The following is a 41959-nucleotide window of genomic DNA, read 5'->3' as shown; positions in this document are numbered from 1 at the left end:
GGAGGGGATTTTTGCGGCCGTGAAGGTTATCCAAGCTACAAGTTAACCAACAACAGCGCGACCATTCGCACCACCAAGCAGCGCATCGAGGAATTAGAAGCGCTACACAATCAAGCGGCATTAAGTGAGCAAGGCTGTATTGATTCGGTTAACTGGTCATTGTATGAGGAAGACGGACGCATAAAAGTAACCTTTGATGCTATCCCTAGTGAAGAGGTGCGCAAGGTTCTAAAATCAAACGGTTTCAAGTGGTCACGTTATAGCAAAGCATGGGTTAGAAAAATAACCGCAAACGCAGTAGCAACGACCCGATACATGATCCAACAACTTAACGAGTTTTAATCAAAAATCAGCCTTCGGGCTGTTTTTTTTGGGGGTCGAGGCTCATTCTTCGCCTCGCCCCCAAATGAGCCTAAAGGCTCAATCGCACTTACCCACATATCAACAATCGGCTGGAAATAGTCCTAAAGGTTTCCAGTTATCCTCATATTGATATATGGATAAGTGCGATGGTGGTGGTTGTTAATCAATCAAAAAACTTGAATAAATCGTCGTGCCTTTGTTGAGAGTTAAATTAAAAACTCATCAATGGATTTACCAGAATCTAATTGCGATTGAATTGCGGACGGAGTGCGCCCTTGACCTGTCCAAGTTTTCTCTTGTCCGTTTTCGTCTGTATAGCGGTATTTTGCTGGACGTGGAGTGCGCTTGGTTTTATTTTTTGTTTTAGGTTGTCCAGATAACGCACTGATTAACGCTTCAACATCAATACCTTGTTTCGTTATTTGTTCTGCTATTGAAGATAGTTTTTCTTCTTGTTCAGCGCGTTCTTTCAATTCAATTTCATCACTCTCTTGTCGTTCAAGAACAACAGTTGTTAATTTATCAAGAGCTTCCTCTAATTGTTCTAAAGTTAATTCACGAGAAAAAGCACGAAGTGAACGAATGTTGAGTAAAGTTTTGGTTAAATCTGTCAAAGTTATTGTCCTTTCATTACTTGCTTAGTTACAGGGTACATATTTTCTTTATACGCTGCTCTGAATTTATTGCGTTCTGTAGCTGTCATATCATTATCAAGGGTAGTATCCATGATTTTAGACATAATAGTCATTTGTATTTCGTTATGTTCCACTACTTTACTATAATAGTGTTGAGTTGCAAGCCCAGCAACTAAAGCCCCAACAATTAAAGACAGACATAATACGATGATGATCGTCATGTTGCTCGATGTACTTTTTTGAGGCTGCACAATTGTTGTAGATAATTGTGCAATCGCGTCAGGAATAGCGGATAGCTTGTCAATTTGTGGTTGAAGCAACCTGTCAATACTATCTTTTGTAGCTACGATAAAATCGGTTTGAGCATCATTTAAATTTTTCTGTATGGCTCTTTTATTAGATTCTTGCAGTTCTTTTACGTGTTCTTGCGCAGCATCGGCTGCATCAACAATGGCATTAACTTTATCTTGAATAACAGGATCTATTTTTTCCGATAATTTTTCTGGAAGTAATTCAATGCTATCAATCATTGCTTGAATATCATTGTTTAATTCAACTAACGCTGCATCTTGAACCGCTTGTGCTAATTTACTCATAATATCCCTTTATCGGTCGAATGACCATCCACATGCTTTAGAAAGCTTTTCGAAACAAACGTCCAATTCGTTGTCAAAACCAATAAATAGAGATTTTATTGTTCGTTTAATGGACAATTCTGCTCTTTCATCTTTGTCTTTGGTAGCACGAATAAGGGCTTTGTAGTCTCGTTCGTCTGAAACTATTTCTTTATAATCTAGGCCAGCTTCTGCGGCTAGATCAAAAAGCTCAGTCATTGGGATAGTTAGCTGGTTATCATGGTTGTTTAAATTAAGTTTGTTAAGGGAGTTTTCAGAAAATAAAAGTGAGAATTGCTTCTCTATCGAAAAGTCCGTGTCATACATATTCATTATGATTTTGATTTTATCAAGTTCAACGCCCAATAACTTCAATGATGATAATGTGTTTACTGTATCTGTAAGTTGCTTAGGTTTAGGTGTTGTTGGGATGATAAAAACATCAATATCATCTACAGTATCATTCATTTTTGATAAAGAGTTAATAAACGTTTCAATATTTGATGCGCCAACGTCAATGATACAAATGTCGGATGTATCTATACGTGTTCTAACTTCCGCAGTGTCTTTCGCAGAAATTTTTTCATCATTAGAACCATCTGCATTAATGGTTTCAATTTTTATAATTTCACTATTTGGTATTCTAGGTTTTAGCAATCTCTCGCAAATCATTGATTTGCCAACGTTGCCAGAATTGTTAAGAACGGCGATTTTTAAAAAATCCATATATATTACTCTTTATCGAATTTGTGAACTTTACGATTAGCATGTACGGCAGCTAGTCGTTTAGCATTAAAAATATTATGTTGTGATTTGTACAAGTGCCAATTTTCAGGTGTTAGCCCCATTTGACTAAAATCATATGCAAAATCCTCAGTCGAGTTGTCATTAACATGAAACCCAAAGGCTTTACGCCAATCGTCTAGTGAATAACACGAGTTGTTGTTATTATCTCTGTTTACAGTTTCAATAGTCGATAGTTTTTTTTCTGGTTTATTAGTAGTGATAGATAAGCCTTGAAGTGAACTAAGTGCAGCTTTTTTTCTAGCTCTGAAAATTGAATTTTTGAAAGTGCCTAATGAGCACGATCTTTCCTTGCTAATGACGGCATGGATTTCAGATAGGCTATAACCATCGTTAATCAAACTTTGCATGAGAGATAAGTGTCGGCTAATGACAAAGGCTAGTTTTCGACCTCTATTGAGATCTTTTGTTATAGGTAACATTGTGTTTTCAATGCTTTCAGAATCACCCATCGCTCTATCCTAAATAAGTTTCATGTAATTGTAACCACTTGAAACCCAAGTTGCTACCTTTATGCTATCTAAAAGCTACCTTTATGCTATCTAAAAGCTACCTTTATGCTTCTTTTTTGCTATTTAACTGCTACCTATTTGCTATCTGTTTGCTACCCATCTGCTATCTTTTTGCTATCTTTTTGCTATCTTTGTTCGACTGTTATTTTTTACAAAAGGCACGCTGTCGGCTGTATACAAACTCGTTCCTCGTTGTATAATGCCGGACGTGCAAAGGGGTAAACCCCTTTAACCCCTTGGCTCTACGAGCCTGATTTTTATTAGGAGTAAATGATTGAGCATGACAAAGGAAAATCGTTCTATCCCTGTCTCATTCCGTTTGACTGAAAGAGAATTTGCGCCATATAAGCTAATCATGGATGAAGCAAACATAAGTAGAACCGAGTTTTTCCGAGCTATTTTTTTAAGCAAGCAATATACATTCACTAAAAATCAAAAAAATGAGGTTGGTAAAATATTATTTGCATTTAACAAAACAAGTAATAATATCAACCAGATCGCAAAGCGATTAAATACGGACAATAAAAAAGGTATTATATCACAACGGTCTTATAACTTAGCCATTAATGAATTAATTTCAATTCAATCTCAATTGCAAAGGCTTATTGAAAAATGTTAGCGCGAGTAACTGCTGCAAAGGCAGGTATAATTGAATACCTTGAACATGGAATGAAGAGTGGTCGAGATTTTACTCGTGACGAACTTGACCAGCGTGTATGTATCGATGGCAATATAGCGTTGACGGATTCTATAATAAAAACTATTAGTGAACCTGATAGGGATAATTACTATCATATTACATTATCTTTTAAAGAGAAGAATCTGACAAACGGTCAAATTGAAGCTGTCTATCAAGATTATAAGTCAGATTTGTTATCGGCGTATGATGAACGTGAATATAATGTATATGCTGAAATTCACCGCCCTAAGATACAGACATATCAAGATAAGAAAACAGGCGAAACTATAGAGAGGTATCCACATGTTCACATCGTTATTCCAAAAAGGAACTTGATTACAAATAATGATGTAAATCCATTTGGTGAATATCAAAAGATAGAAATCTTCCATGATGCCATACAAGAATCCATTAACTATAAGTTTGATCTAAGTTCTCCGTATGATAATCCAAGAGAAATGGCATCAAAAGCTGACCTTATCTCAAGGTACAAAGGTGATAATTTTAGCGGTCAACACTCAGATCTAAAAGCGTCACTATTGGATGAAATACACAATAAAGACATTAGAACTGTAGATGACTTTAAATCCGTAGTTAGTCAGTATGGCAATGTGTCCGTAGGAAATTCAAAAACTGGTCAATACTTGAAGTTGAAACTTAGTAATTCAACCAAAAACATTAGATTAAAAGAATCCTGTTTTAGTGAGCAATATTTAAAGACAAGATGCTATCGAGCTGAACGCCCTACGAAAGAACGTGTAAACCGAATACGATCTCTTTGGGTTGATGTAAAGGCTAATGAAACGAGACATATTAGACAAGGTGCTAGTCGGTCTTTTAGAGATAAATATTACGCACTACCAGAATTGGAACGCAAGAAAGTATTAGAAGAGGTTATAAAAAAGCATGAGCAAAGATACAATATTCGAAAGGGAAGATCATCATCAAATTTCCAGCTTGGTATTAAACACACTTCATTCAGAAAAGTCCGAACATTTGCCGAAGTTAAAAATAGCGTGTCACGTATGCCCCAACGCAATGTGGTTAACGGAATCGGTAGACAGCGCAATGGAGCTTCAAGTGTATTGTCGAATAATGCAATGCAAAATGTGGACGACAAGCAATCATATAAATATAACGATGTGCGACGGAATAGAGATCAGTACAGGGGAGGAGGAAGATTAAACGTTGTTACTCAACTTGCTAATGATGATAAAGAAAAATCTAAACAGTTGTCAGAGTTAGAGTTTTTTAAAGAAGTAAGAAAAAACTTAAATCCTAAAGAGTTATTTCCTTTTGTTGCGAAGTTTGGTGTGAAAGATGATGTTCACAAATTTTTCAAATCCAGAGACGGTTCTTATCGTATTAATGTAGATAACCGTAATTTGAATGTGTCTGATTTCTTAACGAAACATTTGAATCTGCCTTGGTTAGACGCTAGGGAGATATTATTGAATGCTTATCAAAAACAAGCTGAAAATAACTTATCTAATGCAGGATATAATAGTATAATATTTGCACGAGAGGATATTGTTTCTCTAGAGTATTCTGTATATGACTCGATTAAAATTTTCGAGTATTTGAAAAAAGTTGAATTACATAAGGATGCTAATATGTCAGCTTTAGATAAGTTACGTTCCCTTAGAGGAGATGAATCAAATGAGATTGAATCTAAACATAAAAGTTTATCGTTTAAGGATATATTTCAATATCAACAGCAGCTTAATAAGCAATTGGATGAGTTTAAGTTAAATGATTTAGTAGCAACAAAGAATATAAAGCGTGGACAAGTAGAATATAAACATTCTGAGTCAGGTAAAACCGTTTTCACTGATAAAGGAGACCGTATTTCTTTTGTAGACAATCCACCGTCAGAATCCGCCGTTATTAACGGATTGAAAATGGCAGCAGAAAAATTTGGAACTGTTAAATTACGAGGTTCGCAAGAATTTAAAAGCTCTGTTTTGGAGCAAGCTGCTAAACATGATGTGAAAGTTATATTTAGTCCTGAATCGCTACATAAGCAGTATCTTGAGTTAAAGGCTCAAACAACAGGTGATAATGTTATTGAGAAAGTCAGCGTTCAAGAGCATAAAGATGTTCCAATAGACAGTGCTGTTGAAAGTCTAAAACAAAGTGCCGTAGAGAAGTTGCATCAAATTAAAAGCTTGAGATCTACCGATGGTTACTCAGACAGTATGGATATGAAGACTCAAGCGAAAGAATTGTACGGGGAAATGAAGCAAGACGTAGCTGAATTAACTAAGCGTGTTGATGTAAATCCATTTGATCAAGGCCAGAGTGAATTGTATGAAGAATTCAAACAAGCTAAGTCATTAAGTGCTGATGCGACAAAAGTCGAACTGTCTTCTCAACCGGAATCACATAGTGTTCCTGTCAGTGAGCAGGTCGTATCGAAAGAATCAGATGCTACTGTTCAAAAAGTGGATGTAATTCAAGATGATAATTCAACGCGGATTCCTACGGATGTAAAAGCAGAAATAGATCGAGCTAATGAGCTTGTAGAGCAATGGAGTAAAGATAAACGATTTAAAAAGGTGTACAGAGAGGCAGAAGATGGTGCGGTATCAGTCGGTGTGAAATTTAAAGAGTTGGGCATCAAAGATAATCCGTTCGAGGGTAAATTAGCCGAAGCTTTCGATAAAGGTTTTTCAGGTATCGATCAGCAAACGCATACTGTCAGCTATCGTTGGAATAAAGACGAGAATGTGATGGATGTTAATCTAAACGGAAAGCCTATCGAATCTGCGACAATAACTAAAGAGTTTGTTGAGCAATTGCGACAACAAGATAAGTTCTTGGAGAATTTTAGCAGCGACCAAATTATGAAAGGCAGTTTGTCATTTAATGATGTAAATAATGGTGCTAAACCAACGCAATTGACGGTAGATGAATCAGGGAAAAAAGTCGAAGTTCAACAAGATATTGGGCAACAAACCAATTCGATTAAACTCTAGTATTCGTATGCGTGTTAATCCAATGATTTGTTGTTGGTGTGGTAAGCTGCCACAATTGTGGTAAAAATTAATGGGAGTTTAATTATGCCAACAACAAGTGTACGAATTGACTCGAAAATAGGGGGGGTGATGGAAGATAATCCAGACTTGCCTTATGAATTTGTTCTACAAGCGATTATCGCTAAAGCTGAAATAGAAGCTGGAAAATTTGAGGCTTATACCTTTGATTAAAGTTTCGTTAGTGCTTCAAACGCCAGCATTTTAAAAGGCGGTGAAGAAGCTTCATAAAAATCAAAAGCTAGATAGGTTCATTGATGGATAAATCCGTTACTCTTGATGAAATGAGAGAAGCAGTTATATTTGTTTACAATGAGTGTGGTCGAAATTTACCGCTTGAGTTTAAGATCAGAGAAACACCAGAGGAGATCTTTGGATATGAAAGAGTTGCAGATAACCCAGAAGCCTACCAATTTGAAGGAGCCTATTTTCCTAGAAGAGGACTCGTCGTTTTTACCTGCGCCAACGTTTTATACCCCTGTGGGAGTCAGGAGGGACATGGAGAAAATAGTGAGAGACAAGGATACACGAAAGCACTCGAAGTCGTAAGACATGAGGTGTTAGGTCATTACGCATTGAATACATGCAGCGATGAAAAGAAATTAAACATATTAAGTAAAATTATCGAGTGTAAAAATGAACCAAGTTTGAAATCAACGTGGGCTTATGTAGAAAAGCATTATTCAGGAAAAAGCCAACTGATTCAGGCAGAAGAGGTATTTGCTTTTATTGCAGAATCCAAGCCTAAGCTGATTCAATCATTCGAGTTATCAAAATTGCCGTTTACTTTTGAGCACGTAGAGCAAATATCAGCTCGAATAACCGAGGGTATTCAACTTGGTGAGCGTTCACAACAAATCTTTCCAAAGACAGATGCAGGGCAGTTTTCTAATGGTATGCACGAGAACACGTTAGAGCCAGCTAATCAAATTACGTACCGCTGGAATAAGGATGATTCTCTACTTGAGGTTCAACTCAATGGCAAACCTATCAGCGATTCATTTGTGTCACGTGATGTTGTTCAACAACTGCGTGGGCAAGATAAGTTCTTGTTCAATTTTAGCTATGAGCAAATAGCACGTGGAAGTTTGTCGTTTGATGATGTAACTAATGGATCGTTGCCTAAAACTTTAAATGTAGACAATTTGGGGCGAAAGGTATCAATGCAGCAAGACCTCGCAAATTCAAGTCGGCTAAGTATATAAGGAAGCGAAATGACTAACTACCAAACTGAATTATTAGACTTAATCAAGCTGGAATTTAAAGATTACAGCGCAATTTCTCTAACTGATCATCAGCGTAGGCATGATAAGAAACAATTTATAAATGGCTTAATGACCGCTGCTAGGGCTATTGGAATAAGCTTTGAGCAATTGAATGCGGTTGTTGAATCTTTCCAGTTGACCCTGTGTGATTGTGATGATCTTTCTGTTCCTGCTTATATTCGTGAATTAGCACGAACAACGTCATCTGTTAGATCGTGATCATTATGCGATAAAACCATTTAATCTATGTGGTATTTCATTGATTTGATATAAAATGTTGCCTTGGCTATTTATTAAGAATTATTTCAATGAAAAAAATTTTACCACTAATTATTATTACGCTACTTTCTGGTTGTGGTGCAATCGACAACGCAGTTCGTAATGATTCAAGTATTCAAGAAAAAACAGCATTTGCATTAGGCACGACAGCGGAAAAGATCACGATCGAAAATCGTAAGGGTGATTTAATGGCTGTTCGATTTAATGCTAAATATGCTGGAAGAGTTTATCAATGTTATTACACATCTGCTGGCATTACGAGTGACGTACTTTGTTCTCCAACTGATGGAAAAGCAATGCCCACAAGTCAGCAATGCAATGCTTTATTGAAAGCCGCTGGCAGATGTTAATTTAATAGATGGTAGAAAACTGGATTAATTGACTAAAATCAATTAATCCAGTTTTCTATACGTAGAGCATCAACACGAATAAATTCTTTCTCATTATTAGTCACTAGTACCAGCCCCTCGCTTCGAGCGTGTCCTGCTATGTGCAGATCATTTACTCCAATAGGAGTGCCTTTTTTTTCTAGGTCAGCTCGAATGTCGCCATAATGGGACGCTGCTTTAGATGAATAATTTAGAATCTCAAGACGTGAAACAAAATCCTCAATCTGTAGCATGTTGTGTTCAGGTCTTGCGCTCTTGGATGCCCCATGAAGAAGTTCAGCAAGTGTTATAGAACTAATACACATTTGCCCTGCATGAATATTAAAAGCTTGTAGTGCCTCTATCGGTTTTCGCTTTATCACATAGATACAAATGTTGGTATCGAGCATAAATCTCAGCATTAAAACGATTCCCTTTCTGATTGGGTTTGTGATGCACGTTCTACCATAAAGTCATCGGTTACCTTGCTATCAGAACAGAAAAAACTGTCCCATGAGTTTCCTACTGGTGCGAGTATGCGTTCTTTTCCAACGACTCGAACATGAACCTTTTTTACATTATCAGGAAATCGAGAATCGGCTGGTAAGCGTACCGCTTGTGTTCGGTTGTTTTCAAAAACAGATGCAATTGACATATTAGATCTCACTTATAAAAAATGCTCTATAGCATGACTATAGAGCATTGAGATTATATAGCAACTGTATATAGCATTTTAATCGAATACCGGCTTTCCGTTCTTTTCAGGATATGAGGCTTTGCACGTAGGGTATCCAGAACAGCCATAGAAAAATTTGCGCTTTTGTCCCCTCTTAACTTTACTCGCACGTCTTATCAACGGTTTGGTGCAGTCAGGGCAGTTGTGTTCAGAAAGAACTTGCGCTGCTTTAGGTGTGGTGTCGGGTTTGCCAGCTTTATCAGGGAATGAGGTTTTGCATTCAGGATAACCGTTACACGCCCAGAATAGCCCATTAGAACCATTTCGTTTAGTTATGCGACCATCGACACAGCTAGGGCATGGATGCGACTCTACGTGGATTTTAACGCCCTCATTCTTGACCTTTTGAACGTGTTCTTCAATGAATCGATCTAAGTTGGTTAAAAATTGAGGAACTGTCATTTCACCAGATCTGATCGCTGTTTGTTGTTGCGACCAGATAGCCGATATATCAGGAGCAACAAACTCAGGCGGCAACATTGCGATAAATTCTTGTCCTAGTTTGGTTGTGACCCAAACATCCTCTTTGTAACCTTTCATTTTTGTTAGCTGAACCAAATCAACTCTTGAGCGTAGCTTATTTAAAATGTCGGCTCTTGTCGCTTCAGTGCCTATTGAGCCACAGTTATCACGATCGCCTTTATCCTTTGCTTCAAACTCTTTGCGTAATTCTGGATTTTGGATCAATTTTCCTGCTTTTTTCATGCTGGCAAGCAAGGTTGATTCAACATGGTATTTTGCTGGCTTGGTTTTGCCTTTATCAACATGAGTGTTAGTGACAGTTAATGATTGTCCAGTGCTTAATGTAGTAAGGTCTGTTCCCTCAATAGGTTTGTCTTCCTCGATGTCACCTTTATATAGAGATTCCCAACCACTTGATTTTAAAACTGTTTGATTCGCTCTAAATTGGTGCTTGCTATCGATTAGTTCAAAAATGACGTTGGTCTTATCCCGGATAGAGGGAGGATAAAATAATCCAATGAAGCTTATGGCCACAAGCTCGTACACATTGCGTTCTTTTTGGGTAAGGGTAACTCCTGCCCCTGATTTTGTTGGTACGATAGCGTGGTGAGCTTCTATCTTGGCTGGATTAAATGCACCATGCTTTCTTGAAGTATCGACCCCATTTATCGCAGTTTGTAGTTCAGGCATTGTACCAACGATAAAATTTAAAATATCTTGTCGCTGATCAAAGTGCGAATCACCAAGAAAACGGTTATCAGTACGTGGGTAAGATAAGAGCTTATGGGTTTCATAGAGGCTTTGGCAGATTTCTAAGGTTTCGCTGGCAGTGTAACCCCATTTTCTGGCACACAATTGTTGAATACTTGATAAATCGTATGGTCTTGGTGGTGCTGCTTGCGCTGGCTTTGTTTCCGAAACGATGATCAAGGCTGATTGCTGACAACTTTGTTTAGCTATTTGAGATGCTTCTGACTCAACTATCAAGCGGTGCTGGTCGTCAATATTGTTGTTATCGGTAGGTAAATATTGAGCTTTGAAGTTAGCTCCGTATTGTTCGAAATGAGCAAATACATTATAAAAAAAACTTTCTTGGTGATTTTGGTTCGCTAATGTTCGTTCGTTGACCATTCCAAGCACTACGGTTTGAACGCGCCCAATGCTCAATGTACCAGAATAACCAATCTCCCTAGCTTTTAACGTGTATGCTTGAGACATATTAAAACCATATAACTGATCGCCTATGCTTCTCGCCAATGCAGATAACGTCCAGTGATGGAAGTTTTCATTTGGCTGCATATTGGCAAGAGCTTGCTTGACTGGCTCTAAGTTAACATCTGCAATTAATAATCGTTTAACTGGCTTAGTATTGTTTGTATAAGTTAGCACCTCGTCAACTAACAGATTCCCCTCTTCATCGGGATCGCCAGCGTTCACGATTTCATCTGCTTGCTTAATGAGTTTAGCAACAATATTGAATTGTTTTTTTGTCTTTTCTATTGGTTGTAGTTTTGGGGGAAACTGACTCTTGATAGGTAAATATTCAAGTTGCCATTGATTATCAGGGGCGCATAATTCAAGCAAATGGCCTACACACCAAGTTACAATGTCACTCCCTTTTTGGAAATATCCCTCTTTTCGTTCCGTTTTTGGATTTCCACCTAACCCCTCGAATATCGCGGTTGCAAGTGTTGGTTTTTCGGCTATAAATAAGCGCATAGTTTAATACCTATGTGAAACAAATTATAGAGCTATTACAGTTAGTCTATATTTGAGATTGAATTGGTTTTTTCGTTTAATGGTAGAGTTAATTGCTAGCTTGTAGATGGAGGTTGAAATTTGTTATTTGTTTGAATTGTCAACTAAATCACTAAGAGTTCTGCATTTTAAATGCTCATTACCCAGTTCTTTAATGCATTTATATTTGAGTGTTTTGTATATATTAGATGTATTCGTCTTGTCTGTTGTGGGTTTTATTTTGGAAGCTTCAAGATATGTATCATATTTAATTTCATCTAATATTTTACATTTTTCATTTTGCTTTCCGTTTGTGTCAACGCAATTCTGATAAGATAATCGAACATTTTCTGTTGCCAAAAGCCATGTGTTCATCTGGAAAACAGCACCGCAACCTGCACAAGGAATTGCCGTAGAATTTGCATTTAAGGATGTTAATGTAGCAAAAATAAAAACCATTAGTGGTGTTTTCATTTGCAAATATCCTTTATTAAAATCTCCAATTCATTTTCATTAATCCAACTTGATTTTTTTTCAATTAATCTTGCGTAACCATCATGGATAGCGTCAATTTCGTCAGGACTTAATGATTGTTTAGATAAATTTTCAAAATAGGTGTTTGCTATTTGTTGTCTTTTGTAACGCTCTGATTTACCGTCAAAAATGAAAGTAATGAATTCTGGTCGTCCTTGAGGTGATTTTTCACACTCATCAACTGGAGCAAAAGCCCATATTCCAAGTAGTTCAGCAAGCATCTGGCAGTTTTCATTCTTACAATTAGAAAATGATTTTTTTTCGCTTTGCCAAATACCACAACCTAACGATACCCCACCATGAATACGATTAGAATATTCATTGATTTCATCTAGCGTTGCATCGATGATAAAGTCTTCAATGGTAGTGAGATATTGATATTTAGCTTCTTCCAGAGTAATTATAGATTTTGCCATTCTTTATCTCCATTTTTGAGCGTATTTAACGGCTCGATGTGGATCAATGTAGGTTCGCCAGTTTTCAAGTGTTGGTTCTGATTTGAATCGTTTCTCAGGTGCGATCAATGAAAACAACCCTTTTCTGTTAAGTAATGTCGTTAAAATGTCCATATCGAACCAGCGTAAATATGCGGTTTTTGCTTGAGTTTTGCCATTACCGAGTTTGAAGTCTTTAGGAGCGATTAATAAAGCTGCAAATGCCACCTTATTTGTAGTGTGTGGTTTTGGGCAATGCGCACAACTTCCTGTTATTGTCACGTCATAGTAAGGTTCAATGTCTTCAATTCCTATATTAATCGCGTGCAGCCCGTTGATATGTATTAACCAATTATTAACGCACTCTTCGATGTGACGCTTAATTTCGCTCTTTGGAAAGTCAAAATCTATTTGAGGAATGTAAACGCCGTAAACTACTTGTCTACATAGTGTTGATTCATATTCATCATCGGGCATTGATTCAATTAATTTATCCAGCCCTTGGTCTAATGCGTAAATCTCGTTGGCGTCAAGAAGAATATTAGCATTTGATAATTTCATTGCTGCGTATTGCATATTAATTCCCTATAGAATATTCAGGATTTACTTTGTACCAATGACAAGACACATACCAATCTTCATCTTCATTTTCAGTGGTTGGCTCTTCAATGATTGTTTCTTGGAAAGAACCATCATCATCAGGTGTGATGGATATTTCGAGTAATGTTTTATTCTCTATCATGGTGTTGATTGTTGAAATTAACAATGGACTGACGAGGAAGTCTATCAAATGAATGCTTTCATCAGAAATTACATGAATAATATGTATGTGAGTGTGCAGATGTTTATTTTTCCCTTCTGATTTTTGAATCTCTAAGTAGTTGCGACCTATTTGTTTTAATATTTCATCTTCATTCATTTATTTACCCTTAATCAAGTTGTTCATTAATCCAGTTTAAATTACACTCTGTTAAATCGAAAGGTTCTAGTAACTCAAAGGTGTCAGTGAATGCTACTCCTGTGTATCCTTTATCACATCCAAGTGCGATATTTTCAGTGTGAGCGATTAAATCAGTTATAGTAATTTTGTTACCCTCTACAGGACAACGTATTGTCATGCCTACAACTAACTGGTGAGCTGTAATTGTCGTCGTGCTTTCCATATAATTCCTTATTAACGTTGATAATAATGTCGTTGACCGTATTGATTACCATCCATCAATGTATCCAAGTAGTGCCACGTTCCGGTGCAGCCGTATGGTTTCCATATTAATTGGTGATCTTGACCGCCAGAGTCCACGTAGTGAACGCAGCTTGTACCATCGATGTATGAACCATTCGGCATCTTTGCAGCAACGCCCTCACGATAACTCATTGTACTTGGATCTTTGTCGGCTACGGTTGGATAGTCAGGTGAACTAACAATACAACTTGCTAGATTTGGCAACGGAGGTTTGAATTTCTTGATTCTATCTTTGAAGGCTTTTTTTGCATCACCACAGCCGCTTGGAAAGCCAGTTGGTAAGCATAGCCAAATTGAACAATCCGCATCACTAGCCACTAGTGGACTAGATAAGCCAATCGCTATCAACGGGAGCAGTATTAGTTTGTTCTTCTTCATCTTCGTAGTCCTTTTTAATTTCAATATTATCAGGAAGTTTTATATTACCTTGGCTTAAATCAAGGAGAGGGATTTTTGGAGGATTGCATTTAGCATAATTAACACGTTCCATAAAAGCTGGATCATCAAAGTAAATAATTTTATCAGCGATAAATGGTCTCATATTTTCCATGATGATCAGTTGTTTTAAACCAACGCCTTTGTACATCTCAAAACCAAGTTCCACAATTTCTTGTGGTAACATAAGTGCTCTTTTTTGTTCACTTTCACTAATGGTTGTACTTGAGTTTTTACCTTTTGCTCGTGATCTACTTTTTACTTTCACGGTTTTGTAGCCAAGAGTTTCACTAAGGGATTTTGCTAATTCATTTACTTCTTTAGGTGGATAAATTTGTTTAACCGCCATGTTATCTTTTAAAATTTGAGCACCCTCTCTTCCGTAATTTGTGACCTCATTTAATTGTGCGTCTGTTTGATAAACGATAAGAAAGCGCATATTGTAGCTGGCGGTGTAACCTATTGAATGTCTAATAATTTCAACTCGCCCCAGCGAGGTGAATTCATCCATGATCATTAAACATTGATATTTAAGTGTTGGATCATCATCAGGTTCAACTTGTGTATTTTCCCCGATAAGTTGTGACCAGAAAAGATTGAGCAACTTAGCAAATTTTTTTAGATTAGTTGGTCGAACCCCCAAATAAATACTCATACGTTTACGGCGAATATCTCGTAAATCAAAAGAATCACCACTCGTAGCCGCAGCACAAACAGCATCACTAAAGATTGCTAAAGGTGAGACTAGATTTGATAAAATACTTCCTCTTGTATCATCGGGGGCTGCCATGAATGCATAAAACTCATCTCTACATTCTTCCGAGATTAAGTTCATATCTATTTCTTGTTTCATCCATGCAACAAGGCCGCCCTCTGGCGTAGTGAGTTTTAATAATTGCGCGAAACTAACAGGCATCCCATTAATCGATTCATTGTCGAGCATGTAAAGGCATAAACCTTTAAATAATTTCCCAGCAAGTTCATTCCATATGTCGTTTTTATCGCCTGTAAGTGGAAAGAAAACAGCACTGATATTAAGAATGTCACCAATTCGATAAATGGGTTCTCTACGTATATATGACATAGGATTCCACTGGTGAGAACGCAATAGTAATTTTGGCCTATCTTCTACTTCGTCTAATACATATCCATCTGGTGAAAACAAGAAAACCTCTTGTCCTTGCGATGCTCTGTATCCAGCAGTTTTACGAAAGTTTTCTAACTTAATGTCGTTACACACAACAGAATCACGATAGTTCACTAAATTAGGAATTATGCTTCCTACGCCTTTTCCACTTCGTGTAGGAGCAGCTAAACACACAAATTGTTGACCTCTGAACTTTAATAATTCGCCTTTGTATTTTCCAGACTCGACACGTCCTATTAAAATCTCAGGGTACTTGTGTTCTTTATGTGGTTTTTTTGCCATTAGTCAATTAATCCTCTTTTTTTGATTTCTAAATCAGTGGCGAATCGTGCTGAACCGTGAAGTTCCTCTTTCTTTTGAACAGATATAAACATAAAGAACCCAAACAAAGCTGGCAACAATGAAACAAAACCAGCGATAGCAAATCCAATGCTAATGAATTTCTTCACTGCGCTATCATGTTGATAAGCTTCGTAGTAAATAAAAAGAGTTTCATACGATAGGATGTTAGTATCTATTTGAACTTTTTTAAGGAAGAAATAACCACCGCCATAGAGTCCGCAAAATAATGCAATTATGGTGAAAACGATAAAAAGGAGTGAAAAAAATACTTTGTTGGACATGGAATATCCTCGATATGCGAAATAAGCTTATTCTATTAAGTGCAGTCCTTTGTCTAGCTCAAAACATGTTGATGCGCTAATAAGCTCTTGTGGTAAGTCGCCAATATGTGTCGATAACAAAATTAAGCTATTTCTCTTTCTTATGAAATAAAGAAGTTGTGATAAGCAATATTTTGTAAAATATTCAGCACCGTCAATTATGCACGTGTTACTTTTTATGGAAAAGTCGGGTGTTTCTAATGATTGTATTTTATAGCTCGACATTAACCCTGCGTCGATTAGTAAAGACTGATGGATTTTTAAGTTGATTGCTTTTGATAGTTTGCTTTTACCACTCCCAGAAGCGCCGACTATTATAATGGAGGTTAATTTGTTTTGTCTTTTTAACGTCTCAATGGTGTCCTTTATGATGTTGATTTCATTAGTAAATTCAAGGTTGCTTTTAGTTTTTTTTGACACAAGGTTATCTCGATAAAAAGGAGATTAAAAATCTCCTTTACGTTGCTTGATAATTATTAACTATTTATTGCTGCTGTTCGCTATCCCAAAAAACATAAGCTTTTAGTGGAGCACTTGGATTAAGGGGCATCGTGTCAATTTCGATTTCCACATTTGGCATGTTTGAATTGGGTTTGTTAGGCCATAAGGTAGCTCTACCAATTGGTGCATAACGATTTTTAACAATGGGCTGATTGTTATCGCCTAATTGATTAGTTTGATAACGCTCTGCAATGATACAAACACGTCCTTTATCTATTGGTTGGTTCATGTTATTTCCCTTTTCTTATCTACAGGCCGTGTATACGTCAATTTCAACACGGCGATTTTGTGCTCTACCGTCTTCTGTCCAGTTATCACCTACGTAGTCACCAGATGGTGCGTAATTAGTAAAAACAATTTCAGATTTAACGCCGTATTTCACTAGCTGATCACGTACATTACTGGCGCGTTTTTGTGCGATTTCTTTTTCTTTCGGCGTTATCACTTGCCCATCAGTTCGACCTTGAATATCAATGCGGCAAGCCGTTCTTGCTGCTTCAAGAACAGATTCAATTTGTGTAAATGAAGCGGTTGTACCATTTGTTGAGTAATGGAAGATGAATTGTCGCGGTTGTTCTTTGTAATAAGCATTTTCCGCGAAGTAATCCATTTTTTTATTTAGTACAGCAAGCTCATGGTTTGTTATTTGTAAGTGAGCTATTTGTTTTTGCACATCCGTAGTCTTTGTAACGGTAACCAGTTGAGGATTATTAGAATCAATAATAAGGATTGGGTTTACCTCTGCTGCCGTTTTTGGTTCAGATGCGCAAGCGGTGAGCAGTAGCGAAGCTACGCCCAATAAAGCTGGTTTATACATTTTTATTTACCTTGTGTTTGAGTGAGAAATTCACTCATATTTAATGATTTTTAAAATTTTAATTGTGATTAAACAAATTATTCACTTAACAATTTGTTTTTTTCTTCGGGATCAAAATATATTTCCTTGAGGTGCGTGTACTTAAAAAAACACACAACATCAATGGAGGATTTGATAGTTTTTAAAATGAAGTCGTACTCAAGGGTTTGCCCAACTTCGGATTGTTTAACCAATGAGGCTAAGCGACTAAACGCTGAATAGCAGTCATTCGCGTGAATAGTCGTAATGCTTCCAGCATGGCCTGTATTGAGCATTTCAATGTAGTTCCATGCCTCATCCCCCCTTAATTCCGCTAGAAGCACATGATCGGGTTTCATGCGCATACAAGCTTCGATAATGTGCTTAGGAGTCATACCTTTTGCTTTATAGAACAAATGTAGATGATTGGGATGATTTGGCAGTGATAACTCGTGAACGTCCTCAATAGTAAACAGGCGTTTTTCTATTGGATAGCAATCAACTAAGGCTTTCATAATGGTTGTTTTACCACTACCAGTACCACCGACTAACAATATGTTGAGATCCGATTTGACCGCCAATTCGAAAAATTCCTCAATCTTATTGTTGTCTTTTAAGGTTAATAGCTCTTTTTGAAGTGGTGATAATTTAATGTTTGTTCTTTCTGCCCCCTTAGCATGTGCTAGTCGTCCAGATTGTTGGTAATCCGCTAAACTAAATCGCTTTAACGACGGTTTACGGAACGTAAATGAAACACAACCTTGCTCACAAGCTGGCGGTATCAATATCTGACCGCGTTCCCCGTCAGGCAAAACAACGGATGCCACAGGGCTGTTAAAATCTAACGCTACACTAATTGCGCTGAACACAGATAAAGCGCGAGCGAGATCTAAACAAGCTTGATATGTGCATAACGGCTCGTCGATATGCTCCCAACCATTACCTCTTTCAAACCAGATTTTTTTTGGTTGATTTACTGCTACTTCGGTGATGTTTTCTAAATCGAGAACTTTTTGAAGTCCTGTAGTGATCAGTAAGTTGCGAACGGTGATCGATGAGTCTATTTGATTATTCATAATGAAGACCTTGAAGAATCTACATAGAGAGTGAACCTTACCAGGTATTATTCTAATACTTGGTAAGGTTCACTCTCATGGCTGACTAATTACTCGTTTGATTGGAGTTGGTAGACGCTACTCATATCAATGTCACGAGCAACAAGGATGTTAAGTCTCGTACCTATTGGTACATATCCCGTAGGCGGTATATTGATTGAGTTCTCAAGCGCGATTGAAGCCATATCACTGACATTATCCGAGGAGTTTTCAGTCGATATTTTAGAATCAGCCTGATGATTCGCAATTGTGGCAAAAGCATCATCAATAAACGCAAGTAAGATTGCGCCACCAAAACGTTCCTTGAAGTGATTATCAACCCAAGCATCAACGCCTGACGCACCTAATGCGCCAGTGCCTAAACTGTCAATCTGTATAGATACTCCCTCTGGTGTCTGAATATCTGACCATGTAACAAAAACACGTGCTTGACCTTGTTCAAGAGTAATACTTTGTTCACCAAAGACGCTCGACCCTTTTTCAACAAGCAACGTCTTGCCGTTCGCAGAATATACGTCACTGATAACATTGCATGTTACTAAGCCAGCATAAGTTGAAATGATCTCAGTACGTAAAGCACAGGCTATATTTGTGCCGTGTACTAATAGCAGATCACGTTTATTGCGCCACTTGGTCGATGCGCTACCCTGAACAAAGTTTTTACTGTCTAACGTGTTGTTAGTCGTATTTTGTGAGGGTGGTGTGCTCGACGGTGGACTTGGTATTTCTGGCATAACAGCGGAGGTTAATTTTCTTTCGTAGGGCGTTGGTACATCTGAATTGGATTGACTACTAGCATTTGAAGAATCAACTTGTGGTGTTGGAAGCGTTGAATCATTGTTGCTAGAGTCAGGGGGAGAGTCGTCCTTTGGTGGATTATCACGCTCTTTCTCTAATCGATCATTTTCTTCTCTTAAACGTTTTTCTTCTGCTTTACGGAGTCTTTCAGCCTCTTCTTTCTGCTGTCTTATGATTTCTTGTTGTTGGAGGTGTAATGCTTCGGCGGCGGCTTTTTCTTTTGCTTCTTGTACTGCAATTTTATTCATTAAATTAGTAATACTATCAGCATCCGATCCGATCTCTTTAACGACTATTGCCTCGTCAACTTCTGCATAAGTTGTGTCATATGTTGGTTCTTCCTTATCACCCCCGATAATAAAATAAAATGCGCCCAAGACGGCAACAACACAAACAGCAACCATTCCCAGTACGACAAAATCAATTTTTTTTCCGCGATTTTTTCCGACTGTTGATTCACCTCGATCTTTCTTCGGTTTCTTCGTTTTTTTGGGTTTAGTTGGCTTGGCATCAATAGGAGTTATAGCCCCTTGATTATCACTCATGCTCAATCACCACTCGTTTTTCGTCTTTCAATGTTGTGCCTTTATAATTGAAACCTTGCGGAGCAAGTACAAAAGGCTTAACACCTAGAACAGATTCACCAAGGCGTAAACGAAATTCGTTCGCCACTCCATGCGCTACCAGTGTGTCTTTTTCCATATGAGTATTAATGAGCGTTTCTTGTCCTGATATGGTTTTTTGATAAAGCACTGGTAACTCAACGTTGTTCTTAAATTTAAAACAAGTAAATCGACCATCATCCCAGACATATTGAGGTGATAAGTTGTCATCCCCCCACTTCAAGTATTTGAAGTTCTGCTCTCCATCAGAGCAAGGGACAGATTTTTCATCACGTATGGCTTTTTTCTTTGGCTCAGGGTAGAGAAGCTTAACGACATAGGAAGTTAAGCTTTCCTTTTTTGCCGTGATCAAATCAAAGGAATAAGTACGATTCTTATCAGTAACGATCAATAGATTTGTGTCTGGCTTTTCTGCCGTGGGCTTTAAAAAAATGTTATTGCCCCGAACGGACAAGCCCCAAGCGGTTGCATCACCCATCCCCATGCCACTTAATTCTTTCGACATAATGCTTTCCCCATTTTGTAGCTGGATGAGTGTAGCCCGTCCAATAGAGGTAGAAACATTAATCACAGTCTTAGGGTTATAGAGAACTTCTTGGACTCTTGGATCGAAACCTTGAGAATTTGGCGTAGCAGCAGATGCAGCATTAAATGAGATTAATGCCGTACTGAAAAATAACGGTATTTTCATTGTTTGCCTTATTGTAAGGATTAATCCTGAACTGGATCGATGTGGTAGCTTGTTATCTGAAAACCTAAAGGATTAATTTGCTCTTCTTTTTCACGTTTGATTTCTTTTTTGTAATCAAACGTAGAGGTAGCAATCCAATGAGTGACAGGGAATAATGCAACAGGAAGCCCCGCATTATCAATAACAGTTTTAGTTAGTCGTGTTTGAGCGAATATCTGTCCATTTGTTTCTAAAAAAGTTGTGCCCTTAATGTCAACTTTAACAGAACGGGTTGTTTTGAATTTATTAAGTGGGGAGTTTACGCCGTTAAGGTAAGATTGATATTGTTTAAATACATCGTCCGTAGATAAAAGCTCTAATCGTGCCGCGTTATCTTTTAGAGTAGACCAGTAATAATTCTCACGCATATTGACAAATTGTTGCGTCCAAAATTTATTAAGCTTTTCTTCATACGTTTCTTGTCCATTTGATAATGGATTTACAATATCTGTTTCGCCAGTATTGTTATCTACTCGAACGAGGAAAGGGACAACTGTTTTTAAAGGCAGCACACTAATCACTGCCCCGATTGATAAACATGAAATTAAACAAGCACCAATAGCCACACGCCAAGCAAATTTATTTTGTTGCTTGATGAATTCCACTCGGTCTGATTCGAAATTCTGCATCTGTTTAAGATATTCAGCAACAGCTTTGGTTGCTGAACCGTTCATTTTTTGCTTTTCAATGTGCTTGTTTTCATCAAGCACATTTTCAATGGTTTTAAGTTCAGGCTTGTTCTTTGAACTCGATGATTCATCTAATTCTGATTCAGCTATTAATGTGTCTAAATCAGATTCAGGTTGTAACAATTCTACGGATTGATTTTCATCATCCGTTTTTTTTCTTTTCCAAAACATATTAAACCTTTAATTCAGGAATGTAGATAATCGAGGGATTAACAGGTGTTTGCTTGCCTTCTGGTTCTGGTGGTAACGGTAGTGAAGATGAGCAAGCGGAAAGTAGAGATATTGCGAGAAGTACAGCTATTTTTTTCATTTAATTTATCCTGCTTTGATGTTGTTTCCTTTTCTTTTTTGTCGCCATTGATAAGCAGCCATTCCAGCCTTGCCAGCCCCTTTGCCAAGACTTTTGCCGCCACTTAGCATTGGGTTAGTTACCGATCTTAAACTGCCCATCATGGAGGAAAAAGAACCCGACATACCATTAATTCCCACTCCACCCGATAAGCTGGATGCAAGCGTAGGGATTTGTGTTGAGATAGCTAAAAATGCCCCTAGCACTACCAATAGTTTAAATGCGGTAGACATATCAGCCGTTAGAACACCTCCCACATAGACAAATTGCTTAATGGCGGTCATTTCTATTGATAATGCGATAGGGAAAAGAGTGGCTATTAATACATAGTTCCAACACATCCCGATCCATTGCATAAACCATGTTCTTGTTTGAGGGAAAAAGGCAAAACAAATAAAGATCGTACCTACACTTAACAGCAGTGCGACCATGAACTTAGCGGTTAATAATATGCCAAATGATGTAACTATGAACGGAGCTGAGCCAATAAGCAGTAAACATATGGTTAAAAGACTTTCAAACATGTTACTTTCACCAGTAACACTAAATTCTGCCTTATCCCAAATATCAATAACCGTACTAAATATCATCGTGGCAAATTGATCTAGCATTTCAGGAGCACCACCTGAATTTGATATTAAGTTAGCTATACCATCCCCTAAGTCTAATATTATTGGAACTATAGTGTCGTTGTAATATGTTCCTTTTAATGCAATGAATGAAATGACACCAAGTAAAACAAAGGTTTGTAACCCTTGCTTTACGGAGTCTGCCCTATCTGCCATGAACCATGTGTAACCCATATAAACCGCATATAAACCAAAAGCAGCCACCATAACCAATCCAAGTTGTTCATTAATGGCTGCAACATTAGTGCCTATACTTTCAGTTATTAATAGGGTTACGAATTCAAAGGTTTCAGTTATAAAATGAAAGCCAGCCATGTTTATCCTATTTGATAGCTTTAATTCCCGTTACGAATCTTTTCTAGCTCTCGCTTGATAAATTCATCCTTTTCTTTTTCGGACATTTCGCTTAATTTTGGTGCTGTAGGGTTGGGTTTTGCTTCGCCGAGTATTTTCTTTTTCTTTTCTTTCATTGTTAGTTCTTGCTTTGCTTCTGCTGTGGTTGAAGTTTCATCACCACAAGCCGTTAAAGATAGAGCGCCAAAAACAATTAAAGCTACTGATAGTTTACGCATTTATTCCCATTCCTTTTTTAACAAGTTCTTTTTGTTTGTTCGGATTCGCAACGTTGTTTCTAAATCTCGTTGCTGTTCCATTAATGATTGCATATTTGATGCTAGTAGGCGTTCATTGTCTAACTGAATTCGCTCAAACTCAAGACTATTTGATAAATCAGCTTTCTTTGCTGGCGTGTCCGCAGACTGTAATAAGCCACTTAGCTGAATAAGTCTATTTTGACGTTCAACGCTACTTTTATACTGCTTCTCTTGAAGTGAGTGATTTTGAAGCAAGCTGTCATAATATTGTTGGGTTTTTGGATCGTCGCTCTCTAGGCCATATTTGTTTCGTAACGACGAAATATCATCACTTTGGCTACCGTAAATAGAATCCCAGCTACCATGTGTTACATAGTCACTCGAATTTGGTTTGTTTAAAGCATTGCTAAATATATCGGTATGGTTGTTTACCATATCTTCGTAGAACTGGCCTTGCCTTTCAGCTTCTAGTAATTGATTTTTCGCCTCTTGGATTTGATTTCGCACCCCGTCCATTTGTTCCTTGAATCGTTTAACTTGCTCTGCCCCGTCAAGAACCATTTGGGCAATCGCTGCTACATCAATTGTTGGGATGCCTGCGGAATAAGATGGTGTGGATACAACAAGGGCAATAGCGAGAGCTATTTTTTTCATAATGGATTCTCCATGACGGTTTTGACCCATCTGATAGGATCTGAACCATGATTTTTAGTAAAATCTTTGGTTTTCTGTAATTGTTTGACCTGTAAAAAAACAGGTATCCAATTGTCAGGTTCATCATTTTGTATTTGTTCGCAAACGCATTCGTAAAGTGCAATATCTTCACTCGAACCCGAGATGATCGGCAAATGTTCGAACCCGTGTAAATCTAGTTTTGCAAACACTGAATCATTGGATTGCTTGACAAGGAAAGTTCTTGATGCAGTGTTAAGTGCAAGAACCTCTTGAATTTCTTTGTCAGATAAACCGATTTTTTTATAGCTCTCAGGATCACCATCTGGATTAGGTAAAAGTATTTTAGTTGGTGTTTGCTGAACAATTGCGGCAAAAATCGCGCAGTTAATTGCATCCTCTGGACTTTGAGAGACTAGGTACATAAATTCCCCCCTCAAACGACCAGCCTTTAATATTTTTTTCATCAGGCTTTGAGTGAGTGGGAAATTTGCAGGACACCAAAATTCCTCAACAATTGTAAGGCATAGCTGTCCGTCTTTTTGCATTAATTCTTTAATGAAAAAGAGAGTTGCTAGAATTGGTTCACATGCAGGATGGATCTTGTCCCCGTCAGGCTCTAGTAGGAACGTTGTATCAAAGCCAATGCGGTTAAATTCGGACGGATTAAATTTGTTTTCGTTAGCATCTAACGCCCATGCGAGAGTGCCATTTTCAGAGTGACACCACTTACTTAATCGTAACCGTAAACTTGTACCCATTGGTATAGATTGCAACATGACGCTAAAGCGACGATTAATAAAATCTAGCGACATTACGGTATCGACCGCTTGCTTAATGGTGTAATTGTCTTCGTCAGAAACAGTATTCGTACCATCAGCGGCGCATCGAGAAACTAAACGATATAAAAACGATCGGAGTTTCGGGGTATCATCAAGTTGAAACGGGTTCAGTCCTGTGCAAATACCCTCATTAAAAGCAAAGTATTTCCCCCCAAATGCTCTAATATAGAGTTCCGTTGAGCGGTTGTAATCAATAGCAAAAATGGCTGGATCGAATCGTGTAGCAAAGCCGACTAATGTTCCCTCAAGAGTTGTTTTGCCTGTTCCTGTAGTTCCAAGGATTAATGTATGGCCTGAATACTTTTCGCCTTGCACGTTTTTGTAGTGATCACTGGCATGGCTATTGAAGTAATACAGAGTGTCATCTTTGGTTTTTAGTGGTATCAATGCTGTACCATCGCCAATAGGATTGCCTATTTTTTTTCCGAGTGAGTTATTATGAAGTGATAAACCACAAGTTAAGTTAGCGATAGTCCGAGGGCTTGATAACGGTCTAACGTCTGACGCTGGTAGCTGGCTTTGTAAAGTGTAAATCGACGTTAAATTGCTTCTTCTCCATGTTGTATCACGGCTAAGAAATTCGTTAGTAATAATGCTGCCTTTTTCTATGGCAGTATCTTCATCTTCACCAAAAACGATAATGGACGCATGATAATCACCAAAACTTATCTCACCACTTTTGATTGCATCGCGTCCAAACGCTAGTTCTCCAATGTCATCGACTGATTCATCAGCGGATTCTAATTGGTTTATCATCGAGTTCATTAATTTAACGGTTTTCGACGTTTGCATAAAAATCATCGACTGACAGAGCACGAATTCAACGGGCATATTTAAAATAAAATCCCACATGCCAGCCGTAGTAGATTGCGCATAAACATCCAATTCATAACATACCGCAAATTTAGACGTGTCTGAATCGTGATTGCGAATTTCCACTGTGTCATACCCAAAATGTATATTACTTTTAGGTATGGTATAGACCGCTTTGTCGTGTGATAACGGAATGTCTGTAAATGAATTGTTGAGAATAAAACTCAAAAAGCTCAAGTTATCGCACAAGAATGTTCCTTTTTTTTCTTGAATGCTTAGGACTTGCATGTTAAACGGGCTGAAAATAACTCGTGCAGCCCTTAATATATCTTCAAGTTCACTTATTCCGTCATCAAGTTTTTTATGTTTAAGCACAAATGTAATGTAGTAATCGGTGCAATAAAAATCAGTTTTATTGAATCGCTTGGTGTACTTGTCAGAAAATGACTGCATAAATTCGCTTTCAAATTTATACGTTTCATTAAATGTATCCTTACGTCTGACAATATGAGTCCACACCGCCAAATCCGAGCCGTACTTACGACAAAGAGCATTCAGCAATCTTTTTTCTGATAGAAAATAATTATTTAGAGAATTGTCAGATGCAGTTTCGTAGATAATGCCTCGTATTTTAATTGTTGCTATTACTTTTTCATTGTCTAAGGCGAGAATATCAGGTGTTACTAGGCGGCTATACTTTGGCAAAAGTTCATCGCTTGGAATACTGCTTAAAGAAGTCATTAATTCTCTCACTCCTTTTTTTCTTTGATGTGAGTTGAGGTGAAACTTGAATCGTCATCGAATGGTGAACAAGTCGTAAAGCAAGTCCTTTCATTGTCCATTTTATTTTATCAACGGCTCTTGAGTCATCTTCACATAAGAATTTGATAACAAATAAACTAATGGCTAATGAAAAAGGTATTGTGGCAAACAAAATTGAACCAAGAAAAACGGCAATGAATGTTGTAAATACAATCAGTATCAACATAAGCAATCCAAGCATCAGTGGTACACCACCAACTAACGGCTTTCTTGCCAGCATGTTGTAAGACAAGTATTCGTCTTGTTCTTTTTCCATACAAAAAGGCATTAATTACTTAATGCCCTCTCCGTCATTGATTACGCAAAGAAAGACCATGCAAAAGGAACGGCAGCCGCAGTTCCGCCGACAATGGCAACTTGGAATACAGCCACGCCTACTTCACTCCATTGTTTACGTTCCATCTTGGCTTGAATTGCGTACCACATGACATAAATAAAAGAAGTGATACCAAGCATGGTATATAACTCTGTCTTCCATCCTTCAAGTGCTGTAATCAGTTTGCCAAATGCTGATGCGTGTGCAGAAGTAGTTAAAACAGGTGCTGTTAGCAAGATAGCAATTTGAAGAAAACGAACATGTGCTTTTTGTTTTTGTTTAATAAGGAAAGACTTAAATTTTTTCATTTTTTTTACTCGCAATTAATTAGAGAAATCACCAAAAACATCCCATGATTCAGTATTACGTGGTTTGTCTGATAGGTTTTCTGGTTGTTTCTTGGGTTTAATAGTGTTTTTACTTTTTGATTTGATACCACGGAATTTATCTACATAGCTGACATTGTTTTTACCCTCTTTTGTGAAACCATAATCAAAATTACCACTGTAATAGCAGCTTGCTGCATGGTTTAATATTTCATCTTTTGTTTTGTTGCTAAATTTTACTTTGGCTCTGTCGTGGCATTCGTTAAATATTTGGCTGCCAGCGTTAATGTTTTTGCAATAATCAAAAGCCGTTTCAATTGTTAAATTTGTTTTGTCAAAATTGGTGTGATTTATTTGCATTAATCCAACGCTGAAATTAAAGCCTAATTTGTCAAGCTGACGTGCTGATTGAATAGCTTCGTCTAATGTGTCTGGTTGTTTAACAATTGGAACACCTTTCACAGCAATTGCGTAAGGATTACCAGAGGATTCAATACTGATTAATTGTTGTATTACGTCTGTATCTACATATGTTTGGCACTCACTGGCGAGTGACAACAAAATAGCTGGTTCTAAAAACATTGGTAAATATCCAGTTAGGAGGAAAATAACCGTTCACATTAAGTTGCTACGGTAATCACAACGCCTACATTTAGTCGCCAACTAAACGTGTGGTGTGTTTAACGGAAATTGTTGGCTTCCATTGTTGATAAGATTAGATCTGTTACCTCTCAATATATGTATAAATCTTACCTGCCATATTCCTGTTAAATTGTTAAAGAGCAAAATTCTAAGAGTTATTGTTTAAATCCTTTACAACCGATAACTAAATATTTAGTTAAGTGATAAGCGAGACAACATCCAGCAATTATGCTTTTAGATGTTGGTTTTTCTCTACGGTCATTAATTTTAGAAACAAGACGATTCAAATTCTCGTTGGTTTCTTTTGTTAAAGAACAAGTAATGTATGTACCGATATCTTTTTTTAAGAAAATAAATTCGTCAATTTCATCAGTGAGTCTTCCATCAAATGAACCGAGATAATCCTCAATTCTTAACGTTGTTTCTGATCTGAGGCTGCGGTAGGAACAGGTTGCTGCATTATTTAATGTCTCAACATAATCTCTACTGAGTGCAACATTTATTTGTCTATAAGTGGTCATGTCTTCTGTATACCTTGTTCCCGTTGTCGGGATCATAATCCCATTTGAGTTTGAAATCAACACTGTTTAAAATTGAATCAAAAAATGAGATTGGTACTCAAATGTGCGTTATTGAAGATAAAATTAAGAGCGTGATCATTCGTAGTGATTTGGACTATACCGAGATTGCAAAACGTTGCGGTGTAGAACGAAGTGCTGTTGGTAAGTGGGCAAAAACAGGAAAAATATCGCTACAGAATTTTGCAAAGTTGTGTTCAGTATTCAATCTTGACCCCAATGAGATACTTAATCTTAGGAAAAATGCTTCTAGTGTTAGTGAAGTTGCCAAGTTAACTAACAGGATAAATAAATTGGACGATTTAGATCCGAGGATTTCGATCGTTAACATGCTGCTGTCACTCGATATAAGATATTAAATGAGTATCGGCAGAGAGTTAAAGTGCTAAATTTTATTTGTCGTCTAACGTAGTGTTTCTTTAGTTATGGTTTTTGTATGTAATTGATTAATTATGTTTTTTATGTGTTTTTAGAAGTGCAAACTGTCGTCGAAATCGTAAGGAATTCGACGACAGTTTTTTATTAGAGCCTCAAAATTATGAAAAAGTTATTGTTGTACATTTTTTTTCCTTTCAATGTTATGTCGATGGAACTTTCTGTGATTATTGGAAATGATACTTTTGGTTCGAGTCCGAGCAATAGAGAAAAGCTGTGTGTTGTAAAAGGTTTCGAAAAAGAAAGTGGAATGAAAATTGATATTTACCCAAATAACCATTCACGTATAGGCACGTTAAGAGCATTGAAAAAAGCACGATCAGAAGTGATTGTTTTACCGTTATTGACGAATGAACTGTTGGAATGGAGCGAGTTTAAATCGTTTTCTAGTAAAAATTCAGCATATGTATTTACATCTAGTGTTGATATACCGCCTTCGTTGGGGGCGAACTACATAAGTGTAACGCCTAATATTGGAAGTCAGCTTGATTATTTGTTGAAAGAATTTAAAGGAAAAGAGTTCACATTAATTGGAGACAATGGTAAGTATACAGAGTTAATTAGAGAGTTATTATATATGTCAGATGTACAGTACGAATTTTTATATGATAATGAGATTCATAAATTAGGTACGAATTATGGTCTAGTTCTAATGTCATTACCTAGAAGCAGGGTTTTAGCTGCTTATGATAAATTAGATAATCTTAATAGAAAAATGGATGTGGTTTCGTTTGATGTTGGTGCAATTACAGATGTAATGAAGAAACGTTTGAAAATAAATAATTTAACATTGTACTCAGTGAAAAATTGGAGCGGTGAAGTATCTAGTGCTTTTAAAAAAGTATACATGCACTATTGTTCAAACGTGCAAAAGAAACCAACCTATTTGAACATTGCTACTTATGATGCACTTTCTGCTGCAACAGCTAAAGCAAAAAACAAGGAGTTTTTTTGGAGTGAGAGGATTCAAGGGTTTATGAAGTTAACAGAAAGAGAACAGTCATTTATTCTTGAGAAATTAAATGTTAAGTAAGTCTATAGCATTAATAACAGCGTTGATGGTTCTGATTAATGCTGTAAAGATAGAACAGCCTAGAAACTCGAATTATATAATGGGACTAATAACAAGTAGAGTTATGCAAGATAACATGTACAATTCAAACTTTGACATAGTGAATGAAATAATATTGAATTCAATCTTGTCATCTAGTTTTAAAGTTTGTTTTAAAACAAGTTTGTCAGATCGTGATGTTATTATGAATTATGAGGGTAAATATTTATGTAATCAAGGTGAATTTAATGCAGGCTATGCTGGTATACACGCACCTCTTTTTGAAGTTTATAAATTAAATCTTGAAGGTGTGCAGGTCGGAAAGGTTGAAGTGATTTCTTATGATAAGGTTAACATAGACATCATAAACATAATTGCATTTGTGTTTATGATGTTATCTTTCATGATAAGGCGTAACTATAAATCAGAAATTAATAGGGCGGAGAGGATACATGTAGGCGTATTTCTTAAAAACAAAAAGAAGTTCCCAATAAGAATAGATAATTACATTTACGTTAAGTATAATGGTAATTATTGTTTGGTGCATTTAAAAAATGATGAGATTGTTAATCTTCGGTGCTCGCTGGATGCTTTGGAGTCGCTGCTTTATGATTCAATAAAGATAAAGAGAAATATTATAGTATCTCCTTGCGTTAAAGTTGACAAAACCAAAGGAGGAGGTTTTTTGTTGCAATTAAATGGTAAAACGTATGAGTTATAGTTTGGTTACATGTGCAAATAGCGGAATAGCAAAAGCTATTATAAATAAATTCAGAAGTGACGGTGTTGGTCTAACGTTAATGACAAGGACAAAAAAGGATGATCATTTAGAATTGGATTTTTTTTCAAAAGAATCAATTGAAAAAAGTATAGAGTATCTAAAGATAAACAACATTTCTTTCGATTCTTTGGTTTTAATATTGCCTAGAATTCCACCGTCTGCAAATGCTTTACCAGAATCTGATGAATGGTTGATGTTGTTTGAAAATTATTTCGTAAACCCGATGTTTTTTTTAAAAGAATTAATAAAATTAGAATTGTTAAAATCCGATGCAAAAGTTGTGATGATTAGCGGTGTTTCCAGTAAGCAAGCGATGAAAAATTACGCGCTTAATAATGTGATACGCTCATCATGGATTGCTCAAATGAAGACCCTAGCTCTATCGTTTTCATCAATGTCTTTTAATAGTGTTTCATTGGGAGGTGTTTTAACCGAGTCCTATATAAACAAAATGGAAATTAAGGCTGGTGAGCAGGGAGTAAGCTACGATAATATAATTTCTCAAGAGGTGGAAAACGTGCCTATGAGAAAGTACGCAACACCCGAAGATGTGGCAAACGTTGTTGTTCCATTATGTGGTTCATTTGCTTCGCATATGACAGGGCAAAACATTGTAGTAGATGGTGGATTTATAAAAACTTATAGTTAGGCTGGAGTTTGCAGCCAAAAAGCTGTTTAAAAAAGTTAATTTCATTTTGACATTCGATGAGGATGGTGTATGATCACGATAGTTCTTGTTAATAAAGTGCATTACATAGCACGCTACTCTACTACATAGTTTACTATGTAGTGTATTTTACAAGTTCTAGAGTGTGTTGAGCTTCCAACTCAACTAGATAGCATTCGCAAATAGCCGTCTTACCCAGTGCGTAGACGGCTTTTTTGTATCCTCTATTTTACTATTTGATCTTTAACGAGATCTTGTGTAAATTAGACTTTCATTGTTTGGCGTGGAAACCAAACAACCTCAAATCGCACTGGAATAAAAAAATGATCAACATTTTACTGTCATGCCTAAGGCAAGAACAAATTAGACTCAGAACTCAAGACGTAACCGTGAATAATGGCTATCTTAATGATACCCGTTTAGGTTATGACTTAGAGGGTGAGTCATATGTTAGCAGATAACACCTCTCCTACTCTTACAAAGCCTGAATACGATAAAGCGTACCGAGCCAAGCGTAAGTTACGTAAACAAGAACTTGTAAAGCTTTTTGATGAAGCGGTTGCGATCAAGCAAGAGACTAATCCAGATTTTGCGATCGGTTTTCGTTGTTACCGTTTGCTACGTAGTGGTGAAGTAGTCAAGCTACCACATGAATATGCGTTTATCTTAAAAGCATGTCAGGAGTTCATCGATAATCCTCAACGTTTCCCGGCTCTATTTGCATGGGGAGGCGCAGCAGTGAATAATATTCAATGTCGAACACTCATATCTAAAGTGTTAGCGTGTATCATGCCAAACACTGATCTGATTGGTGGGCGTATTGGTTTACCTACGCTTGCTGGCTTAAAAACGATTAGCTACGACCAATTGCAAGAAGATTACGTTTTACGTTGGGGCGAATACATTTCGCCTAAGTCATTTGGCAAGGTAATGAAATACCTCAAGCGTGCAAATTATCTTCGCTCTGAAAGAATCAACGTATGTGTTGATGATGCCGAGGGAACGGTACGCAGTGCCGCAGCTTACAAGCAATTCTCAGCGGAATTTTTTAAAGACCTCAAAGTGGTAGGTTATAAAGAAATTTGTGCGCTTATCATTGCTTCTCGTAAGCGTATGGAGAAGAAAGGGTTACGTTTTGATTGGCTAACCTATCGCACTATCGCGTCAGGCATACAAGATATATTTAACGCGACACGCTTTAATGATTACGCTAATACAGTGTCGTCACTCTTTACTGGATACCAACCGTCGCAGTTTACCCCTGCTCCTAATTAGATTTATTGAACGTATCCGCTTTACGGCGGAGGATTCGTCACGTCCATAGCGTGAAGCCGTACAAAAAATAACCAATTTTAGCCGGCGCGTTTTCGTTGTGGCCACCAGAAGTGCCTTTGTTTTCCGAAATTATAATATTATTGGTGTTTGTTTTTCAAAGGTAGTGCAAGTTAGGGAGTTTAGAATCTACTGTTAATATAACCCTTAAAAGTAAACTGCGGTTATGTGTACTTCGTAGTTAGACTTTGTATGTACATAAATAGATAAATGAATATTAAAGGGTTTCCATATAGTTAAGGTTCGCGCTGGCTGCTATATGCTTGCATGTAGAGCCAGTGTGAAGCCGACAAGCGATAGCGCGTCAGTCTCATCCCCCACGGCCAACTTGATCGATCCCATTTTAAAAGAAGTCGCTACGCTCTAAAGTACCCTCAGCCAGTATTAATTTATAAATACACCCGTCTATTTAGTGCACTAACTGGCTGCGCTGAACCTTTCTTTTGTCATCCGACAGGAAACTATCGAGCATATACGCATGATTTAGTGGAACTACCACATAAAGATCGAGATTTATTCAACCTAAACCGTTTATAAGATTCCAGCAGGGTATGAGGTTATTTTTGTTCTATTGCCTTTATCAATGTCTGAATGCTCTCAGAACCGTTTAGTCTGTATCTTACTCGCTAAAGCGAGCGCGTTCTGGTATTCGTCGCACAGCGACTTATTTATACTGTTACACCGTAACATTAATCAAACACTAATTAATATGTATCGATACGTATTAATCAATATTCTATTGCTATAGGGGGATCGTCGGGTTAGCATGGTATTAATATTTATCGATTATTTTTAATACGTATTAAAAGGTGTTTTATGAATGGATTGATTGTTGTTGGTAACACCAAAGGCGGTTGCGGAAAATCAACATTAGTTATGAGTCTGATCGCGGAAGCTGAATCTCGTCATCAAAAGGTTCTCGTTGTTGATGCTGACCCAACAAGTGTTTTGAAATATTGGTGCTCAAGGCGCAATGTAGAATGTCTGCATATTGCATCTACATTAAATATTAGTGAATATTTGTCTAAACTTAAATCTGAACATCCACATTCAATTATCATGGTTGATACTGGTGGTTTTGATAGTGTTGCTGCAAGATCAGCAATTACAACTAATGATGTAGATATAGTAATTTTTCCTGTAAAAACTAGCCCTGTCGATTTATTCGTAACAAAACAATTTTTAAATGAGGCATTGAGTTATTTATCTCATACAAACCCTATCGGTGTACTTATGGAGGCAGATCATTTACAAAATGCCACTTCTGATATTTTGGCAGCTAAGGAATTGTTAAGTTCTTTTGGAATAAAACCATTAGAAAACTTCACCATAAAAAGGAAAATTTATCGTGAAAATTTCATTAAAGGCGGTGATCATTTGAAAAATGAAAAAGCAAAAAAAGAAGTTGCTGGTATTTATGACGAATTAAGAGGTTATTTAAGTGAGTAAAATGTTTGATGATTTCGATGCAAAGCCATTTAATAAAAGTGATTTTGTTAACAATACAAATCAATCAAATGGTTTAGATGTTAGTGACTTAACTAGAGCTAAGGCTATTAGTAAAACAATAACTATAAACCAAAATACAATCGATTTAGTAGAGGAAATGCTAACAGAAAGTCGAGTTGATTTTAGCCAGATGGTTAGGGCTGGAATTCTTGCGTTGCATGGCATGGATTTAGAAAATCGCAATCGACTCTTTGATGCTTGTTATGTTCCAAGAAATGCAGGAAGAAAAAAGAACAAACACACTAATTGATATAAATTAAAACGTATTAACCAGTATCAAAAAGCAATAAAACGTTTTAATACGTATTAATGGTTATTAAAAAGCCTCAAACACCCGATCAAAGCTATTTGAGGCTATGTCTAAATCTCTCAAAGGAAAAGAAAAGACAAATGAACAATACAATTATCAAAGCCTTTTGCATAGTCCTTTCTATAGCAACCGCTTGTATGTCAGCAATTCTTACTACTAAGTTTATGTATAGTATTGGCTCTGATATGGAGTCTCCATACTTAATGGCGGCGCTTGGTTTGATTCTCGATTTAGCGAAATGTGCCACTCCTTTGTTTATCATATACTTATGGGTTCAACATTTACGAGTTGCTGCAATTTTTGGTTTTGTTTTGAGCTTTATTTTAAGCTTCGTTTCGTTTTCTGCATCTGTAGCTGCCCTTGAAGCAGGAGTGATCGCTAATGTTCAAAGTTCTAATAGATACCAAACAATCGAAACTCAAATTAGTGAATATCAGCTACAAATCAAGCAATTGCGTGTGCTTGCGGAGAAACAACAAAGTGCAAAGCTAATAACTCGATCACAACAGACGCTTGAAAAAATACCAGAATTATTAAAACGTATTAATACATTGTCTGAACAGCAGGGTTTATTTACAGGAAATGAAACAGTCTTAGATCGCTTTGGGATGGTAATTGCTTACATTACCGCTGCTATTTTAGAGCTATTATCTTGGTTGTTCGTGTGTGTTAGTTTTGCACTCCATAGGGCTGAACACACTCAGACACAGTTGCGCTCACTTAAACACAGTCAGCTTAATTTAAGTGTGTTTCCGTTAGAGCATGTAAACTCTGCTCAAGAGCGGCAAACACAGCCGCACACAGTGGTTACACACTTGAACGCAGTTAATGAGCCTGAATTTAATGCATCTCGTGCCGTTTTTAACGATGATTCAGATTGTAGAGTAGATAGAATTAGAAGTGACTCCCAACTGTATAGTGATATACGTGATGCCATTTTAGCAAAGTCAGTTAAACCATCATTTCGTGGTGTTGCGCTTCAATTTAAGGGTGTGAGTAGAGCCTTAATTTCACAAGTTTTAAATGATTTACATGAAACTGGTTTTTTGAAAACATACAGAAAAGGTTTTGCTTATGTTTGATATTTTCTTATGCTATTTAATAAACTAAACATTCCAACTTTACGTAAGTTATTAGTTGGAATTTATTTTAGGTAGTTAACTTTATTTAATGTGGTTCTTATGGATGTAAGGTATGTTATAAAGCTTGAGACTAGAATTAGAACTTGGAAAAAACAATTTATTGAATGGGTTATGACCACCATTTTACTCAATATTAGTTTAGGTTTCTTTGGTTCTTATTTGTTATCTGTATCAATATCTGGTTTAGATTGGGTTTCGTGGGGAGTAATTTTAAGTTTAATATTATTTGTGCCAGCTATTTTTTATTCATTCCCACGAATACCAACTCAAGCTGACGTTGATTTTGAAATTGAATTTTTAACCAAATGCGATATGAAAGTCATTCTAGTAGATGAATGATTATTTATAGCATGGGTGCACAATTTTTTTTGGTGCGTCATATGCCTATTACGTTAAATAGCTAATTTTGCCCTTACTTTTGCCGCTTAGGGAACAGACCTTGCTACAAGGTGACGAAAGTGGGGGCTTTCCTATCTAAGAACCCTCGAAATCATTCTGAAAGTTAATTACAGTTTTTCGCCAAATGTTAAGCGCTTGTGATGCGTTTTCATTTCAGCTCGATCTCGTCCCGTAATCCTCAAAATGATCAGTTTTCTTGCTGTTGGCTAAAACGTGGTGAAAATTGCCTCCTTAATCGTATGCGTACGATTAAGACGTAAAAAAGCCCTCTTGTAAAAGAGGGCGCTTCAAAGTGAAGAAGAATTGTGTAAGTCGTAGCGTCTGCATAATGGCGCTACAAAAGCACAATAACCAATGTGCAATCAGGTTGCTATGTTGCCAATTCTGAATGCGATGCACATCAAGTATGTTTACGCTGGTCTAGTCAGTCTTCATAGCGTCAACTAACTCGCTTTTGGACAAAAGCGAGTTGCACACTCAGCTAAAACAGGATAACCGAAAGTAAGTAAGGGAACTCACGGGTAAAAGCGACCCACGCCTATATTCAAATTTTAAGTTACTAGATTTGAAATCTTTAAAGTCATCGAAGGCGAGTCACTGATTTTTCGGGTTGAAATATTGTATAATGCATACAGGTTCTTAAGGAGTAATTCATGTTTATCGACAATCAGAAACCAGCTATTCGTACTGGTGATTTTGTATTGCATTGTACTCGTGTGAAAGTATGGCAAAAAATACAAACAGGTATCCAGTTATCTGGCCACGGAACGATTAAAATAAACCTTAATGGTTGTTTATATTTGGAGTTCATATGCACCAAATCCGAGAACCTGCCGAATGTGCTTTTTAACCAAAAAATACCTGAAGATACGTTGCTTGAAGAACAAAAACTATTCCTTGAAGTCGAATCACTAGATGGCGACATTTTCATATCTAGTGGTTTTTCTATTACAATCAATATGAATACTAGCCGTGCTTCGAGCTGTATGTATATATTTTTGTCGGACATATCCAGTGCTAGTGAGTTAGAGAACTATTCGGATAAACCAAACTATCTACACTTTGAGTTTTCAGAATACTTCGATATCCCCACTAATAAAATGAACTCAGAATCTTCAACATTAGGTTCAAGTTCGTCAAGTTGGAACGAAACAGTTATTAAATCTGATGATGTATCCATTTCTATGGTAAAAAAAGATGGCTATGTGTCGGTAAATGCGACTGGTGAATTTGACACTAATCGTGTATTAGAGTGCTTACTGTTCTATATAGGTTTCAGTGGAGGAGTAATGCCTCAACCTTATATCACGATAAGAAGAAATGGTGCGGAAAATACGACGACAATTCATAGCATTGATAATAGTTACAAACACAAACGTTCATCTAACCCTATGGTAAGTTCCGTTGCAGAAAAAGAGTATAAAGAAAGCCATTACCAGTTGTTTAAATCGATACTCGACCTTAGAGCTACTACGCCAAAAGTTTACGAAAGCATTTACTCTCAATGGAATCAGGTCTGGCACGCTTTTCAGTCAGAGAATGCTATAACATCACTTACTTTGTCAGTAGCTATTGAGGGCTTGTTGAATGACATTTTTATTCCTGCCATCAAGAAGAATGTTAAAGATGAAGAGTTAGAAGAAGATATCAAACAGATTAAGGCGTTGGTGTCTGATTTGGATATATCGCCTAAGCATAAAGATCGTCTGTTAGGTAGTGTCTCATACTGGAAAAATATCTCTGCTGCAAAAGCTCTAGAATTCTTGCTTAATGAAGGTATCATTACTATCGATGAAAAGAAGTTGTGGACGAAAATGAGAAATGAATGTGCTCATCCTAAAGTAAGGGACGATAGTTTGGCGTCTCAACAAGTTGATAGAGATAGAGTGCTATCATGCTTAAACCTCTTTCATAACTTAATTTTCAATGTATTAAAATACTCCGGGCCTCGCTTTTACTTTCGTATCGGTAGTAAATCGAATACGTTTGATATGATAGAGCATAAGGAAGTCCTATCTTCCCCCTTGTATTAGAGTAAAACTTGAAATTGTAGTGAATCATTAAATTGGGTGTATTAGTTCCGATTAGGCCTCCACTTTGGAAATTTTGTCATTAGCTCTTGGGCTCTTCTTCGCTTAGGTGAGTCGGCTTACTTTCCTCATCACAATACGCAGTTGTAACTCACAATGGGGCAAAGCGATTTAGATATATAGTCTTAACCGTTTCGACAAGATTAGAAAAAGTATCTTGAAGCCTTAAATACTTATACGGCATCTCAAATAGTCAAAGAACCTAAGCTGACACCGTGCTCCTCAAAAACGGTTTGGCGAACTATGCCTACTTTCCCCTTCGCTGCTCCTTTAGAGGCAGTCGCTCTCATATGAGATTCGTAAATTGAAACCGGAATTTGAAATAATTTAAAGTGACTTTCATCCTGTTCAAATGCCCCAATAACATAATCCAACCGCTCTAGCATTTTGTATGTAACACCAACGCTATCTGTTTCAAATTTGGCGCACTTAATCACAACCTTGCAATCTCTATACATGCATTCATTACTGTTTTTGGATGTTATCGCAGTCCCAAGTTTATCAGCTATAGCACGAGCTGTTTTCCTACCCCAGTAATTCGCCGATGCACCTGATGATTGGTTTTGAACCATAATCTATCTCCTTCAGTATAACTCCAAGCATAGTTGAGAGTAATGCTATTGCTCTATCTAAGTTGATGTTATATAAATAAAAATCAATTAAATCGAAATAATTAAGTGTTGTTAACTCTCTTTGTGCGCATCAAGCATGTTATCGCTGGTCTAGTCTGTCTTTATAGCGTCAACTAGCTCACTTTTGAACTGCAATAATTTAGAACCTTTAGCCTCAAATATGTAGATTTTGGAGAAAGAAGCAGGCAGCCTTATTGTTTGATAATTTTGGCTGCTGACGCGGACAAAGGCTCTACCGTCTAAAACGGTACATCGCCCCAATCCTCAGGGGTTGGTTGCGATTGTATTACAAATTTTGGAGATTTAAACTTTGCTAGCATATTATTAAGTGTATTAATGAAATCCGTTGATTCAACTAGTATTTTGTTGTCCAAAATTTGCTGCTTTAAGTTCTCAAGAACTTCAGGCGAAATACTATCAAGAGACTTTATTACATTGACTTTATCAAGTGCATCTTCAATATCATTCGCTTGAATAATTGAGTTTGACAGAGCTGAAATGATTTTTGTGTTGGTTTTTGGAGATTTTACTAAAGTTCTAAAAATAGCTTCTGCCACTTCTGCTACTGATTTATTGTTGGCTTGTATCCCTTGATATTTTCCTATGAAACCATAAGGGTCCAACCCTTTTCTAACAGGGATAATCAACACATCACGGCCAACGGCAACGCCTACTTCTTGATCGCACCAATTACTCTCTTTGAAACCGTCCATTAAGATCGCTGCTAAAGCATCCATTGTGCGCAATCCAGCTTCAATTTCATTTTGCCACTCTTTCGTAGGCTCAATATCTTCATGAGCTACAAAACTCGAAATAGCATAACGTCTGAGCGCCGATTGAAGCTTAGATGTCTTTATTTTAAATGAAGCTAAGTGGCTTAAAAACAAACGAAAGTGACCCGCTTTCCAGAATGTTGCGTCTTCCACTATTTTAGCCGCATTTGGAGAGTCAACTCCTAACTCACTAGAAATTTTAAATAGCACTTCATCGCTAACCGTTGAAAGCACATCTTTAGCGTAGAGCCTTTTGCTATTCGTATTTGGCTGCATACTCTTTTTGTCAATTTTGTGTCCAGAAAAATACATATCTATTTCATCGAATGTCATTCTTGATTGCAGCTCTAAACCTAACTTTTCAAGGAACTCGATTTTTTCTAATCCGTTCATAATCGCTCAATCTAAATTCTTACTAAGGGAAATACATAACGCAGACAACAAGGGCTGCTTTAGCCGTAGAGGCTCAGCCACAACGACTGAACGTCACCAAACTGTGACGTTTTCAGGGATTTGTATCATGCTAGTTGTGTTTAACCATTATGCCATAATTGCTTATGAGCAAGAAGATGCCTAATAATAGGATACTGATTTGCCAACTCGTTCGGATAATTTTTTGTAGGGGAAATACACGTTAATAAGAATGCGGTAAGCTTCTACTCTAGGCCGCTTTGGGGCAAAAGCGAGTTATCTAGCGATCATGTGGCGCGTGACCACCATGCGATCACATGGCTAATTGACGCTCTACTAGATGGATTATCACCTAGCGGTGTATGATGTGCCTCGATTTTGCTTACTGAGATGCTGCTATTGGAATTTGACGATTGGGTTTGTCTTGACGCTGGCGAGGATGATTATGTCATCGAACGCTTTGAGGTCAGAGTGAAAGGGAAAAAACCGCTTGTGCTTAACAAGCCAAGTTATTCCAAACTCCTATTTGTTACTCAGCAATATCTAAATATCAAATTGGAGCCAGCCAAGCAGTTCATATGTGAATCTGTGCTCGATACACCTGACCCGTTGAGCTTTGATGAATACTGGCGTATGCGTGAAGTCCTCGAAAAGCAACTTGCTAAATAGCATCGTGCCATTTGCTGGATTGACCTAACGTGATGTGCGTTAACTCTTTCCCCATCAGGTCGGTTATCTCTATTTTGTATACGTTCGCTGGCGCTGTCGCTTTAGCTGAGCGCTTCGCTGCACCTAAGCCTTTCATAAAAACAACTTCCTTGCTTAATTCTTTCTCTTCTACATCTTTGAAAATGATCTGAAATGAGGACATTGCTTCCGTTCCTTACCTGTTTTTCTCACCTGAAATGATAACGGCGAAAGGTCTAGGACTTTTCGCCGTCATAACTATCACAACACAAACATGGGTGCTTATGGTCGTCACAAACAAAACTAAATCAAGGTGGGGATTCACAATCCCCACCTTGTTCAGCTACTATCTCGATTCGTAGGCAAGCGTTGCTGAAATCACCGAGTTTCCATCCTTGAAGTGAAGCTCACAAAGTGTGCCTCTCGTCATCCATGTGAAACACAGAATCGTTAAACAAATAACAATTAAGCCCAGTAGGGCGGTTTTATTTCTTGGCATACTCTTGCCTCCTTGATTTGAATCTCAATAGAGGCTAAGATTTGTCTTGTTGGAAACATCTCTAAACCTCGTTAGTTTTAAACAACTTTCGGGGTTTTTTGATATTTACCGTCCGCAAAAACTTGGAATTGCTTTCGGTAAATCACCAAAAGCACCCTGCGCCATTCTAGTGCCTTTCTGCTCTACGCTCTATCTTTTTGTTTATTCAACAATTCTATTTGATTATTACCTAATCGCTTTAAGCATTGGGCGTTACCGCTAAAGCGGTCGGGCTTTTCGGCTTCGCCTCGTTTCGATAACTTAACTCAATACGAGCTGGCTTATACCAGGTTCATGCTTCACTTGGCATTAGCCGGCTCTGTTCGTTTAAGTTCCTGACAACACAATCCCTAACGCAACTACGCTATGCGCCTGAAGCGGCGCGCTTCGCTAGAGCATTCCCACTCCTTCGGAGCGTTCACAAAGCATTTCACTTTCTTCTGATAAGTGCTTGTAATCGCGGCTTGCCGTCTCATGTGCCATGTCGTTCATCCTATGTCTATGCGTGAGTTGTTCACCCCCGTTCTCGCGTCTTCCTGTAACCATCCTCAAATCAGCTCCTTATCTGCAAGGGTATATAAACGCTTCGCGCCCTTGCAGATAAGAACCATGTTTGAGGAGTGGACAGTCAGGCGACAACGAAGATGAAAACTCACTAAACATAGGAATCACTGCCATGACACACTCGACTGCAATCCACTCAACAATCACTAATCAGCAGCAAGCGACCAAGTTCTCGAACTTGGAGTCGAAGACAACTGCCAAAGCTGAAATTCTCAAGAGCTTTAAAGCAGGTAAACTTCGTAAGAACGCGAAAAATAAAATTGCTATGTTGTTGTCCGTGGCGACTAAAATTGTGCTGAAAACTCAATCTATGGGGATGGATGATTGCTGGAATAATAACGAGCCAAAAGTCGTAGACGTGGATTTTTTCTGGACTTGGTATGAAAAGGAATACAGCGATCTAGAAATCTATGTGACGGTGTTTGATGGTGTCCTTACTAAAGTGCGTTTTTCAGATTGCCCTTACCATTTCTCTGATGACATTGTTTTAACGTTTGATGCTGTCGAGAGTGAAGAAATCGAAGCGGAAGCTGTAGAGCTAGAAACGATTGAGCCTGTTGAGCTGGCAACCATTGAATCATTCAATGATTTTGATGAAGAAAAAGTGATCGAAAAAATCGAGGTGGTTTGGAGTGAGTCAAATCATTTTGAAGACGGCGAGATCTTAACGCTGACGCAATACAACGAAAAATCAATCATGGAAGCGCTAGAGATTGGACGCGGCCAAGGTTACGCAAAAACTAAAATCACCGTTCATTTTAAAGGTGAAGAAGCCGACACAATGCGCCATGATATTGATGCGGATTACCCAACGTTAAACA

General features: G+C 37.4%; 52 protein-coding genes and 1 pseudogene. 19 read left to right on the top strand and 34 right to left on the bottom strand.

Translation table 11 applies throughout. The features are described from left to right. Nucleotides 1-342 (top strand): annotated as a pseudogene (locus tag RH85_RS19590) (DUF3560 domain-containing protein); the annotation flags it as partial. Nucleotides 343-569: 227 nt separating this feature from the next. On the opposite strand, the gene RH85_RS19585 reads toward RH85_RS19590, so the two are convergent. Genes RH85_RS19585 through RH85_RS19570 form a run of 4 tightly spaced genes read right to left on the bottom strand, consistent with a single transcriptional unit; the run spans nucleotide 570 to nucleotide 2868 of the window. Next, nucleotides 570-977: an H-NS family histone-like protein gene (locus tag RH85_RS19585; protein ID WP_006714468.1), complete on the bottom strand. Its 408-nt coding sequence runs from the start codon at nucleotides 975-977 to the stop codon at nucleotides 570-572. 2 nt (nucleotides 978-979) lie between these two features. Continuing rightward, nucleotides 980-1594 (bottom strand): hypothetical protein, encoded by a 615-nt coding sequence (locus tag RH85_RS19580; protein WP_006714467.1) that lies wholly within the window; start codon nucleotides 1592-1594, stop codon nucleotides 980-982. Nucleotides 1595-1603: 9 nt separating this feature from the next. After that, nucleotides 1604-2338 (bottom strand): StbB family protein, encoded by a 735-nt coding sequence (gene stbB / locus RH85_RS19575; RefSeq protein ID WP_006714466.1) that lies wholly within the window; start codon nucleotides 2336-2338, stop codon nucleotides 1604-1606. 5 nt (nucleotides 2339-2343) lie between these two features. Then, a complete protein-coding gene (locus tag RH85_RS19570; protein WP_006714465.1) occupies nucleotides 2344-2868 on the bottom strand; it encodes a hypothetical protein in 525 nt (174 codons plus the stop codon). A 340-nt stretch (nucleotides 2869-3208) separates the two neighbouring features. Here RH85_RS19570 and RH85_RS19565 point away from each other — a divergent pair, with 340 nt between their 5' ends. The 6 genes from RH85_RS19565 to RH85_RS19545 all read left to right on the top strand — a co-directional run bounded on the left by RH85_RS19565 (nucleotide 3209) and on the right by RH85_RS19545 (nucleotide 8536). Then, nucleotides 3209-3547: a plasmid mobilization protein gene (locus tag RH85_RS19565; RefSeq protein WP_006714464.1), complete on the top strand. Its 339-nt coding sequence runs from the start codon at nucleotides 3209-3211 to the stop codon at nucleotides 3545-3547. Beyond that, nucleotides 3541-6585 (top strand): LPD7 domain-containing protein, encoded by a 3045-nt coding sequence (locus RH85_RS19560; protein ID WP_006714463.1) that lies wholly within the window; start codon nucleotides 3541-3543, stop codon nucleotides 6583-6585. The genes RH85_RS19565 and RH85_RS19560 overlap by 7 nt, the downstream gene beginning before the upstream one ends. Nucleotides 6586-6669: 84 nt before the next feature. Beyond that, nucleotides 6670-6816, top strand: a complete 147-nt coding sequence (locus RH85_RS23115; protein WP_006714462.1) for a hypothetical protein — start codon at nucleotides 6670-6672, stop codon at nucleotides 6814-6816. An 83-nt stretch (nucleotides 6817-6899) separates the two neighbouring features. Then, on the top strand, nucleotides 6900-7847 hold the full coding sequence (locus RH85_RS19555; protein WP_006714461.1) for a hypothetical protein: 948 nt from the start codon (nucleotides 6900-6902) through the stop codon (nucleotides 7845-7847). 9 nt (nucleotides 7848-7856) lie between these two features. Next, complete coding sequence (locus tag RH85_RS19550) at nucleotides 7857-8126, top strand: hypothetical protein (protein WP_006714460.1); 270 nt, start codon at nucleotides 7857-7859, stop codon at nucleotides 8124-8126. Between the two features lie 89 nt (nucleotides 8127-8215). Continuing rightward, nucleotides 8216-8536 (top strand): hypothetical protein, encoded by a 321-nt coding sequence (locus RH85_RS19545; protein WP_006714459.1) that lies wholly within the window; start codon nucleotides 8216-8218, stop codon nucleotides 8534-8536. A gap of 38 nt (nucleotides 8537-8574) precedes the next feature. Here the strand turns inward: RH85_RS19545 and vapC are convergent, their stop codons facing one another. From vapC to RH85_RS19420, 26 genes are all read right to left on the bottom strand, one after another. Beyond that, entirely contained in the window at nucleotides 8575-8976 is a 402-nt protein-coding gene (vapC, locus tag RH85_RS19540) for a type II toxin-antitoxin system tRNA(fMet)-specific endonuclease VapC (protein WP_006714458.1), read from the bottom strand. Continuing rightward, nucleotides 8976-9209: a type II toxin-antitoxin system VapB family antitoxin gene (vapB, locus tag RH85_RS19535; protein WP_006714457.1), complete on the bottom strand. Its 234-nt coding sequence runs from the start codon at nucleotides 9207-9209 to the stop codon at nucleotides 8976-8978. The genes vapC and vapB overlap by 1 nt, the downstream gene beginning before the upstream one ends. 78 nt (nucleotides 9210-9287) lie before the next feature. Beyond that, complete coding sequence (locus tag RH85_RS19530; protein WP_006714456.1) at nucleotides 9288-11471, bottom strand: DNA topoisomerase; 2184 nt, start codon at nucleotides 11469-11471, stop codon at nucleotides 9288-9290. A gap of 123 nt (nucleotides 11472-11594) precedes the next feature. Continuing rightward, the gene (locus tag RH85_RS19525) at nucleotides 11595-11963 is read right to left on the bottom strand and encodes a hypothetical protein (protein ID WP_006714455.1); all 369 of its coding nucleotides are present in this window, start codon (nucleotides 11961-11963) and stop codon (nucleotides 11595-11597) included. After that, nucleotides 11960-12439 (bottom strand): hypothetical protein, encoded by a 480-nt coding sequence (locus tag RH85_RS19520; RefSeq protein ID WP_006714454.1) that lies wholly within the window; start codon nucleotides 12437-12439, stop codon nucleotides 11960-11962. Before RH85_RS19520 ends, RH85_RS19525 begins: the two co-directional genes overlap by 4 nt. A 3-nt stretch (nucleotides 12440-12442) precedes the next feature. Continuing rightward, nucleotides 12443-13033 (bottom strand): hypothetical protein, encoded by a 591-nt coding sequence (locus RH85_RS19515; protein WP_006714453.1) that lies wholly within the window; start codon nucleotides 13031-13033, stop codon nucleotides 12443-12445. 1 nt (nucleotide 13034) lies between these two features. Further along, nucleotides 13035-13376 carry a hypothetical protein gene (locus RH85_RS19510; RefSeq protein ID WP_006714452.1) on the bottom strand — a complete coding sequence of 114 codons (342 nt, stop codon included), beginning with the start codon at nucleotides 13374-13376 and terminating at the stop codon, nucleotides 13035-13037. Between the two features lie 10 nt (nucleotides 13377-13386). Continuing rightward, nucleotides 13387-13620, bottom strand: coding sequence for a hypothetical protein (locus RH85_RS19505; protein ID WP_006714451.1), 234 nt, complete (start codon nucleotides 13618-13620; stop codon nucleotides 13387-13389). Nucleotides 13621-13631: 11 nt separating this feature from the next. Further along, a complete protein-coding gene (locus tag RH85_RS23110) occupies nucleotides 13632-14078 on the bottom strand; it encodes a hypothetical protein (RefSeq protein ID WP_039949412.1) in 447 nt (148 codons plus the stop codon). Further along, the gene (locus RH85_RS19495) at nucleotides 14026-15564 is read right to left on the bottom strand and encodes a type IV secretory system conjugative DNA transfer family protein (RefSeq protein WP_006714449.1); all 1539 of its coding nucleotides are present in this window, start codon (nucleotides 15562-15564) and stop codon (nucleotides 14026-14028) included. Before RH85_RS19495 ends, RH85_RS23110 begins: the two co-directional genes overlap by 53 nt. After that, on the bottom strand, nucleotides 15564-15905 hold the full coding sequence (locus RH85_RS23565) for a hypothetical protein (protein WP_006714448.1): 342 nt from the start codon (nucleotides 15903-15905) through the stop codon (nucleotides 15564-15566). The genes RH85_RS19495 and RH85_RS23565 overlap by 1 nt, the downstream gene beginning before the upstream one ends. 27 nt (nucleotides 15906-15932) lie before the next feature. Beyond that, entirely contained in the window at nucleotides 15933-16364 is a 432-nt protein-coding gene (locus RH85_RS19490; RefSeq protein ID WP_006714447.1) for a hypothetical protein, read from the bottom strand. Nucleotides 16365-16428: 64 nt separating this feature from the next. Further along, on the bottom strand, nucleotides 16429-16674 hold the full coding sequence (locus tag RH85_RS19485; RefSeq protein ID WP_006714446.1) for a hypothetical protein: 246 nt from the start codon (nucleotides 16672-16674) through the stop codon (nucleotides 16429-16431). Between the two features lie 15 nt (nucleotides 16675-16689). Next, the gene (locus RH85_RS19480; protein WP_006714445.1) at nucleotides 16690-17262 is read right to left on the bottom strand and encodes an OmpA family protein; all 573 of its coding nucleotides are present in this window, start codon (nucleotides 17260-17262) and stop codon (nucleotides 16690-16692) included. Between the two features lie 77 nt (nucleotides 17263-17339). Further along, complete coding sequence (gene virB11, locus RH85_RS19475; protein WP_006714444.1) at nucleotides 17340-18356, bottom strand: P-type DNA transfer ATPase VirB11; 1017 nt, start codon at nucleotides 18354-18356, stop codon at nucleotides 17340-17342. Between the two features lie 89 nt (nucleotides 18357-18445). Continuing rightward, entirely contained in the window at nucleotides 18446-19738 is a 1293-nt protein-coding gene (gene virB10, locus RH85_RS19470; protein ID WP_006714443.1) for a type IV secretion system protein VirB10, read from the bottom strand. Beyond that, nucleotides 19731-20507 carry a TrbG/VirB9 family P-type conjugative transfer protein gene (locus tag RH85_RS19465; RefSeq protein ID WP_006714442.1) on the bottom strand — a complete coding sequence of 259 codons (777 nt, stop codon included), beginning with the start codon at nucleotides 20505-20507 and terminating at the stop codon, nucleotides 19731-19733. The genes virB10 and RH85_RS19465 overlap by 8 nt, the downstream gene beginning before the upstream one ends. A 20-nt stretch (nucleotides 20508-20527) precedes the next feature. After that, on the bottom strand, nucleotides 20528-21406 hold the full coding sequence (locus RH85_RS19460; protein WP_006714441.1) for a VirB8 family type IV secretion system protein: 879 nt from the start codon (nucleotides 21404-21406) through the stop codon (nucleotides 20528-20530). Nucleotides 21407-21550: 144 nt separating this feature from the next. Further along, complete coding sequence (locus RH85_RS19455; RefSeq protein WP_006714440.1) at nucleotides 21551-22528, bottom strand: TrbL/VirB6 family protein; 978 nt, start codon at nucleotides 22526-22528, stop codon at nucleotides 21551-21553. Between the two features lie 20 nt (nucleotides 22529-22548). Next, complete coding sequence (locus RH85_RS19450) at nucleotides 22549-22785, bottom strand: hypothetical protein (RefSeq protein ID WP_006714439.1); 237 nt, start codon at nucleotides 22783-22785, stop codon at nucleotides 22549-22551. Then, entirely contained in the window at nucleotides 22786-23460 is a 675-nt protein-coding gene (locus tag RH85_RS19445) for a type IV secretion system protein (protein WP_006714438.1), read from the bottom strand. It abuts the gene before it with no gap. Beyond that, entirely contained in the window at nucleotides 23457-25874 is a 2418-nt protein-coding gene (locus tag RH85_RS19440; RefSeq protein WP_006714437.1) for a VirB4 family type IV secretion/conjugal transfer ATPase, read from the bottom strand. The genes RH85_RS19445 and RH85_RS19440 overlap by 4 nt, the downstream gene beginning before the upstream one ends. After that, nucleotides 25843-26211 carry a hypothetical protein gene (locus tag RH85_RS19435; protein ID WP_050799218.1) on the bottom strand — a complete coding sequence of 123 codons (369 nt, stop codon included), beginning with the start codon at nucleotides 26209-26211 and terminating at the stop codon, nucleotides 25843-25845. The genes RH85_RS19440 and RH85_RS19435 overlap by 32 nt, the downstream gene beginning before the upstream one ends. 41 nt (nucleotides 26212-26252) lie before the next feature. Beyond that, nucleotides 26253-26579, bottom strand: coding sequence for a TrbC/VirB2 family protein (locus RH85_RS19430; RefSeq protein ID WP_006714435.1), 327 nt, complete (start codon nucleotides 26577-26579; stop codon nucleotides 26253-26255). 15 nt (nucleotides 26580-26594) lie between these two features. Next, a complete protein-coding gene (locus RH85_RS19425; protein ID WP_006714434.1) occupies nucleotides 26595-27179 on the bottom strand; it encodes a lytic transglycosylase domain-containing protein in 585 nt (194 codons plus the stop codon). Nucleotides 27180-27394: 215 nt separating this feature from the next. Beyond that, on the bottom strand, nucleotides 27395-27760 hold the full coding sequence (locus tag RH85_RS19420) for a TraY domain-containing protein (protein ID WP_039949409.1): 366 nt from the start codon (nucleotides 27758-27760) through the stop codon (nucleotides 27395-27397). Nucleotides 27761-27804: 44 nt separating this feature from the next. On the opposite strand from RH85_RS19420, the gene RH85_RS19415 reads away from it, so the two are divergent. The 10 genes from RH85_RS19415 (at nucleotide 27805) to RH85_RS19370 (ending at nucleotide 37476) form a co-directional block, all read left to right on the top strand. After that, nucleotides 27805-28176, top strand: a complete 372-nt coding sequence (locus RH85_RS19415) for a helix-turn-helix domain-containing protein (RefSeq protein ID WP_138956505.1) — start codon at nucleotides 27805-27807, stop codon at nucleotides 28174-28176. Nucleotides 28177-28403: 227 nt separating this feature from the next. Continuing rightward, a complete protein-coding gene (locus tag RH85_RS19410; protein WP_138956504.1) occupies nucleotides 28404-29285 on the top strand; it encodes a hypothetical protein in 882 nt (293 codons plus the stop codon). After that, nucleotides 29275-30024: a LytTR family DNA-binding domain-containing protein gene (locus tag RH85_RS19405; RefSeq protein WP_006714430.1), complete on the top strand. Its 750-nt coding sequence runs from the start codon at nucleotides 29275-29277 to the stop codon at nucleotides 30022-30024. The genes RH85_RS19410 and RH85_RS19405 overlap by 11 nt, the downstream gene beginning before the upstream one ends. After that, the gene (locus tag RH85_RS19400; RefSeq protein WP_039949408.1) at nucleotides 30014-30733 is read left to right on the top strand and encodes an SDR family oxidoreductase; all 720 of its coding nucleotides are present in this window, start codon (nucleotides 30014-30016) and stop codon (nucleotides 30731-30733) included. The genes RH85_RS19405 and RH85_RS19400 overlap by 11 nt, the downstream gene beginning before the upstream one ends. Nucleotides 30734-31198: 465 nt before the next feature. Then, entirely contained in the window at nucleotides 31199-32026 is an 828-nt protein-coding gene (locus RH85_RS19395) for a hypothetical protein (RefSeq protein ID WP_006714428.1), read from the top strand. An 873-nt stretch (nucleotides 32027-32899) separates the two neighbouring features. Beyond that, nucleotides 32900-33532: a ParA family protein gene (locus RH85_RS19390; protein ID WP_006714427.1), complete on the top strand. Its 633-nt coding sequence runs from the start codon at nucleotides 32900-32902 to the stop codon at nucleotides 33530-33532. Nucleotide 33533: 1 nt separating this feature from the next. Further along, complete coding sequence (locus RH85_RS19385; RefSeq protein ID WP_039949406.1) at nucleotides 33534-33842, top strand: hypothetical protein; 309 nt, start codon at nucleotides 33534-33536, stop codon at nucleotides 33840-33842. 140 nt (nucleotides 33843-33982) lie between these two features. Further along, nucleotides 33983-34984: a GNAT family protein gene (locus RH85_RS19380; RefSeq protein ID WP_039949404.1), complete on the top strand. Its 1002-nt coding sequence runs from the start codon at nucleotides 33983-33985 to the stop codon at nucleotides 34982-34984. A 99-nt stretch (nucleotides 34985-35083) separates the two neighbouring features. Beyond that, nucleotides 35084-35383: a hypothetical protein gene (locus tag RH85_RS19375; RefSeq protein ID WP_006714424.1), complete on the top strand. Its 300-nt coding sequence runs from the start codon at nucleotides 35084-35086 to the stop codon at nucleotides 35381-35383. A 713-nt stretch (nucleotides 35384-36096) separates the two neighbouring features. Next, nucleotides 36097-37476, top strand: a complete 1380-nt coding sequence (locus RH85_RS19370; protein WP_006714423.1) for a hypothetical protein — start codon at nucleotides 36097-36099, stop codon at nucleotides 37474-37476. A gap of 242 nt (nucleotides 37477-37718) precedes the next feature. On the opposite strand, the gene RH85_RS19365 is transcribed toward RH85_RS19370, so the two are convergent. After that, on the bottom strand, nucleotides 37719-38105 hold the full coding sequence (locus RH85_RS19365) for a hypothetical protein (RefSeq protein ID WP_006714422.1): 387 nt from the start codon (nucleotides 38103-38105) through the stop codon (nucleotides 37719-37721). A 299-nt stretch (nucleotides 38106-38404) separates the two neighbouring features. Further along, complete coding sequence (locus RH85_RS19360) at nucleotides 38405-39331, bottom strand: toll/interleukin-1 receptor domain-containing protein (RefSeq protein ID WP_006714421.1); 927 nt, start codon at nucleotides 39329-39331, stop codon at nucleotides 38405-38407. Between the two features lie 408 nt (nucleotides 39332-39739). Between RH85_RS19360 and RH85_RS19355 the strand changes: the two genes are divergently transcribed. After that, entirely contained in the window at nucleotides 39740-40018 is a 279-nt protein-coding gene (locus tag RH85_RS19355; RefSeq protein ID WP_006714420.1) for a hypothetical protein, read from the top strand. Here RH85_RS19355 and RH85_RS19350 read toward each other — a convergent pair. After that, nucleotides 40011-40220, bottom strand: coding sequence for a hypothetical protein (locus RH85_RS19350; RefSeq protein ID WP_006714419.1), 210 nt, complete (start codon nucleotides 40218-40220; stop codon nucleotides 40011-40013). The two genes, RH85_RS19355 and RH85_RS19350, sit on opposite strands and share 8 nt — an antisense overlap. Before the next feature lie 162 nt (nucleotides 40221-40382). Next, nucleotides 40383-40535: a Hok/Gef family protein gene (locus RH85_RS22500; RefSeq protein WP_005592687.1), complete on the bottom strand. Its 153-nt coding sequence runs from the start codon at nucleotides 40533-40535 to the stop codon at nucleotides 40383-40385. A 715-nt stretch (nucleotides 40536-41250) separates the two neighbouring features. On the opposite strand from RH85_RS22500, the gene RH85_RS23560 reads away from it, so the two are divergent. Further along, nucleotides 41251-41959, top strand: a 709-nt coding sequence (locus RH85_RS23560; RefSeq protein WP_006714417.1) for an LPD25 domain-containing protein, incomplete at its 3' end; no start/stop codon positions are given.

The sequence above is a fragment of the Vibrio ichthyoenteri ATCC 700023 genome (assembly GCF_000222605.1).
GTDB lineage: Bacteria > Pseudomonadota > Gammaproteobacteria > Enterobacterales > Vibrionaceae > Vibrio > Vibrio ichthyoenteri.
This window is presented reverse-complemented; position numbering and strand designations above follow the sequence as displayed.

Excerpts from the sequence above, each read along its gene's own strand:
- RH85_RS19580 (WP_006714467.1), bottom strand. The coding sequence starts at position 1,594 with ATGAGTAAATTAGCACAAGCGGTTCAAGATGCAGCGTTAGTTGAATTA.
- stbB (WP_006714466.1), bottom strand. The coding sequence starts at position 2,338 with ATGGATTTTTTAAAAATCGCCGTTCTTAACAATTCTGGCAACGTTGGC.
- RH85_RS19570 (WP_006714465.1), bottom strand. The coding sequence starts at position 2,868 with ATGGGTGATTCTGAAAGCATTGAAAACACAATGTTACCTATAACAAAA.
- RH85_RS19565 (WP_006714464.1), top strand. The coding sequence starts at position 3,209 with ATGACAAAGGAAAATCGTTCTATCCCTGTCTCATTCCGTTTGACTGAA.
- RH85_RS19560 (WP_006714463.1), top strand. The coding sequence starts at position 3,541 with ATGTTAGCGCGAGTAACTGCTGCAAAGGCAGGTATAATTGAATACCTT.
- RH85_RS23115 (WP_006714462.1), top strand. The coding sequence starts at position 6,670 with ATGCCAACAACAAGTGTACGAATTGACTCGAAAATAGGGGGGGTGATG.
- RH85_RS19555 (WP_006714461.1), top strand. The coding sequence starts at position 6,900 with ATGGATAAATCCGTTACTCTTGATGAAATGAGAGAAGCAGTTATATTT.
- RH85_RS19550 (WP_006714460.1), top strand. The coding sequence starts at position 7,857 with ATGACTAACTACCAAACTGAATTATTAGACTTAATCAAGCTGGAATTT.
- RH85_RS19545 (WP_006714459.1), top strand. The coding sequence starts at position 8,216 with ATGAAAAAAATTTTACCACTAATTATTATTACGCTACTTTCTGGTTGT.
- vapC (WP_006714458.1), bottom strand. The coding sequence starts at position 8,976 with ATGCTGAGATTTATGCTCGATACCAACATTTGTATCTATGTGATAAAG.
- vapB (WP_006714457.1), bottom strand. The coding sequence starts at position 9,209 with ATGTCAATTGCATCTGTTTTTGAAAACAACCGAACACAAGCGGTACGC.
- RH85_RS19530 (WP_006714456.1), bottom strand. The coding sequence starts at position 11,471 with ATGCGCTTATTTATAGCCGAAAAACCAACACTTGCAACCGCGATATTC.
- RH85_RS19525 (WP_006714455.1), bottom strand. The coding sequence starts at position 11,963 with ATGAAAACACCACTAATGGTTTTTATTTTTGCTACATTAACATCCTTA.
- RH85_RS19520 (WP_006714454.1), bottom strand. The coding sequence starts at position 12,439 with ATGGCAAAATCTATAATTACTCTGGAAGAAGCTAAATATCAATATCTC.
- RH85_RS19515 (WP_006714453.1), bottom strand. The coding sequence starts at position 13,033 with ATGCAATACGCAGCAATGAAATTATCAAATGCTAATATTCTTCTTGAC.
- RH85_RS19510 (WP_006714452.1), bottom strand. The coding sequence starts at position 13,376 with ATGAATGAAGATGAAATATTAAAACAAATAGGTCGCAACTACTTAGAG.
- RH85_RS19505 (WP_006714451.1), bottom strand. The coding sequence starts at position 13,620 with ATGGAAAGCACGACGACAATTACAGCTCACCAGTTAGTTGTAGGCATG.
- RH85_RS23110 (WP_039949412.1), bottom strand. The coding sequence starts at position 14,078 with ATGAAGAAGAACAAACTAATACTGCTCCCGTTGATAGCGATTGGCTTA.
- RH85_RS19495 (WP_006714449.1), bottom strand. The coding sequence starts at position 15,564 with ATGGCAAAAAAACCACATAAAGAACACAAGTACCCTGAGATTTTAATA.
- RH85_RS23565 (WP_006714448.1), bottom strand. The coding sequence starts at position 15,905 with ATGTCCAACAAAGTATTTTTTTCACTCCTTTTTATCGTTTTCACCATA.
- RH85_RS19485 (WP_006714446.1), bottom strand. The coding sequence starts at position 16,674 with ATGAACCAACCAATAGATAAAGGACGTGTTTGTATCATTGCAGAGCGT.
- RH85_RS19480 (WP_006714445.1), bottom strand. The coding sequence starts at position 17,262 with ATGTATAAACCAGCTTTATTGGGCGTAGCTTCGCTACTGCTCACCGCT.
- virB11 (WP_006714444.1), bottom strand. The coding sequence starts at position 18,356 with ATGAATAATCAAATAGACTCATCGATCACCGTTCGCAACTTACTGATC.
- virB10 (WP_006714443.1), bottom strand. The coding sequence starts at position 19,738 with ATGAGTGATAATCAAGGGGCTATAACTCCTATTGATGCCAAGCCAACT.
- RH85_RS19465 (WP_006714442.1), bottom strand. The coding sequence starts at position 20,507 with ATGAAAATACCGTTATTTTTCAGTACGGCATTAATCTCATTTAATGCT.
- RH85_RS19460 (WP_006714441.1), bottom strand. The coding sequence starts at position 21,406 with ATGTTTTGGAAAAGAAAAAAAACGGATGATGAAAATCAATCCGTAGAA.
- RH85_RS19455 (WP_006714440.1), bottom strand. The coding sequence starts at position 22,528 with ATGGCTGGCTTTCATTTTATAACTGAAACCTTTGAATTCGTAACCCTA.
- RH85_RS19450 (WP_006714439.1), bottom strand. The coding sequence starts at position 22,785 with ATGCGTAAACTATCAGTAGCTTTAATTGTTTTTGGCGCTCTATCTTTA.
- RH85_RS19445 (WP_006714438.1), bottom strand. The coding sequence starts at position 23,460 with ATGAAAAAAATAGCTCTCGCTATTGCCCTTGTTGTATCCACACCATCT.
- RH85_RS19440 (WP_006714437.1), bottom strand. The coding sequence starts at position 25,874 with ATGACTTCTTTAAGCAGTATTCCAAGCGATGAACTTTTGCCAAAGTAT.
- RH85_RS19435 (WP_050799218.1), bottom strand. The coding sequence starts at position 26,211 with ATGGAAAAAGAACAAGACGAATACTTGTCTTACAACATGCTGGCAAGA.
- RH85_RS19430 (WP_006714435.1), bottom strand. The coding sequence starts at position 26,579 with ATGAAAAAATTTAAGTCTTTCCTTATTAAACAAAAACAAAAAGCACAT.
- RH85_RS19425 (WP_006714434.1), bottom strand. The coding sequence starts at position 27,179 with ATGTTTTTAGAACCAGCTATTTTGTTGTCACTCGCCAGTGAGTGCCAA.
- RH85_RS19420 (WP_039949409.1), bottom strand. The coding sequence starts at position 27,760 with ATGACCACTTATAGACAAATAAATGTTGCACTCAGTAGAGATTATGTT.
- RH85_RS19410 (WP_138956504.1), top strand. The coding sequence starts at position 28,404 with ATGGAACTTTCTGTGATTATTGGAAATGATACTTTTGGTTCGAGTCCG.
- RH85_RS19405 (WP_006714430.1), top strand. The coding sequence starts at position 29,275 with ATGTTAAGTAAGTCTATAGCATTAATAACAGCGTTGATGGTTCTGATT.
- RH85_RS19400 (WP_039949408.1), top strand. The coding sequence starts at position 30,014 with ATGAGTTATAGTTTGGTTACATGTGCAAATAGCGGAATAGCAAAAGCT.
- RH85_RS19395 (WP_006714428.1), top strand. The coding sequence starts at position 31,199 with ATGTTAGCAGATAACACCTCTCCTACTCTTACAAAGCCTGAATACGAT.
- RH85_RS19390 (WP_006714427.1), top strand. The coding sequence starts at position 32,900 with ATGAATGGATTGATTGTTGTTGGTAACACCAAAGGCGGTTGCGGAAAA.
- RH85_RS19385 (WP_039949406.1), top strand. The coding sequence starts at position 33,534 with ATGTTTGATGATTTCGATGCAAAGCCATTTAATAAAAGTGATTTTGTT.
- RH85_RS19380 (WP_039949404.1), top strand. The coding sequence starts at position 33,983 with ATGAACAATACAATTATCAAAGCCTTTTGCATAGTCCTTTCTATAGCA.
- RH85_RS19375 (WP_006714424.1), top strand. The coding sequence starts at position 35,084 with ATGGATGTAAGGTATGTTATAAAGCTTGAGACTAGAATTAGAACTTGG.
- RH85_RS19370 (WP_006714423.1), top strand. The coding sequence starts at position 36,097 with ATGTTTATCGACAATCAGAAACCAGCTATTCGTACTGGTGATTTTGTA.
- RH85_RS19365 (WP_006714422.1), bottom strand. The coding sequence starts at position 38,105 with ATGGTTCAAAACCAATCATCAGGTGCATCGGCGAATTACTGGGGTAGG.
- RH85_RS19360 (WP_006714421.1), bottom strand. The coding sequence starts at position 39,331 with ATGAACGGATTAGAAAAAATCGAGTTCCTTGAAAAGTTAGGTTTAGAG.
- RH85_RS19355 (WP_006714420.1), top strand. The coding sequence starts at position 39,740 with ATGCTGCTATTGGAATTTGACGATTGGGTTTGTCTTGACGCTGGCGAG.
- RH85_RS19350 (WP_006714419.1), bottom strand. The coding sequence starts at position 40,220 with ATGTCCTCATTTCAGATCATTTTCAAAGATGTAGAAGAGAAAGAATTA.
- RH85_RS22500 (WP_005592687.1), bottom strand. The coding sequence starts at position 40,535 with ATGCCAAGAAATAAAACCGCCCTACTGGGCTTAATTGTTATTTGTTTA.